This window comes from Rhodosalinus sp. FB01 (assembly GCF_041365715.1).
GTDB lineage: Bacteria > Pseudomonadota > Alphaproteobacteria > Rhodobacterales > Rhodobacteraceae > Rhodosalinus.
This window is the reverse complement of record NZ_JBGFSH010000008.1, coordinates 1-54,930: the sequence shown is the minus strand read 5'-3', so window position 1 is coordinate 54,930 and position 54,930 is coordinate 1. Positions and strand designations below refer to the sequence as shown.

The window sequence follows — 54,930 nt, the reverse complement described above, 5'->3', positions numbered from 1 at the left end:
GCCCGTCGGGCGGCTCCTCGGCGATCCAGGGCGAGACGCGTTCCGCCCAGCGGCGCAGCGCGGCGAGGAAGGCGGCTTCGGCCGCGGGGGTCTCGCGCCGTGTCACGAGGCCCGGGCAGACCGCCATGGCGTCGGCGAGCGGCTGGCCGGGAGAAAGCCCCGCCGCTTCGGCCGCCGCCGAGACCGAGGCGAGCACCTGGCGCTGCCGCGCGTCGCGGACCACCGCGAAGGGGCTGTCGGGACAGGATGCGCCGAGCCGCAGCAGCCGCTCGGCCGCGAGCCGGGGAAACCAGATCGACAAGATGCGCCGCGGGGACATGACCGAAAGGATGTTCTTTGTATGTTCTCGCCCTGATCTAGGCCGAGTCGGCCGGCGAGTCGAGGCCCGGCCCTGTCCTAGACGCAGTCCACCCGCACGATGCGGCCCGCCTCGTCCACGGTGATGGTCATCCGGTCGGGGCGGAAATCCATCGTGGCGGGCTGGCCCGGGCGCAGCACGCGCGTGTTTTCCGGCAGCGCCACCCCGTCCAGGATGCTGGCGGGCCGGTCCACGAGGAACTGCATGGTGGAGGCGCCGCACGCGTCCCCCGGGTCGCCGGGCGCGGGCCCGCAGGCGGCCAGCGCGAGCGGCAGGAGCGAAAATGCGGCAAGGCGTCCTGGCATGGCGGTCTCCTTTTCCCTGCATGGGGAGTGTCGCGGAAGCCTCACGACATGTCGATGCCGAGTTGAAATGGCCGCGCGCTTGCCACAGGCTGGTGGCGCGACAGCAGGGGAGGAGCGCATGCGCACGAAAGCCGCCGTGGCCCTAGGGGCCGGCAAGCCGCTGGAGATCATGGACGTCAACCTCGAGGGGCCGAGGGCCGGAGAGGTCCTGGTGGAGATCAAGGCCACCGGCATCTGCCACACCGACGAGTTCACGCGCTCGGGCGCGGACCCCGAGGGCCTCTTCCCGTCGATCCTGGGCCACGAGGGGGCGGGCATCGTCGTCGAGGTGGGCGAGGGCGTCACCAGCGTGAAGCCGGGCGATCACGTCATCCCCCTCTACACGCCCGAGTGCCGCGCGTGCCCGTCCTGCCTGAGCCAGAAGACCAATCTGTGCACCGCCATCCGGTCGACGCAGGGCCAGGGCCTCATGCCCGACGGGACCTCGCGCTTCTCCACGCTGGATGGCGATGTGCTGCACCACTACATGGGCTGCTCGACCTTCGCCAACCACACGGTCCTGCCCGAGATCGCGGTGGCGAAGATCCGCGAGGACGCGCCCTTCGACAAGGTCTGCTACATCGGCTGCGGGGTGACCACCGGCGTCGGCGCGGTGATCAACACCGCCAAGGTCGAGATCGGGGCGAAGGCCGCCGTCTTCGGGCTGGGCGGCATCGGGCTCAACGTGATCCAGGGACTTCGCCTCGCCGGCGCGGACATGATCATCGGGGTGGACATCAACCCCGACAAGCGCGCCCAGGCCGAGCGTTTCGGAATGACCCATTTCGTCAACCCGAACGAGGTCGAGAACGTCACGCAGGCAATCGTGGATCTGACCAAGACGAAGGCCGACCAGATCGGCGGCGCCGACTCCTCCTTCGACTGTACCGGCAACGTGCAGGTCATGCGCGCGGCGCTGGAATGCACCCATCGCGGCTGGGGGGAGTCGGTGATCATCGGCGTGGCGCCCGCGGGGGCCGAGATCTCGACCCGTCCCTTCCAGCTCGTGACCGGCCGGGTCTGGAAGGGCACGGCCTTCGGCGGCGCGCGCGGGCGCACCGACGTGCCGAAGATCGTCGACTGGTACATGGACGGCAAGATCGAGATCGATCCGATGATCACGCACACGCTCTCGCTCGACGAGATCAACAAGGGCTTCGATCTCATGCACGCGGGCGAGTCGATCCGCTCGGTGGTCGTCTACTGACGCGTTCGCCCGGGAGTCTTCCCGCATGGCGCTCGCGATCCGCCCGGCAACCGCGGCCGACGACGACGCGATCTGGGCGATCCTGAAGCCCGTGATCGAGGCGGGCGACAGCCTCGTCGCCGATCCGCGGGGCGGGCGCCCTCGCCTACTGGCGCCCGCCCGGCGCGGAGACTTTCGTGGCCGAGGAGGAGGGTCGCGTCCTCGGCACCTACTACCTGAAGCCCAACCAGCCAGGCGGCGGCGCCCATGTCGCCAACGCGGGCTATTGCACGGCGCCCTGGGCGCGAGGCCGGGGCGTGGCGCGGAAGATGCTTGCCCATTCCCTCGAGGAGGCGCGGGCGCGCGGATTCCGCGCCATGCAGTTCAATTTCGTCGTCGCCACCAACACCCGCGCGATAGAGACATGGGACCGCGCGGGCTTCACGGTGGTGGGACGCCTGCCGGAAGCGTTCCGGCACCCGGCGGAAGGCTTGGTGGATGCGCTGGTGATGCATCGCCGGCTCTGAGGACACATTGTGCCCGCCGCCCGTATCGGCGACATTGCCGGAAAATGGAGGACCTTCTTGCCCAGCCCCGACCGCACCCCGCTTCTGGCCGTTCTCATCGACGCCGACAACGTGCCGGCGAAACACGCCAAGCAGATCCTGAAGGAGATCACCACCTTCGGGGAGCCCGGGCTTCGCCGGGTCTACGGCGACTGGTCGAACCAGCGGCTTGCCGGCTGGACCCGTGTCGCGCAGGAGCTCGGACTGGTGCAGCACCAGCAGACGGCGAACACGAGGGGCAAGAACGCCTCTGACATCGGGCTCGTGATCGACGCGATGGACATTCTCCATGCCGGCCGGTTCGACGGGTTCGTTCTGGTGTCCTCGGACAGCGACTTCACCCGTCTCGCCAGCCGCATCAGGGAACATGGCCTGACCGTGATCGGCATCGGCGAGGCCAAGGCGCCGGACGCGCTGAAGAACGCCTGCAACCGCTTCGTGGCGATCGAGAACATCGCGCCGGAGGACACCGGCCCGTCGCGGACCCGCGAGATGAGCGGCCAGACGCTTTCGGAGGCGCGGCAGCTCTTTTTCGACGCGATGGAAAAGATCGACCAGGAGGAGGACGAATGGTTCCCGCTGGGGCGCATCGGCCAGCAGATCCAGGCGGATTACCCGGATTTCGACACGCGGACCTATGGCAAGCGGAAGCTTTCGGACCTCGTCGCGGACCTGAAGGTGTTCGAGACGAAGAAGGGGCCGGGCAACCAGCTTCTCGTCCGGCGGGTGGACTGACGAAGGTTCTGGGTCGACCTCTTCGCCGGCCCGCGAGGTCATCGGCCGTCAGATGCGATACACATGGGGGGCCTTCGGTGGCCCTGATCCTGTCAGGGTGAAGGTCCGCTGCGAGCCCGGAAGTGACAGACGCTGCGTGTTGCTCGAACGTCGGCTTTACAGCAAACCGAGCCTTGGCTGTCCGACTATCTAAACACGGTCAAAGCTTGACCTCGGAAAGACCATAGCCGAAAAATTCCTGTAGGGCATCGCTTAGGGTAAGAATATGAGCAAAAAAATTGACATGGCGCTTCAAGATTTAACGAAGTTTGGCGCAATCAGTTCTTCTTCTTGGCAGTCTTACACGTGGAAAAACGAGCTAGCGACACAAAGGGATCGCATTTCGCATCATCTTGATGAGATTTTCAGTGAAGCTGAAACAGAGCACAATCCGTTTCATATGATTGAGCGGTCGGTGGGTGTTGCGGCTGTTTGCATGCGGCGCTTACTAGAATGCCGCCTTGTCACAGATCGCTTCCGCGACAGTCAAATTGAAGTCCATTGCGTTCGCCGAAAGACCGACAGTCCGTGGCGCGAGCCGTTCATTCGTAATACAGCAGGTGAGATTTTTCAGAACTACGATCTGACAGGCAGGCAGCCTGAGCGGCAGTCTCCGAAGCTGATATCTGATAAGCTTCTTCATGCTCGTGTAATCGCAGTTGTTGTTGGTAGCGCCTACCTTCCAGATGGCTTGCTAATCGCATCTGACACCCAGAGAAAGCATCATTTGCTTCATTTCACATCCGCCGAATTTGCTGATTTGCTGAATGTATTCTTGAACGATTTAGTTCGATCGGAAGTTGACGGCTTCGTGACGATAGACGGCGTGATTCACACTGACAAGGTCTATGCTAAAAGGGACTAGAACTCCGCCTATGAGAAGCAGCCGTTGGCGCAGCCGCAGCGAAAGTCGGCAAAGTCCGCCAAGCGGCCGAACGCAGGCTGGACGGCCTCCCGCATTGTCTGGTGGATAATAGGGAACGTCTTCTTCTTCCCTCCAACCTGTCATGATTTTTCGGAAGAAGAATCGTGACGCCCATAGCGCGCCATGAAGGTTTCGACCGCGCCGTCGATGACGCGCTGCACTTCCTCTTCGGTGAAGCTGCGCTTGATGCCGAAGACCATGCGCGGGTGCAGGTCGGCCTTGCAGAGCTCCGCGAACTGGTCGGCGGCGAGGTCGACGTCGTCGATTTCCATCTCGCCCCGCGCGCAGGCATCGGAGAGGTAGCGCTTCATGCGGTCGCGGACGAGCGCCGGCCCGCAGTCGTAGAACTCGCGCCCGAGCTCGGGGAAGCGGTCCGCCTCGGCCACGCAGATGCGGTAGACGCGCTGGCCGAGATCGGAAAGCATGAAGCCGAGCATCTTGCGCGCCGCGACGGGAAGCACGCAACGCGGCGGCGCCGTGGTTTCCACGAGTTCGAGCGACTCCGCGGCGGCGTGGGCGCATTCGCGCTTGGCCACCTCCATGAACAGAAGCCGCTTGTCCGCGAAGTAGCTGTAGAGCGTCGCCTTGGAAACGCCCGCCGCGCGGGCGATGTCGTCCACGCTGGCCCCCTCGAACCCGTCGCTGAGAAAGACCTTGCGCGCGCCTTCGAGCACCTGGTCGTATTTCCGGCCCTTCCGCGGCGTGCTCGAGGATGCGTTCATCGGCGTGTCTTCCATGTCGCGTACATAAACCGAACGGTTCAGTTCCAGCAACCCCGCCCGCCCGGGACCGCGGGCCTTGCCTTCGCCGCGGGGCCGCTATAATTTGGAATCATTCTAAACTGAGGCACTCATGCGTTTCTTCACCCAGCGGCGGCATTTCAGCGATCTCGACGAGCGGGAAATCCTCGCTCTCGCCGTGTCCTCCGAGGAGGACGACGCGAGGATCTATCGCAGCTACGCCGAGCGGCTGCACGACGCCTATCCGGACACCGCCCGGATCTTCGAGGGAATGGCCGCGGAGGAGGACCGTCACCGCACGCGGCTGATCGAGCAGCACGAAAAACGCTTCGGCCCGACCATACCGCTGATCCGCCGCGAGCATGTCGCCGGGTATTACGCGCGCCGCCCCGTCTGGCTGGTCGAGAACCTCGGCATCGAGCGGATCCGCGACGAGGCCGCGATGATGGAGAAGGAGGCGGAGCATTTCTATCACGTCGCCGCGCAGCGGAGCACGGATGCGGAGACGCGCAAGCTTCTGGGCGACCTTGCCGCCGCGGAGGCGGGCCACCAGCAGGTGGCGGACCGGCTTGCCGAGGAACACCTCGACGCCGACGCCAAAAGCGCCGAGGAGCGCACGGCGCGGCGCCAGTTCGTCCTGACCTGGGCGCAGCCGGGCCTCGCGGGGCTGATGGACGGCTCCGTGTCCACGCTCGCGCCGATCTTCGCGACCGCCTTCGCCACGCAGGATACCTCGACGACGTTTCTCGTCGGCCTCGCGGCCTCGGTCGGGGCGGGTATCTCGATGGGGTTCACCGAGGCGGCCTCGGATGACGGGGAGCTGTCGGGGCGGGGCTCGCCGATCAAGCGGGGCCTCGCCTCGGGCGTGATGACCACGCTCGGCGGGCTCGGCCACGCGCTGCCCTATCTCATTCCGCATTTCGCCACCGCGACGGCCATCGCCATCGCCGTCGTCTTCGTGGAGCTCTGGGCGATCGCGTGGATGCAGAATCGTTTCATGGAGACGCCCTGGCTGCGCGCGACCTTCCAGGTGGTGCTGGGCGGCGCGCTCGTCTTCGCCGCGGGGGTTCTGATCGGCAGCGGCTAGGCGTCGTCGCAGTCCCCGCGCGTGGCGGCGGATTGACGCGGGCCGGGGGCATGCTACGAAGCTTCGGTGCTCGAGATATTCCTAAAGACGCTGCCGTTCTTTTCGCTGATCGGCCTCGGTTTCTGGGCCGGGCGAAGCGGATTCTTCAGCGCCGAGGCCACCGCCTACCTGACGAAGTTCGTCTTCTACTTCGCGCTCTCGGCGATGCTCTTCCGCTTCGCCGCAAATCTCTCGATCACGGAGATCTTCGACGGGCGTCTGGTGGCCGGGTATCTCTGGGGCACCGCGGTGGTCTACGCGATCGCCACCGGCGTCGCGTTGCTGCGAAGGCTCGACGTTCCCACCGCCGCGGTCGAGGCGCAGACGGCGGTGATCGGCAACACCGGCTTTCTCGGCGTGCCGATGCTGACGCTGCTGCTGGGGGCCGGGGCGATCGGGCCGGTGATGCTCGCGCTCGCCGTGGACCTCATCGTGTTTTCCTCGCTCATCGTGATCCTGATCACGGGGGCGCGCGACGGGCGGATGAGCCTCGCCATTCTCGGGACGGTGGGCACGGGGCTGGTCCGCAACCCGATGATCGTGTCGATCACGCTGGGCCTCGCATGGTCGGGCACCGGTTGGACGATCCCGGGGCCGGTGAACGAGTTCCTGGGCATTCTCGGCGCCGCCGCGACGCCCGGGGCGCTCTTCGCGATCGGGGCGTCGCTTGCCACCAAGTCGGCCGAACGCGTGGAAATCGCAGCCTGGCTCAGCCTGTGCAAGCTGGTGCTGCATCCGGCGGCCGTGGCCTTCGGTGTGCTCTGGCTCTTTCCCGCCGATCCCTACAAGGCGGGCGTGATGATCGCCGCCGCGGCCTTGCCCGTGGCGGGCAACGTGTACATCCTTGCGCAGCACTACGGCGTGGCGCCGCAGCGGGTATCGGCGGCGATCCTGCTTTCGACGCTGGCGAGCATCGTCACCGTCACCTGGGTCATCGCCAACCTGCCCGCGACCTGAAAGGGAGGCCACCGATGTTCCGCAAGGGCGAAGTCCGTTACGAGCCGCTACCGCTTCCCGACCGGCGGGAGATGGACGATGCGCGGATGATCGCGGCGGCGCGCGCCGTCCACGAGGAGATGCGCACCCGCCACAGCGTGCGCGACTTTTCCGACCGGCCCGTGCCCGGAGAGGTGATCGCGGAATGCGTGCGCACCGCCGGCACCGCGCCGTCGGGCGCCAATCACCAGCCCTGGCACTTCGTGGCGATCTGCGATCCGGCGATGAAGGCGCGCATCCGCGCCGCCGCCGAGGCGGAGGAAGAACGCTTCTACGAGGGGGGCGCGGGTGAGGAATGGCTGAAGGCGCTGGAGCCCATGGGCACCGCCGCCTCGAAACCGCACCTGACCACCGCGCCCTGGCTCGTCGTGGTCTTCGCGCAGCGTTACGGCCTCACCGAGGAGGGCGAGCGCTACAAGAACTACTACGTGCCGGAAAGCGTGGGCATCGCCACCGGCTTTCTGATCGCCGCGCTGCACCGCGCGGGGCTGTCCTGCCTGACCCACACGCCCAACCCGATGCGTTTTCTCAACGATCTCTGCGGCCGCCCCGATCACGAGAAGCCGGTGATGATCCTCGTCGTGGGGCACCCTGCCGGGGACGCGACCGTGCCGCGCGCGGCGAAGATCAAGAAGCCGCTCGACGAGATCCTGACCATCTGCCCCGACGGGGACGCCTGAGCCCTTTTCCGCGCGCCGCCCGTCCTGCTAGGAGAGGGCGGAAGCCCAAGGGAAGGAGCCCCGCCCATGCAGACCGTCTCGGAAAACCGCGCCTTCGGCGGCGTGCAAGGCGTCTACACCCACGCCTCCGACGCCTGCGCCTGCGACATGACCTTCGGCCTTTTCCTTCCGGAAGAGGCGAAGGACGTGCCGGTGCCCGTGCTCTTCTATCTCTCGGGGCTCACCTGCACGCACGAGAACGCGATGATCAAGGCGGGCGCGCAGGGCTGGGCGGCGGAGCAGGGCGTCGCGGGCGTCTTCCCCGACACCAGCCCGCGCGGCGCGGAGGTGGCCGACGACGAGAGCTACGACCTCGGCCAGGGCGCGGGGTTCTACGTCAACGCCACCGAGATGCCCTGGGCCCGGCATTACCGCATGTGGGATTACGTGGCCGAGGAGTTGCCCGCGCTCATCGGCGCGCATTTCGCGGTCGACCCGGAGCGCCAGGCGATCACCGGCCATTCCATGGGCGGGCACGGCGCGTTGACGCTGGCGATGGGGCTGCCCGGGCGCTACCGCTCGGTGTCGGCCTTCGCGCCCATCGCGCATCCAAGCGCGGCGGAGTGGGGGCGCAAGCAGCTCCGCGCCTATCTTGGCGAGGACGAGACCGCGTGGCGGCCCCATGACGCGGCCTTGACGATGCGCGACCGGGGGCTCGACGCGCCCTTGCTGGTCGATCAGGGAACGGCCGATCCCCACATCGACAAGCTGCGCCCCGAGGCGCTGGCCGAGGCGATGGCGGCGTGCCGCGTGGACGGCGCGCTGCGCCTGCGGAAGGGCTATGACCACAGCTACTTCTTCGTCGCGAGCTTCATGGAGGAGCATCTGCGCTTCCATGCCGAGGCGCTTTACGCGTGACCCTTTACGTCGACGCCGACGCCTGCCCCGTGAAGGCCGAGGCCGAGCGCGTCGCCACACGTCACAAGGTGCCGGTGAAGCTGGTCAGCAACGGCGGCCTGCGTCCCTCCGCAAACCCGCTGGTCGAGGTGGTGATCGTGCCCGAGGGGCCCGACATGGCCGATCTCTGGATCGCCGAGCGCGCGGGACGGGGCGACGTGGTGGTGACGAACGACATGCCGCTCGCGGCGCGCTGCGTGGCCTCCGGCGCGCTTGTCCTGCGGCCCGACGGCAGCGCCCTGACCAAGCGCAACGTGGGCGAGGCGCTTGCCCTGCGCGACCTGATGACCGATCTGCGCGCGGCCGATCCGTTCCGTCAGGGCGGGACGAAAGGTTTCGGGAAGGCCGATCGCGTCCGTTTCCTCGACGCGCTGGAACGGTCGCTGCGCGCCGCGAAGGCGTGATCCCCGCGCATGGCACGGAAGGATGGAAAATCCCGCCCGTTTGCGCCTAGGCTCATGGCGACGCCCAGGAACTGGCGGAAAGGGAAACGGAACGATGCGACCTGACGCGGTCATCTTCGACATCGGCAACGTGCTGATCGAATGGAACCCCGAACGGTTCTACGACGCCGAGATCGGCCCGGCCCGGCGCCGCGCGCTCTTCGAGGCGGTGGACCTGCATGCCATGAACGACCGCGTGGATCGGGGCGGGGACTTCCGCGACACCATCTACGAAACGGCCGAGGCCTACCCCGAATGGCGGGACGAGATCAGGCTCTGGCATGACCGCTGGATCGAGCTCGCCCGGCCCGAGATCCCGCGATCGGTCCAGCTGCTGCGCGCGCTGCGCGGCCGGGGTGTGCCCGTCTTCGCGCTCACGAATTTCGGCATCGGCAGCTTCGAGCTGGCGCGCGGCCACTACCCCTTCCTCGACGAGTTCGACCGCGCCTTCGTTTCGGGGCACATGGGCGTCATCAAGCCCGAGCCGGAGATCTACGAAAGGGTGGAGGCCGAGACGGGGCTTGCGCCGGAGCGGCTGCTCTTCGCCGACGACCGGGCGGACAACGTGGCCGCCGCGGCCGCGCGCGGCTGGCAGGCGCACCGCTTCGACGGACCCGAGGGCTGGGCGCGGCGGCTCGTCGATGCGGGGCTTCTGGGCGCCGAGGCCGCGGCATGAGCGCGGTTCCGGTGATCCCCTTCGCCGAGGGCGAGGCGCGGCTCGACTGGCGCGCGCTCTGCGACGCGTTCGCCGATGGGCACCGCCGCCCGAAGGCCGAGGTGGCCGACAGTTTCCTTTACCGGGGCGAGGACACGCTTCTGTCGCGCGCGGCCTGGATCGACGGGCTGGGCATCGCCGTGAAATCGGCGACGATCTTTCCCGGCAACGCGGCGCGCGATCTTGCCAGCGTCAATGGCGGGGTCAGCCTTTATGCCGACGATACCGGCCTGCTCGAGGCGATCGTCGATTTCCATCTCGTGACGAAATGGAAGACGGCCGGCGACAGCCTCTTTGCCGCCCGCCGCCTGGCGCGGCCCGATGCGCGCGAGATCCTGATCGTCGGCGCGGGCACGGTGGCGCGCTCGCTGCGCGAAGCCTATGGCGCGGGCTTTCCCGGGGCGCGCTTCACCGTCTGGAACCGCAGCCGCGCGCGGGCCGAGGAGATGGCGGCAGCCTTTCCGGGCATGGCCGTGGCCGACGATCTCGAAGCCGCGGTGGCGGGGGCGGACATCGTCACCTGCGCCACCATGTCGACCGAGCCGGTGATCCGCGGCGCGTGGCTGCGCCCCGGCCAGCACCTCGACCTCATCGGCGCCTTCCGCCGCGACATGCGCGAGGCGGATGACGACGCGCTGTCGCGCGCCCGCGTCTTCGTGGACAGCCGCGCCACGACGGTCGGGCATATCGGCGAGCTTCTCATCCCGATCGCCTCGGGCGCCTTCGCGGAAGAGGACATCGTCGCCGATTTCTACCAGCCCGACGCCTTCGCCCGGAAGGGCGCGGAGGAGATCACGCTTTTCAAGAACGGCGGCGGGGCGCATCTCGACCTGATGACGGCGCGCTACATCCTGTCGCGCTGGCAGGCGGCCGCATGAGCGCGTGGCTCTGGCTGGTGGGGGCCGCGTCTGCGGGGATCGCGGCCGCGCCCTTCCTGCGCGAGCGCCGCCGCCCGATCATGGATGCGCAGGCCCGCCGCGCCGCGCCCGGCGAGTTCGCCCCCCTGCCGCTCGGCGAGACGCATTATCGCTGGGCGGGACAGGCGCGGGGCCCGGTCGCGGTCTGCGTGCACGGCCTCACCACGCCCTCCTTCGTGTGGGAGGCGCTTCTGCCCGAGCTTTCGCGCCTGGGGTTTCGCGTCCTGGTCTACGATCTCTACGGGCGCGGCTTTTCGGACCGGCCGGCCGGGCGGCAGGACGCGGCGTTCTTCACCGGTCAGCTCGATGCCCTGCTCGCCGACATGCTGGAGGAGGACGAGGCGATCACGCTCATCGGCTACTCGATGGGCGGGGCCATCGCCACGGCATATGCGGCGCGCCGGCCGGAGCGGCTGCGAAGCCTCGTGCTGATCGCGCCGGCCGGCATGGGCCACGACCTCGGCCCGCTGGCGCGCTTCGCGCGCGGTGCACCGCTTTTCGGCGACTGGCTCTTTCTCGCGGGCTATCCCCGCCAGCTTCGCCGCGGCATCGCGGAAGAGGCCGCGGCGGGCCGGGAAAGCGCCGTGCCCGACATGGCGGACCGCCAGCTTGCCGAGCTGCGTTGGCGCGGCTTCCTTCCGGCGGTGAAGGCCAGTCTTCGCGGCATCCTCGCCCGCCCGATGGAGGCCGAGCATCGCGCGATCTCGCGCGCGGGCGTGCCGGTGCTGGCGATCTGGGGGCGCGAGGACCCGGTGATCCCGCTCTCCGGCCTCGGGCGTCTCGTGCAGTGGAACCGGGTGGCGCGGCAGGAGGTGGTCGAGGGCGCGGGCCACGGCCTTGTCCATACCCACCCCGCCGAGGTGGCCGAGGCGATGCGCGACTTCGTCGAGGACCCGCCCGGCTGAGCCGCGACTCTGGCGGCGCGTCGTGGCCCGCGCTATGGCGGACGGCATGAGCGAGACGATGCAGGATCTCTACGCCGCGCGCGTGGCGACCGGGGCGATCGACCCGGACCCGGCGCAGGAGGCGGTGCTGCCCGAGCTGGAGCGTATCCGTCGCGCTCTCGCCCAGCCCGTGAAGCGCGGGCTCTTCCGCCGCGCGCCGGAACCGCCGAGGGGCCTTTATCTCTGGGGCGGGGTCGGGCGCGGCAAGTCCATGCTGATGGACCTTTTCGCCGCGGCCTCGCCCGCGCCCACGCGCCGCGTGCATTTTCACGCCTTCATGCAGGAGGTGCACGCCGGCATGGCCGCAGCGCGGGCCGAGGGGGTGGACGACGCGATCCGGCCCGTGGCCGCCGCCGTCGCGGACGAGATCCGCTGCCTTGCCTTCGACGAGATGCAGATCACAGACATCACCGACGCGATGATCGTCGGCCGGCTCTTCGAGCAGCTCTTCGCGGCGGGGGTCGTCGTGGTCGCGACATCGAACCGCGCGCCCGACGATCTTTACAGGGACGGGCTGAACCGCGCGCTCTTCCTGCCCTTCATCGATCTCCTGAAGGAGCGCCTGGTCGTCCACGAGCTCGCCGGGGCGACCGACTACCGGCAGGACCGGCTTGCGGGCTCGCCGGTCTATTTCACGCCCGTGGACGCGACGGCGCGGCGCACCGTGGCCGAGATCTGGGAGGGGCTGACCGGCGGCGATCACGCGCGGCTCACGCTGCGCGTCCAGGGCCGCGACGTGGTGCTGCCCGCCTTCCACAACGGCGTCGCGCGGGCGCGCTTCCACGACCTTTGCGGCCAGCCGCTCGGGCCGGCGGACTATCTCGCCATCGCGGATGCGGTGCGGGTGCTCTTGCTGGAGGACATCCCGCAGCTCGGCCGCTCCAACTTCAACGAGGCGCGGCGCTTCGTGACCCTGGTGGACGCGCTCTACGAGGCGCGGGTGCGGCTCATCTGCACCGCCGCCGCCCTGCCCGAGATGCTTTACGTCGAGGGAGAGGGCAGCTTCGAGTTCGCGCGCACCGCGAGCCGGCTGCGCGAGATGATGAGCCACGGCTGGGGCCATCCCTGACGGCGGTCAGCCTTCGGAAAGGAAGCCGATGACGGCCTCCGTCATCTCGCGCCATGCCGGGTCCGTGGGCACCGGAACATGATTACGGCTTTCCAGGATTCGCAGACGTGCATCCGGAAGGCCTTCGGCCAACCGCAGCGCCTCGCTGACCGGCTGCACCGCGTCGCCGCGGGCGTGCAACACGAGAGCGGGCGCGGCGACCTGCCCGAGCCGCGCCGACACGTCGAAGGCGTCGATTGCCTGCCGAAGGGCCACCGCGCTAGCGGGCGTTGCGGACGCAAGCTGGGTGGCGACGATGCTTTCGCGTTCCTCGCGGCCGGCGTCGGGCAGGTAAAGCGTCGCGAAGGCGGTGACGAACGGGCTGTCCGGCACGCCCCAGCCTTCCCAGATCATGGTCAGGATCGCCGACGCGCGCTCCAGGTCCTCGCCGCTGCCGCGACGGCTGCGGCCCTCGACGTAGCCGCCGTAGAGGGCGAGGCGGCTCACCCGTTCGGGATGCCGCGCCGCGAATGCGAGGCTGACGGGAACGCCCTGCGAGGCCGCGAAGATCGGGAACCTCTCCAGCCCCGCTGCGTACGCCACCGCGCGCAGATCCTCCGTCAACCGGTCGAGATCGAGGTCGCCCGGCTCGCGGTCGGACAGGCCGGTGCCGCGCTGGTCGTAGCGGATGACGGTGAACCGGGTTCCAAGCCGGTCCAGCAGCGGGCGCCAGATCGGGCTGTGCCAGTCGCGCTCGAGATGCGTGAGGAAATGCCCGGCGCGCAGCAGCGGCGGCCCGGCGCCGCTCACCGCGTAGGCGGTTCTCGTGCCGTCGGCGGACCGCGCGACGCGCACCGTCCTGGTCGCCGCCGGCGAGCCTTGTCATGGGCGCCGCGCTGTCGCCGCTCTCGACAGGTGCCACAAAACGGAAGCCGCGGCGCGGTACGGTGCGGAGCATGGCCTGCCGGCGGCCGTCGTCGCCGAGAGCGCGGCGCACCGCGTTGACACGGGACGAGATGGTCGCCTCCGAGACGATACACCCGCCCCAGACCGCGTCGATCATCTCGTCCCGCGTGACGAGTTCGCCCGCGCGCGACACGAAGAGCGCGAGAAGTTCGAACACCTGCGGCTCGAGCGGCACCGGAGCGCCGTCGCGCCGAAGCTCGAAGCGCGGCGTGTCGAGCTCGAAGGCGCCGAACCGATAGGTCGTGGCGCGATTAGAGCGCCTTCGCGGCCTGCGCCTCACGGTCAAAGGGGGAGACGGCCGCAAATCTCAAGAAATTCTGAAGGCGGCCTTCAAGCGCGCCACCGGCCAATCGGCAGGATGAAACGCGCAACGAAGGAGGCCGACATGGACATCGAAACGACAAGGATCCGGAGGCGGCCCGACGGGTCGATCGACACGGAATACTACATCGCCCTCGGGCACCTTGCCCGGGCCGAGCAGGCGCGCGCTCCTCGGGCGCGCGAAGAACGAGGTGCGGGCGCCGTCCTACCCGTTCTCCCGCAGGATGGCGCCGGCGAGGTAGAGCGAGCCGCAGATGAGCACCCGTGCATCGGGCGTCTCTGCGGCGAGGGCGGCGAGGGCGGCGGCGGGGCGCTCGGCGGTGCGGGCGGGCAGGCCCGCGGCCTCGGCCGCGGCGGCGGTGGGCTCGGCGGGCAGGGTGTGCGCCGCGCCTGGGATCGACACCGCCGTCAGGCTGTCGGCCACGCCCGCTAGCGGCGCGAGATAGCCCGCCACGTCCTTGGTATTGAGCATCCCGCAGACGAGGTGGGTGGGCCGCGACGGCAGGCTTGCGCGGTGGCGCGCCAGCGCGGCGCCGGCGGAGGCGTTGTGCCCGCCGTCGAGCCAGAGTTCGACGCCGGGCGCGCTCTCGGCCAGAGGTCCGCGGCGCAGGCGCTGCATCCGCGCCGGCCATTCCGCGCCCGTCACGGCGGCCTCGCAGGCGTCCTCTCCGAAGCCGAGGTGGCGCAGCGCGGCGAGCGCCGCGCCCGCGTTGTCGATCTGGTGGGCGCCCGGCAGGACGGGCAGGGGCAGGTCCAGAAGCCCGCGCTCGTCCTGGTAGATCAGGCGCCCCCGCTCTTCCCGGGCATGCCAGTGCTGGCCATGGGCGAGAAGCGGAACGCCGCGCCGCGCGGCCTGCCGCTCGATCACCTCCATCGCGTCCTCGGGTTGCGGGCCGACGACGCAGGGCGTGCCGCGCTTCAGGATACCCGCCTTCTCGAAGGCGATCTTCGCCACCGTGTCGCCGAGGAACTGCTCGTGGTCGCGCGAGATGGGCGTCACGATCGTGAGCCGCGGCGCGTCGACCACGTTCGTCGCGTCGAGCCGCCCGCCGAGGCCGGTCTCCAGAAGCGTCCAGTCGGCGGGCGTGCGCGCGAAGGCCAGAAGCGCCGCGCAGGTGGTGATCTCGAAATAGGTGATCGGCGCGCCGCCGTTCGCCGCCTCGCATTCGTCGAGCGCCGCCGTCAGCGCCTCTTCGGAAATCAGCGCGCCGGAAAGCCGGATGCGTTCGTGAAACCGGGCGAGGTGCGGCGAGGTGTAGGCGTGCACCCGCTGCCCCCCGGCCTCGAGACCCGCGCGCAGGAAGGCGAGGGTGGAGCCCTTGCCGTTCGTCCCGGCAAGGTGGATGACGGGCGCGAGCGCGCGCTCGGGGTGGCCCAGCGCGGCGAGCAGCCGCCAGACCCGGTCGAGCGTGAGGTCGATCACCTTGGGGTGCAGCGACATCATCCGTTCGAGGATGACGTCGGAGGCAAGTCCGCTCATCGCGCGGCGGGCTCCTTTGCGGCGACGGCGGTGTCGTCGCCCGGCGTCTCGGGCGCCGGCAGGTCGCCCTTCACCGCGGGGGGCAGGTTCAGCAGCATCCGCGTGATCGAGATGAGCTCGTCCCGGAGCTGGCCGCGCGGCGTCACGCGGTCCAGCATCCCGTGATCCAGAAGATACTCGGCGCGCTGGAAGCCCTCTGGCAGCTTCTCGCGGATCGTCTGCTCGATCACGCGGGGCCCGGCAAAACAGATCAGCGCGCCCGGCTCGGCGATCTGCACGTCGCCCAGCATGGCGTAGCTCGCCGTCACGCCGCCGGTGGTGGGGTGGGTGAGCACGACGATGTAGGGCAGCCCCGCCTCCTTCACCATCTCCACGGCGACGGTGGTGCGCGGCATCTGCATGAGCGAAAGGATCCCCTCCTGCATCCGGGCGCCGCCGGCGGCGGAGAACAGGATCAGGGGCCGCCGCGTTTCGACGGCGCGGCGCGCGGCGGCGATGATGGCGTTTCCGACATACATCCCCATCGACCCGCCCATGAAGGAAAAGTCCTGCGCGGCGGCGACGATGGGGGTGCGCCCGATCTCGCCCTCGGCGACCAGCATCGCCTCCTTCTCGCCGGTGGCCTTCTGCGCGGCCTTCATGCGGTCCGGATATCTTTTCTGGTCGCGGAACTGCAGCGGGTCGGCAACCGGCTGGGGCACACCGACCTCCTTGAAGACGCCGGCGTCGAAAAGCGTGGCGAAGCGCTCGCGCGGGCTGATCGGCATGTGGTGGCCGCAATTCGTGCAGACGTTGAGGTTGTCGCTGAGTTCACGGTGGAACAGCATCGTCCCGCATTCGTCGCACTTCGTCCAAAGGTTTTCGGGCATCTCGCGGCGCGAGAAGATCGAGTTGATGCGGGGCCGGACGTAGTTGGTGATCCAGTTCATGGCGGTGCCTTGCTGGGCGGGGACTGGGGCGAAATAAGCCCGCGAGCGCCGGATTGCAATCAGCGGCGGATCGCGACGCGCGCGGCCAGCCAGGAACATCCCATGATGGCCAGATCCACTGGCAGGGCGCTGCGGATGGCGTCGGTGTCGGTCGTGCTGAAGGGGTAGACGTAGAGCGCGAGCCCCGAGAGGTTGCCCTCCATCGCTGTGAGGGCCACGGCGAAGAGATTGTTGAAGAAGTGCATGGCGATGGCCGGCCCGAGATTGCCCGCCCGCGCGGTCAGGTCGGCGAGCGCGATGGCGAAGGCGCCGGTCCAGAGCGCCACCAGCCACGCATTGCCCGTGAACTGGCCCGGCGCGTAGTGGCCGAAGGCGAACAGCGCCGAGGGCACGCCGATCCAGATGAGCGGGCTGCGGTAGCGCGCGGCGAGCTGCTGCTGGAGGTAGCCGCGGAACAGCACTTCCTCAGCGCCGGTCTGCACCACGAGCGCGCTCAGCGTGAACGGCAAAAGCGCGAGCCAGAGCCCCGGCGCCATGTTCGGCTCGGGCGCGGCCGCCCCCGGCGCGCCCCACGGCGGAAGCAGCATCACGAGCAGGAAAAGAAGCCCGAGCGCGCCGAGAACGCGAAAGAAGTCGCGCGCCGCCTGCCGCAACGAGGGGCCGAGAAGGCTCGCGAAGCTGCGGCCGTGCAGATGATGCGCCGCCGCCGCGGCACCGAGCGCCATGAAAACGAAGCTGTAGAGGATCACCAGCGCCGAGGCCGGGGTCGTCCCGGTTCCGTCCTCGAAGGTGAGCGCGTCGTATAGCCTGTCGGGCGAGACCGCGTAGAGCACCGCGCGCATCGCCCAGTTGAGCCCGAAGAGCACCAGCGCCACCAGGAGCACCCCGAGCAGCAGGCGCCACGGCTCCGGCGTGGATCTCGCGGGGGCGACGAACGCGTCGTGGCGGGCGTAGGGCTGGCCGGTCATGCAGCGATAGCTAGTGCGCCGCGCGCATTCCCGCAATCGGCCTTGTGCGCTGGCGGGCGTTTCCGTATCCCCTTGATCCAATCGACCCGAGGGAGGCCCGACGCATGCTCAAGCGCAAGTTCGACAAGTCCCGGCTGCCGAGCCGCCACGTGACCGAAGGCCCGGCGCGCGCGCCGCATCGGTCCTACTACTACGCCATGGGCATGTCCGAGGAGGAGATCCACCAGCCGCTGGTGGGCGTGGCAACCTGCTGGAACGAGGCGGCGCCCTGCAACATCGCGCTCTCCCGCCAGGCGCAGGCGGTGAAGATGGGCGTGAGTCAGGGCGAGGGCACCCCGCGCGAGTTCACCACAATCACCGTCACCGACGGCATCGCCATGGGCCATGAGGGGATGCGCTCCTCGCTCGCCTCGCGGGAGGCCATCGCCGACACGGTCGAACTTACAATGCGCGGGCACTGCTACGACGCGCTCGTGGGGCTTGCGGGCTGCGACAAGTCGCTTCCCGGCATGATGATGGCGATGGTGCGCCTCAACGTGCCCTCGGTCTTCATCTATGGCGGCTCGATCCTGCCGGGGCGGCTCGACGGCAAGGACGTGACCGTGCAGGACGTGTTCGAGGCGGTGGGCCGTCACCAGGCGGGCGACTACTCCGACGAGCAGCTCGCGGTGCTGGAGCGCGTGGCCTGCCCCTCGGCGGGGGCTTGCGGCGGGCAGTTCACCGCCAACACCATGGCCTGCGTTTCCGAGGCGATGGGCCTCGCGCTGCCCAACTCCTCCGGCGCGCCCGCGCCCTATGAAAGCCGCGACCAGTACGGCGAGGCCTCGGGCCGCGCCGTCATGGACCTGCTGGAAAAGAACATCCGCGCCCGCGACATCGTCACGCTCAAGTCGCTTCAGAACGCCGCGCGGGTGGTGGCGTGCACGGGCGGGTCGACCAATGCCGGGCTGCACCTGCCGGCCATCGCCCACGAGGCCGGGATCGATTTCTTCCTAGACGACGTGTGCGAGATCTTCCGCGACACGCCCTATTTCGTGGACCTGAAGCCCGGCGGCCAGTTCGTCGCCAAGGATCTCTACGAGGCGGGCGGCGTGCCCGTGGTGATGAAGGAGCTGCGCAAGGCGGGGCTTCTGCACGAGGACTGCCTGACCGTCACGGGCCGCTCCATCGGCGAGGAGCTTGACCTGGTCGAGCGCGAGGCGGACGGCCGCGTGGTCCATCCCGTCGCGACGCCGATCACCGCAACCGGGGGCGTGGTCGGGCTGAAGGGCAACCTCGCGCCGCAGGGCGCGATCGTGAAGGTGGCCGGCATGGCCGCGGAAGAACAGCGCTTCACCGGCCCGGCGCGCGTCTTCGAATGCGAGGAGGACGCCTTCGCCGCCGTCAAGGCGCGCGAATACGAGGAGGGCGAGGTGATCGTCATCCGCAACGAGGGACCTGCCGGCGGGCCGGGGATGCGCGAGATGCTCGCCACCACCGCCGCGCTGTCCGGGCAGGGCATGGGCAAGAAGGTCGCGCTCATCACCGACGGGCGCTTCTCGGGCGCCACACGTGGCTTCTGCGTCGGCCATGTGGGTCCCGAAGCCGCCCATGGCGGGCCGATCGCGCTGATCCGGAACGGCGACATGATCACCATCGACGCGATCGGGGGTGAGTTGAGCGTGGATGTCTCCGACGAGGAACTGAAGGCGCGGCGTGACGCGTGGCAGGGCCCGCGCGCGACGATTTACGCCTCCGGCGCGCTGTGGAAATACGCGCAGATCGTGGGCGAGACCTACAAGGGCGCGGTCACGCATCCGGGCGGCAAAGCCGAAAAGCATGTCTACATGGACCTCTAGAGCCGGCGCTCTCGCCGCGCTCGGGGCTGTCGCGTTGGTGTCGGCCGGGGGGTGCACGGCCCCCGGCGGCGCCGGTTCCGCGCCGCGAGAGGTCACGGTCGCCCGCGGGGCGCTCGTCGTCGTCGCGCCGCCCGGCTATTGCATCGACGAGAGCGCGACGCGCGACAGCGAGGCGGCAAGCTTCGTGCTGATCGCGAGTTGCGCGAGCCTTGCCTCCGGTCGTGTTCGGGGGCCGGCGGTCGCGCCCGCGCTGGTGACGGTCACCGTCTCGGCGCGGGACCCCGCGCTGGCCGAGCCCGACGCCCGCGCCCTCGCCGCGGCGTCAGGGGCCAAGCGTGTGCTGGCGATGCGCCAGGCCGGGGCGCTGGCGCTCGTTCATCTGGGCGAGGGCGGTGACGCGGCGCTGCCCGGCGGCGATCCCCGGCATTGGCGCGGGGCCACCGTCGAGGCCGGCCGCGTCATCGGCCTCGCCGCCTACGCGCCGCTAGGCAGCCCCGTGGCGGGGGAAGAGGGCGGCACGCTTCTTGCGGGCGTGGCCGCGCGGCTTCGCGCCGGCCCTGCTCCGGCCACCGCCACGGCCCCGGACACCGCCCCGCCCGGTGGCGGGCCCTTCGCGGCGATCCGGGATTTGTTCACCTGACGCGTATTTTGCGCTATCAGGAGCGGTGGAATTCCTCCCGGGGGAACGGCATGGCGAGCGATGGCGGCATTCTGGACGGGCTGGCGCGGCGGCGGTCGCTGCGCGCCTGGACGCGTGCCGCACGCGGCGCCGAAGACGCCGCGCTTCCCGATCTTCGCCGGCAGATCGACGCGGCGCGCGGTCTGCGCGCGCAACTCGACCGGCTGATCCACACCGGCGAGGCGCGGCTCGCCGGTTCGGCCGCCGGTGACGCGGTGCCGCAGTCACGGCCCGGCACCGACTGGTGGTGGCGTCCGGAAATATGGAACGGGCCGCTGGACGCGCCGGGCATGGCGTCGGTGCCGGCGGGCAGCGCGCTCGGCGCGCAGGCGCGGCTTTTCCACGACTGCCCGCGCGCCGAGATCGCGTTGCGCCAGGTCCGCAACCGCTGCGCGGCGGGCCTTGCGCCCTACGCCCTGCAGGCCGATGTTTTCGGCTTCGACGGCAGCTATCTGTCCCTCGCGCTGGAGGTGCCGGACGCCGCGGCGCAGGGGCTGCAGAAGCGGCACGTCATCGCCGTGGAGGCCGCCATCGAAACCGAGCGTCCGCTCGAGGTGTTCGTCCGGCTGAACATCCGGCACGGTCCCAACACCGAGCAACTTGTCCGGGAGGTGACGCCGGGGGCGGACCCCGCCGTCGCCGAGTTCGATCTTGCCTACACCCGCCTCAACGATCGCCGGACGGAGCGGCTCTGGGTCGACCTGATCTTCGAGCGGCCGGCCATGACGCAGATCGTCCTGCGCGACGTCACGATGTCGCGCAGGGTCCGCGCGCAGATCTGAGGGGCAGCCCATGTCCACGCTGACCGTGACGAAGACCCGGCTTTCCGGCGGCCTGTGGGAGGGCCTCGTGTCCGGCGCGTCGGCCCCGCCCGAGATCGAGGTGCTGCACGACGCCCGCCCCGTCGAAGGCGTGCGGCTGGAACAGTCCGCCGAGGACGGCGCGCTCTGGCGGCTCAGCGTGCCGGTGCCGGCCGCCGCGATCGCCGACGGGGTGCAGACCTTCGTCATCCGGGACGGGGCAAGCGGTGAGACGCTGGAAAGCTTCTGCATTCTCGCGGGCGAAGCGCTCGACCACGACATCCGCGCCGAGATCGCGCTGCTGCGCGAGGAGCTGGATCTGCTGAAGCGGGCCTTCCGCCGTCACTGCCGCGACGGCGCATGAAAAACCCCCGCGCCGGGGCGCGGGGGGCGATGGGATCCGGTTCAGGCGAGCGGTGTCACTCGCCCTTCTTCGCCCGGGCCTTGACGGGCGCCCAGAGGCGCTTGTTGGTGAGGTAAAGCAGCACGGTCAGGATGGTCAGGAACAGCACCCCGGTGAAGCCGGCCTGCTTGCGTTCCATCATCTTGGGCTCGGCCGTCCACATCAGGAAGGCGGCCACGTCCTTCGCCATCTGCTCTTCCGTCGCGGGCGTGCCGTCCGCGTACTCCACCGCACCTTCGTAAAGCGGCGGGGCCATGTTGATCCAGCCGCCGTCGATCACCGTGTTCTCGTAGAGCACGGCGCCGGCCTCCACCTTGTCCTCTCCAGTGTAGCCGAGGAGCAGCGACGCGGTGTATTCCGCACCACCCATGCCCTTGAAGAGCTGCGCGATGCCGGTGCCGTAGGGGCCGCTGAAGCCCGCCCGGGCCTTGGCCATCAGCGAAAGGTCGGGCGCGCCCTGCGTCTCGTTCGCCGGGAAGTGGTCCGTCGGCCGCAGCGGGCGCAGGTCGCCGGTTTCGTCATCCACGAGTTCGGGATTCGAGGCCGCGTCGATGACCATGAACTGCTCGGCGTAGGCGCGAACCTGATCCGCCGGCATGCCCGGGCCGGTCTCGCTGGTGAGAGTGCGGATCGGCACATGTTCCAGCCCGTGGCACGCGGAACAGACCTGAGTATAGACCTGCAGGCCGCGCTGGAGCTGCGCCTGGTCGTAGGTTCCGAACGGCCCCTCGAAGGAGAAGGCGAAATCCTGCACATCCCCGGCGCCACCGGCGGCGAAAGCGCCGGTGGCTGCGAGCGACAGGGCCGCGGAGGCTGCGAGTTTCTTCAGCATGTCGTTTGCGTCCTTTCTCACTCGGCCGGCTGGGCGGCGGGCTTGGCCGTGCCTTCGTCGGACGAGAGATGGGCCTTGAAATCCTCCTCGATGGTCGCCGGCTGCGGTTGCGGCTTCTCCAGCACGCCCAGGAGCGGCAGGATCACGAGGAAGAAGGCGAACCAGTAGGTGGCGCCGATCAGGGCGATGACCGGGTAGATGCCTTCCGCCGGCATCGCGCCCGCCCACATCAGCACGAAGAAGTCGACGCAGAAGAGCGCGAACCACCACTTGAACATCGGCCGGTAGCGGCCCGACCGCACGTTCGACGTGTCGAGCCAAGGCACCAGCGCGACCACGATGATCGAGCCGAACATCGCCAGCACGCCGAAGAACTTGGCGTCGATGATGCCGCCGGTGATGAAGCTCGTGAACTGGACGATCCAGACCGAGTCGTCGAAGGCGCGCAGGATCGCGTAGAAGGGCAGGAAGTACCACTCCGGAACGATGTGCGCCGGGGTCACCAGCGGGTCGGCCTCGATGTAGTTGTCGGGGTGGCCGAGGTAGTTCGGCATGAAGCCGACGATGGCGAAGAAGATGATGAAGATCACGCCAAGCGCGAACAGGTCCTTCATCACGAAGTAGGGCCAGAAGGGAACGGTGTCCTTCTCGGCTTCCGCCTTCGAGGTGCGCCGCACCTCCACGCCGGTGGGGTTGTTGTTACCCGTGGTGTGGAAGGCCCAGATGTGGACGATCACGAGGCCGGCGATGATGAACGGCATCAGGTAGTGCAGCGAGAAGAACCGCTGCAGCGTCGCGTTGCCGACGGCCGGGCCGCCCTGCAGCCAGACCAGCAGCGAATCGCCGATGAACGGGATCGCGCCGAAGAGGCCGGTGATCACGGTGGCGCCCCAGAACGACATCTGGCCCCACGGCAGCACGTAGCCCATGAAGGCCGTCGCCATCATCAGCAGGTAGATCAGGATACCGATGATCCAGGTGATCTCGCGCGGCGCCTTGTAGGACCCGTAGTAGAGCCCGCGGGCGATGTGCGCGTAGACGGCGACGAAGAACAGCGAGGCGCCGTTCATGTGCAGATACCGCAGGAAGTGCCCGCCGTTCACGTTGCGCATGATGTGCTCGACGCTGGCGAAGGCCATGTCGGCATGCGGCGTGTAGTGCATCACGAGCACGATGCCGGTGATGATCTGCAACGCCAGCGTGAAGGTCAGGACGATGCCCCAGATCCACATCCAGTTCAGGTTGATGGGCGTGGGGATCTTGATCGTGTCGTAGAGCAGGGCCGCGATGGGCAGACGGCGGTGAAGCCACTTTTCGCCATCGCTCCGCGGCTCGTAGTGGTCGTGCGGGATACCAGACATTGGTGCGTCTCCTTACCCGAGCTTGATCGTGGTCTCGTCGGCGAATTCGGCGACGGGGATGTGAAGGTTTTCGGGCGCGGGCCCCTTCCGGATGCGGCCGGCGCCGTCGTAGTGCGAGCCGTGGCAGGGGCAGAACCAGCCGTTGAAGTCGCCGGCGCCGTCACCGATGGGAACGCAGCCGAGATGGGTGCAGACGCCGATCTGCACCAGCCACTCGCCACCTTCGTCCAGCGTGCGGTTTTCGTCCGTCGCGGCCGTGTCGCCCTGAATGTTGGGGTTGCGGGCCTCCCGGTCGATCAGCGTGCTGACCTCCACCTGGCGTTCCGCCTCGATCTCCTCGGGGGTGCGGCGGCGGATGAACACCGGCTTGCCCAGGTATTTCACGGTCAGCTGCGTTCCGGGCTCGACGCCCGACACATCGACGCGGATCGTCGAGAGTGCCTGGACGTCGGCCGAGGGGTTCATCTGGTCGACGAGGGGCCAGATCGCGGCGCCTGCGGCCACGGCCCCGGCGCCCGCCGTTGCGTAATAGAGGAAATCCCTCCGGCTGCTGTCGTGGTCTTCGGCGTGGGACACGTCGTCATCTCCTTGCTTGGGCCGGCCATGGCCCTTGGAATGGTCATGCCACCAGGGAGCTTGCGCAAGCCCCCGCGGTCGAGGGGTTATTTAGCGGGGTGGCGTCCCCCCGTCCAGCGCAACCCAACCCGCCATCGGCCGGGAGCGCCGATTGGTCGCGGGTCAGCCCGCCCGCCAGGACGGTTGAGCCCGCCCGCGAGGAGGCGTAAAGAACGGGCACCCCGCGGTCCCCCGCGGTAGATAGCGAGGTACAAGCGAATGCAACGGTGGACGATCGCCCTCGGCGCGGCCCTTTCGGGGCTCTTGTCGATGCCCGCTGCCGCGGAGACGGAACTCGGCCTCTACATCGGCTGGCAGACATTGCCGCACAGCCGTGTCGAGGGCAGCGACCCGGACGCGGGCGCGTTTTCCCGCACCATCGGCTGGGACGGAAAGTCGTTCGACATCCCGCCCTACTATGGCGGGCGCGTCACGTTCTGGCGGACCGAGAGTTTCGGCTGGGGCTTCGCGGCGACCCATACCAAGGCCTACATGCCCGACTCGGCCCGCGCAGCCCTCGGCTTCGACCGTTTCGAGCTGACCGACGGGCACAACATCGTCACCGTGAACGCGCAGCGCCGCTGGAAGGACATGTGGGGCGGTGTCACGCCCTATCTCGGTGCGGGTGTCGGGGTCGCGATCCCGCATGTCGACGTGCAGGCCAGCGCCGGCGGGCCGCGCACCTACGGCTACCAGCTCACGGGGCCGGCCGTGCGCCTTTTCGCGGGCGCGAGCTACGACCTCACCGAAAGCTGGGCGGCCTTCGGCGAATACCAGTTCACCGCGTCGTGGAACGACGTCGATCTCGACAGCGGCGGCTCTTTCGAAACCGACCTCTACACCAACGCGATCAATGTCGGCGTGAGCTACAAGTTCTGAGGCGGCGCGTCAGGCCGGGCGCGTGGCCCGCATCGCCGCGCGCTCGCCGAACACCGCGTACCAGTCGTCGAGCGCGCCGCGCCCGGCCCGCCAGGGCCTGTCGGGGTGACGGAAGTCGAGGTAGCCCAGCGCGCAGCCCAGCGCGATCTGCCCCATGTCGAGGCGGCCTGCCAGATGGCTCATCCAGCGCGCCTCCAGCGTGTCGAGCGCGCGCGCTATCTTGCCCCACTGGCCCTCGATCCAGTCCTCGGAGCGGTGCGGCTCGGGCCGGAAACGGTGCTCGTAGACGATCAGCACCGCGGCATCCATGATCCCGTCGGCCGTCGCCTCGAGCGTGAGCGTCTCCCAGAGCCGCGCGTCGGGATAGAGCCCTGCGCCCGCACGCGCATCGAGCCAGCGGCAGATGACCCGGCTGTCGTAAAGCGCGGGGCCGTCTTCCCGGATCAGCGCAGGAATCTTGCCCAGGGGATTGTGGGAGGTGATCGCCGGGTCGGGCGCGAGGGCGGAGGCCGCGACGTTCACCTCCTCGACATCGTCGGCGAGGCCGGCCTCGATCACGCAGACGCGGACCTTTCGGGCGAAGGGGGAGGGCGGGGCGGTGAGAAGCTGCATTGCGATGCTCCCGTGGCGTCGCGCGAAGCCTAGGCGTGCGGCAAAGCGGTGTCCATCACGCGCGGCGGACCCGCGGCGCGTCAGGCCGCCCGGAGGCGCGCGCCGTCGTCGCCCTCGATCGTCGCGGAGACGATCGCGCCCTCGGGCCGATCCTCGGCGAAGCTCACCTCGGTGAACTGTTCGGTGCGGCCGAGGCGCGGATGCTCCATGAGAACGTCGTGGCGGCGGCCGTGCTGCGCCGCGAGATGCGCCGCGACGCGCGCCGCGCCTGCTGCCCGCAGGCGCCGCGCGCGGTCCTTGATGGCGCGCGCGTCCACCTGCGGCATGCGGGCGGCGGGGGTTCCGGGGCGCGGCGAGTAGGGAAAGACGTGCAGCCAGGTGAGGCCGCACTCCTCCACCAGCCGCACCGCGTTCTCGAAATGCGCCTCGGTCTCAGTGGGAAAGCCCGCGATGATGTCGGCACCGAACGTCATCTCGGGGCGCAGCCTCCGCGCCTCCTCGCAGAAGCGGATCGCGTCGTCGCGCAGGTGCCGGCGCTTCATCCGCTTCAGGATCAGGTCGTCGCCGTGCTGAAGCGAGAGGTGAAGATGTGGCATCAGCCGCGGCTCGGTCGCGATCGCCTGCATGAGGCTCTCGTCCGCCTCGATCGAATCGATCGAGGAAAGCCGGAGCCGCGGCAGATCCGGCACGAGCTTCAGGATGCGCAGCACCAGATCGCCGAGGCGCGGCGCCGCGGGCAGGTCCGCGCCCCAGCTCGTGAGGTCGACGCCGGTCAGCACCACCTCGTTGTAGCCCGCCTCCACCAGCCGCGCGATCTGGTCCACGACGACACCCGCCGGCACCGACCGGGAATTCCCGCGTCCGAAAGGGATGATGCAGAAGGTGCAGCGATGGTCGCAGCCGTTCTGGATCTGGACATAGGCGCGCGAGCGGGTGCCGAACCCGTCGATCAGGTGCCCCGCCGTCTCGCGCACGGACATGATGTCGTCCACCTGCACGCGCTCGGTCTGGCCCACGAAGTCTGCGGCGAGACCCGCCCAGGTCTCGGCGCGCATCTTCTCGGCGTTGCCGATCACCGCGTCCACCTCGCCCATCGCGGCGAAGGTCCCGGGCTCGGTCTGCGCGGCGCAGCCGGTGACGATCAGCCGCGCCTCGGGGTGCTCGCGGCGCAGGCGCCGAATCTCCTGCCGTGCCTTGCGCACGGCTTCCGCCGTCACCGCGCAGGTGTTGACGCCCACCGCGTCGCCGAGGCCGGCCGCGGCGGAGAGTTCCTTCATCGCCTCCGTCTCGTAGGCGTTGAGCCGGCAGCCGAGCGTGGTGAAACGGGGCGCACTCATCCCGCCTCCTCCAGGAAGTCGGGCGTCAGCGTGCCCGAGAACACGTGCATCGTGGGCCCCGTCATCCACACGCCGTCCTCGCGCCAGTCGATCCCGATCTCGCCGCCGTCCAGCACCAGCGTCACGCGCCGCCCGGTCAGCCCGCGCCGCGCGGCCGCCACGGCCACGGCGCAGGACGAGGAGCCGGAGGCCAGCGTGATGCCCGTGCCGCGTTCCCAGACCCGCATCCGCAGCCGGTCCGGCGCGATCACGCTGGCCACCTGCACGTTCGCGCGCTCGGGAAAGAGCGGGTGCGTCTCGTAGCGGGGGCCGAACTGCGCGAGCGGCACGGCCTCCGCGTCCTCCACGAAGAAGGTGCAGTGCGGGTTGCCCATGCTGGTGGCCGTGGGCGCGCCCTCGATCGGCAGTTCCAGCGTGTCCATGGCCTCGGCGAGCGGGATGTCGCGCCAGTCGGTGCCGGGGGCGCCCATGTTGACGGAAGTGAGGCCGCCGCCCGCGTCCACGGCCTCCAGAACCCCGTGCGCCGTGGCGAGGCGAAGCCGGTCGCGCCCCGTCTCCTCCATCAGATGCCGCGCGATGCAGCGCGTGGCGTTGCCGCAGGCCGCCGAGGGCGAGCCGTCGGCATTGAGGAACTCGAGCCGCGCGTCGGCGTTCTCGCCCGGGTGGATGACGGCGAGCTGGTCGAAGCCCACGCCGCGGTGCCGGTCCGCGAGCGCGCGCGCAAGCGCCGGCGACGGCGCGCCCCCGCCCTGCCGCGCATCGAGCACCACGAAATCGTTGCCGAGCCCGTGCATCTTCATGAACGGCTGGCCGGGAGTTGCGCCTTGACCCATGCGCGCGGATATAATCGGAGCGCCGCGGCGAATCCAGAGCACCGCGGCACGGGCGGCTATTTTCGGGGTTGACCCCTCCGAACGCGATTCATACACACACGCCTCGTGGGCCGTTAGCTCAGTTGGTAGAGCAACTGACTTTTAATCAGTGGGTCGCAGGTTCGAATCCTGCACGGCTCACCACTTCAACCGATTGAGATAAAACCGTAAACGCGCTTCCGACTACGAGGGCGCGGTTTGCATTTTGCAACGATTTTGCAACACAGTGGTGTGGGGGTGCTGTAGAGCCCAATGGCACTGCGGTTCGGCATGTTCGTGCCTGCCCTTAGCCCGGTCTCATCTATGTCGTTGAATTTGGAGTCTTTTTCAGTGCGGTCTAACCATCTGATAAACATTGGTTTTCCGTTTACAGATTCCACGACTGCATGTAAACTGTAATCAACTAAGGGAGGCGACACACATGCCGGATGACGGTCTGCGCTTCGCGCACAAGCCTCGGGATGGAGAAGTCATCGCATCGAAGCACCATAAGTCTCGCTATCAAGCACCAAGATCGCAGCACGAGATTTGGCTGTCCGAAGCGCTTGCGTGCACCGACCGGCTGGGGCGGGCGAAGCAGATGTCGTTGATTCCGGAGGCACAGCCTGAGCGCCCTGCTGGCGACATGCGTGTGTTTTATTCGGGTCGGCTTGATCTTCTGCAGAAGCCGTGCGTCGCGGTGGTCGGCACCCGCAAGCTAAGTGAGCCAGGTGTGAAGCGAACTCACCGCCTCGCGCGCGAATTGGTGGAAGCGGGCGTTACTGTTGTTTCGGGTCTTGCTCAGGGCGTCGACACGGTCGCCCACACGACGGCCATCGAAGCTGGAGGCGGGACGATTGCAGTGATCGGAACGCCACTGGACAAGGCATACCCGGCGGAAAACGCACGCTTGCAGGAGACCATCTACCGCGACCACCTCCTGGTCTCGCAGTTTGCCAACGGTACCAAGGTGTATCGGTCAAGCTTCCCCGCGCGCAACAAACTGATGGCGACGCTATCTGATGCGACAGTGATCATGGAGGCGTCCGACACCTCAGGAACGCTTCATCAAGCCGCAGAATGCACGCGCTTGGGTCGCTGGCTCTTCATCGCGCGCTCTGTCGTCGATGATCCGAAGTTGTCTTGGCCAGCAAAATTCTTGAAACAGTCCAATTGTGTGGTGCTCGACAACGTGTCCGATATTTTGGAACGTGTTGCTGCTCGATAAGGAGTTTTTCGTGCCGCTGACCGTCGTGCCGATGGTCCAGTATCTCACTCAGCCAGTCGAGGAGATGCGGGATCAAGACTACAAATCCTTGTCTATTGCCAAGGCAGTAAAGGGACGTGAACCGGGTGGGAGAGCCAAGTCGATGCGACTGGGCGACAAGACCTACAGTTTTGGTCCCGGTGATCCCGCTGGCGCAATTGACCTGTGGACCGCATGGGCGGTAAACGTGATCAGCGGTGCTATGAACCCTCCGAACGGGCAACTTGTTATCGTTCCGGTCCCAAACTCACAAGCGACAACCGCTGATAATGATGATTTCCGAACTTGGGAACTAGCCCGTCGTATCGCTGCGGCTATCGGCGAAAACGTGCAGGCGCTTGATGAACTCCGCTGGAGTGAAGTGATGCCAAAGGCAAGCGAAGGCGGGCCGCGCCAAGCATATGACCTCTTCCCGAAATTGCATTGCACGCTCAAGAACGATCCCGGAGTCGACCGAATTTTGCTCGACGACGTGATGACGAGTGGAGGGCACCTCCAAGCCAGCGCCGCTCGTATCAAAGCCTCCGGCGCGGCCGTTGAGGCGGCGATTGTATGCGGACGCACCATGCATGTGCAGGTGACCAATCCATTTTCGATGCCAATAGAGAAACTCTCAGACTTCGATCCCGACGATCCCTTTGGATTTGGTGCGCTGTTTGGCGAGGTGGAATAGTGGGACTAAGCGAGTTTGGCGCCGGCTCTTATTGACGGACGGACAGAGCCGCCCGCAACTCGTCGACCGTCCACCAGGGCCGCGCCGCGTGCACCATCCGATGGCAGTTCGCGCAAAGCAGCACGAGGTCGGCCAGTTTGGTCGTCTCGCCCGCAGCCAGTTCCGACACAGGCTTGGTGTGATGGCATTCGATAAAGCCGTCTCCGCGCTCGCCGTAGGTGGCCTGGAAGTCGAAGCCGCACGCCTCGCAGCATAGGTGCCCGTGCTGCTTCAGGAAGGATGCCTTCTTGCGCTTCACGATGGCCGCGTTCCGCTCCCGATACCGGTGCATCCGGGTTAGGAGTTGTCCCTCGGCGGCTTCTGTCAAATCGTCCTCGGGCAGCACGGGCGCATCATCCGCCGTTGCGGCCTGCGTCACGTCGAGGATCGAAGCCACCACCTTTTTCAGCGCCGCCGGATTGTCGGCAAATTCCGCCCAGACGACTTCTTCGAGCTTGTTTCCCCGGCTCAGACCTTTGGTGTCATGGTTCGGGTCATGGGCGCGGAAGTTCAAAAGTTTCATCGAAACGCCGTTGGCGTTGCGGAGAGTGTCTGAGCCTGTCAGGCCCAATGCCTTTGCGACCTGGCTGATCTTGGCCGTCAGGTCGAGCACGCCTTCGCCGGTGGGCGAAAAGTAGTCGTCCGGATTGCGTAGGTAATAGTCGAGCGCGACGAGAAGCTCGTCACGGGTCCAGGGCGGGTTGCGCTTCGTTTCAGCCATACCAGGACAATAGGGTCAGGACCCTTTAACCACAATCTGCCAGTTGACGGTATAGCAGGCATAGGTGCTGGACGCAGCAACCGGCGGCTCCGAGTCCAAACTAACCGCGTTGGCCGAAGAATGCTTTGCAGATGCAGCATGGGTGCGCCTGGGTCACGTCCGTCAAGCTGGTGTAACTTCCCGGATGGCCTGAGGAGCGCCGCGACGCGTCAACCGGGGTTACCCTTTCCATGGGCGCGGTTCGCCATGAGAGCTGGTTTGGTTCTCATCAGCATCTCTCTCACGCTCAGCCCTCGAAGGTGGGGCCGAAATTTCCCGAAGCAAGCCAAAAGCAAGAGGTCGACCGATACTCGCCGAGTGGTTCAGGGAGAAAGGCAGCCGCGCTGGTGATTGGTGATTAGGCGGGTGTCGCAGCGCGCTTGCTCCGGGACGAGAAACATTTCTCGCGGCGTGGCGCTGAACATCATCATGAGAACCGTCGGAGCATCGACCCCCATCTCGACAAGGTAGTCGAAGATGTCTTGGTATACAGGCGCCGCAGGCGGCATAGCCACACCGTAGGCAGAGACCTGGTGTAGGCCCAGTTCCTCGAAAGGCCACCACATGAACCGCACTGTGCCACCTGCGACGGCCAGCGGACAGGCCGAGTAGCATCCGTTGATGACCTCAGTCTCCAGGCCGGCAGCACGGATCAAGCGTCCTGCTCGAAGAGCCTCGTAGACCGCACCGCCGCCAGAGCCGAGCGAGACGACTTTTGCTTCCGGATATGCGATGATGGCACGCGCCACCGCGTCGGAGAAGCCGGGAGTAATGTCGCCCTGGATCATAATGGCGCGCCGGTCCGGGTCAAAGTTAACCACATGACCGCGAGCGACGGCGACATACAGTGTTGATGGGATGTCGTGGTGCCCGACGCAATCAAGGTTCCAAATCCGTCGCCGCGTATCGACGTCGATGCTGGAGTGGTAGCGTGCAGCGACGACCCAGTTGCCGAGCGATGTGGCAGCGACGGCAAACTCCCGCCCTGACGCGTCAGGCCCCGGCTGCGGTGGCTCGAGGGGTGCGATGGCATCGGCATGACCGACCATGCGGCCGAGGATGGCACAGAGGTGCATCTCGACATCGACCTCATTGAAGGCGGTTCCGAGAAATTCGGTGAAGCCCTTCTCGCGCGAAATTTCCCAGAACCGGTCCGACATGGCATCAACGTCGGCAATGGCCTGCTCCCAACTTTTGGCGATTGAGGCTGTCGCCGCGAGTGCCACGAGCCCGAAGGAAAGAAGAAGAATTGCAAAGCCGCGCTGCCGCATGAGTTCTGTCCTGCGTGATGTCTTTTGAGAGGAGCTTAGCAGGCAATCAAGACAAGCGTGAGGCGAAGGCACATCTTAGCAGATCGCTTTTGCGTCACATAGCTGGCATTCGTGACAAGCGCAGCGAAGGTCTACCGCCTCTAGCCGTCCCTTCTTGCCGACAGTGTTCATGACCTCGCGCAGTATGTCTGCGTCCTCGATCGCCTCGGTGCCTTCGCCTCGCGCTGCCTTCTCGCGCCGGAACGCCGCGATCTCGTCGGTGTGCGCCTCCCGGAAAACCTTGTCGATGTCGCCGCCTGCTTCCAGCGTCGCGCTGTCGATAAGGATTGTGCGCGGCTTTGCGAGGCGCTCGCCGTCGTCGGCGAAGTTCCGGAAGAGCTCGCACCGGCCGGCGGCCGTCTCGATCAGGCCGTTCTCGTCCTCGCGCTCGAAGCCCGCGATGTAGTCGCGTACGAGAGCGACGCGCTCGCGCAGCTTGAACGCGTGATAGTTGGTGATGACGATCCGTGCCTTGCCCATGTCCTGCATCAGGTCTGAGGGCACGAGGTCAAGGCGCTGGTAATAGTTTTCGGTCTCGCTCGGAAGCAGGACGCGAAGCCGGTCCCGGATCGTGATCCCGGGCGTTACTATCAGGAAACCTCGACCGAACTTCTTCAATGACGGCGAGCGGACCGCGTTGAGCGTCTGCCAGGTAATCAGCATCGCCATCACTGTCGTCTTGCCGGCGCCGGTCGCTAGTTTTAGCGCGATCCGGAAGAGATCCGGGTTCGCGGCACCGTTCGCGGTCTTCAGCCACTACTGAAAGCGTTTGCCCCTGTTACCCATCTTCGGCGCCACTTCCGCGAGCCAGACCGCGACCTCCAAGGCCTCCAGCTGGCAGAAGAACGGGCGGATCGGCACGGTCTCGTCCTTCTGCAACGCGCGCCAGTGCTGCAGCAGCCGTTGCGTGATGGGGCTTACCTGCCACTGTGTCGGGTTGGGCAGGTGGCGCCACGTGTCGACCTCGGCACGAAGCTCGTTGATGAAGGGTGTCGGATTGTACTCCATGTCCGCGCTCGACAGGCCCTCGCCGGAGTCGAGAGTCATGGAGATTTGCGCAGCTTTCGCGTTCTTCGAGGCGGGCATCGCCGAGATCAGGTCCGAACGGCGGCGCTTCTCGATGATGACATCCGTCGGGCGGCCATCGGCATCAAGCTCCCAATGCCGCTCGGGGCGCTCATAGGGGGAGTTGAGTATAGGCTGTTCGAAAAACTTCATGCCCGCCCTCGTGCTATTTTCTTGCGTCCGGCATCGGCGCATGGCTTGCCTGTTGCCATGTTCGATACCGTCCGAAATGGCCTAACTTGCGGCGGCCGCAAGCATCAAGTGTATTGCGACGCTTAAACACAAAGCAAGATGGCGAAAACGCCGGGCTTGTGGGCGCGCGCCCGCAAGAGGTTTGGCTGCAAGCAAGCCTGCGTCGGCCTCGCGGGTGTTCCCTCAACCCGAGTGTGGTGTCTGGAAATGACAAGTTCTCCAGAACAATCTTCCGAGATTACCAGTCGTTCCAAATGATTAAATTATTAACTATTGCAGTGTTTTTTGCATTCAGCCCGCAAGTTTTGCAGCACCATACAGAGACGCCGAAACTGCTACGATTTTTTGGAAAAGTGGCTACCCGGCATGTGTAGTGTTCTGCGCCTGACGTAAGTTCCCCGGATCGCCTCTGGTGAACTTCCGCCGTTCGGCAAACGTGCTGACCTGCCACTGAACTTTCATCCAGCCGCGACCGGTGGCGGCCCACTCCGGACCTTCGCCGGGATGGCCATCGCTGCGGCGCGGCTTCACTGAAGCGGCCTTTCGTGGCACCATGCAGCATCGTCCGGCAGGTCGAAGGCCGCAGTGCGGACAGAGTGGACGTAGGTTCTATGTCTGCTTTGGCAGCGCAAAGTTTGGCTTGTGTTAGGTGCTTAGAGAAAGGGACTAACGTGGGACAAAATGGCTGCATCTGTAACACCTTGATGTGCTCTATCCATCCTGGCGCGCCCCTGGTATTCGGCTTTAAGTTCTGCGGTAAAGGCAGAGTCCATTCGGTCCGCGATCTTCTGGTTTACTTGCTCCATGGACTCTAATGGTTGAGAAAGTTCTGATCCTGACCAAAACCCGGAGGCAGACTCGACACCGTCCTTTAGTCCAATTTGCCTGCCATAGGACGCAGGGAAGATACCCCGACCTACTCCAACAATGACACGGTCACGGCTCGGAGTGATGTACGCCCCAATGTTCTTAATCCGATGCCTAGGCCAAAAGCCGAAGTAACGACCACCGTCAGAATACCGGAAACCCCCATACCCACATGGCTTTCCATTTAGTACCTGACCCCAATAGCTTGTACCATTGCTCCACTCCAAAAGGCCGTAGCCCTCGGGATCATTTTGTCGGAAGGTCCCTCGGTAGGTTCGGTCGCCACGAACTTGCCGAGTTCCGAGCCCGATCTCAGGGATAGGTTGCCAAAAAACATTCCCCAGATTGCTATTCAGGCGATCCAGCCACAGTTCCTGTCGCCTGAAATTGTACTCTCGCCTTACGCGCATTGCCTCTTCGTGACTAGCAAGCTCCCTTGCTTTGTCATGAGCATGCACGCCTTTCGATATGCTCTCTCCAACTACAACTGCCAGCCCCTTTCCGTGCCCTTCGAAGTCCTGCAAGAGGAGATCACCCTCGAGGTAGTAATGTGGAGCGTCCACGTAGTGCACGGCTTCCGGAACGTCCCTCGAAAAATCCATGCTCAGCACGAGTTCTTCCGCTTTTGCTATTATCTCGTAATTCACGAACTCAGCAGCCATCAGCTTTTCTGCAAGTTTGGCAGATGAAAACTGGACGACAATTTCTTGAACGATTAGAGCGGTTGCGTCCGCATACGCGGCAATTCGTATAGCATTTGCCCCTTGGTAGGCAGGTCGCACTATCGAAAAGACCCTGTATGCATTTCCTAGAGCGCGGACTGTTGGATCTACGTTCCTTTTTGTCACGACATCGACGCCTACCGAAGTCGCAACATTCATTAGAGCGCCTGCAATTTGATCCACTATCTGGCGCTCCAATCCGTTTTTCTACTGCTAGCCAACTTCAAGCCTACAATTTCACATTTGTATTTTGGCTTCCGCCCGGGATCGGCCTCACCGGCACGAGGCTATTCTGCGGCGACGCCATAATAGTCAGTTGACAGCATGTGCCAGCAAGAAAGCAACCATTCGCTGCAACCTAACGAAAGGAAGGTTTGGGCTGAGGCTGTGTGAAAACTCCAGATAGGATATTCTTGTCGGCAAGAACCGGAGGCAGGCATGTCGGGCTATATCGAGGGGACGGATCGAGGGCAGTCGACGCTGTTTCCGGAGCGGCTGGATGACTGGGTTGGCGAGGACAACCCGGTCCGCGTGATCGACGTTTTCGTGGACGAGATCGATCGTAACCGCCCGGTTGTGGCCGCCTGTCCGAGGGCGATGTGCCGGTCTAAGGCACGTGCATAACGACGTCGCAAACGACGTGTCTTAGGTGGAGGGGCCATGCGGGGGCAACGCCCGCAAACGGGTTTTCACACAGCCTCGGCTCGAACCGGTCATGCGGCGGTGCGGCTGGCGCCACCACTACAACACCAAGCGCCCGCACTCATCGCTGGGGTATCGGCCACCGGCTCCCGAGGTCGTCTCGTGGCCGGCTCCGCCATCCGGACCCGCTTCGCCGGCCACGCCAACCGTAGCCCCCAGACCTGTCATGCACTAAGAGTGAAACCGGACCACTCACTTGGGGCAGGTCACTCCCGCCTGGGCCGCCGTGCGTTCTCGGCCAGCATGGCGTCGAGCTTGTCCTGCCAGGGCCCGATCTTCGGAAGAGGCTGGACGCTTCGCTCGTAGTTGAACTCCGTCGCGCCCGACCGGACAACCTTTCGCACCGTCTTCCGAGAGACCCGAAGCTCGCGGCAGATCTGCTTGATCGGCTTCTTGTCCTGAAAGTACGCCCTGCGGATCTTCGCGATCGTTTCCACCACCAGCATCCCAAAACCCGGCTCCCGCTTGCCCCGGGAGCACGATGGACCATCCGTATCAGGGGGTCCCTCTTGGAAGCCGATCACCCCTGTACGGGGTCCTTTTTCCATGCCGGTTCAAAGTCCGCGCGCAGTTCACAATGACCATGGCGGCCTGCAACCTCGCCAGGCTGCCAAAGCTTCTGGCGGCCTGAAAGACGGGGCATCCCGGCCCCGATCGACACGTCCCGGGCCGCCACCGCCTCAACTTCGAAACCGGCGCCGGGAAAAACGTCCTTCCATCCGCACTTCTTCAGCAGCCTCTTAAACCACTTGCCGCAATCCGCTCGGGTCATCCACCGACGCTACCGAGCCCCCTACCCGCCTCAAGGCGATTTCCTCCGGCATGACCATTGGTGAAGGACCCGCTATTTGGTGACGCGCTGATTGGTGACGTGCTCAATGCCTCGCATCAAGTGAGGGCGAAACAGTGCCGGATGCTCGGTCGCCGGAAAATGTCCTAACCGATCCATAACAATATGAAGCGCTCCCGGGATCGTTGAAGCCAGCTTTGCGCCGTCCTCTGGTGTCGCGGAGAAATCATAGACGCCGGAAAGGAGAGCCACCGGCGTGGAAGATGCGTCGATCAGTGGCCCTATTTCAGCTCCATCAAATTCTTCACTGTAGAACGCAAGATCTCCATAATAAACACCAGGAGCCCCCTGCGTATAAATCCAGCTGGCAACACGACGATGATCGATCGGGCTCGAAGGGCTCATTAGGCCCCTTGTAAAAGCACTGTTATGAAGCCCTGCATGAACGCACACGTGATTTTGAAAAGGGTTTTGGCGACCCTTTGATTGGAAGGGAGGTTCCAGCGCCACGACACCGTACGTCATATTCGGTCGTTGCGCAGCCATGGTTAAAGCAATCGCCGCACCCATGGAGCCACCGACGTAAATAGCAGGTTCCCCAATAACGGTCTCAACGAAATCCGTCAGCCAAGCAAGATAAACGACACTGGTCAGGCAGTATGGTTCGCCATCCCAATCGCGAGGGGGCATCGACCGTCCATGGTAAGGCATATCGGGCGCAAACAGGCGAAATCGAGACGCAAGCTCGCAGTCAGCCATCTGTTCTAGATATTGTCGACCATCAGCACCTGCGGTGTGCAGAAACACCAGTGGCACCCCGCTTTCACCGGCTGTCTCGTAGTAAACGCGGCAATGACCACCTTGTGTGTCCAAGTCCACATACTTACCGGAAACTTGGGAAAGATCGGACTCAAATGCGGTGGCTTCGGTTGCCATGACTGGGGCTATACATTCGATCAAACGATCCAGCGCCGCGCGCGCTTGCGCAATCTTCAGCGGTTCGCCGGCAACCTCGAACGCTGGATTTGCGAGTTGAAGCGCTGTAAAGCTGTTATGCAAAGGAGGCTGCGGAGCTGTAACAACAGCTGACCAACCTGCCCTCGTTCCAGCAATGACGATATCAGGGGAGACTTCATCAACAACTCGCACGTCACCACCTGAAATTTGGATTGAAATGGAAGCATCCTCCACCTCCAATCGGACCGCGACCTCAAGCCCAGGACTGTTGTGGCGCAATTCCGAATCTCCCGATGCAGCTTCGATGCGAATTCGCAAATCAGAGACAAGGGTCATGGTCAGCCCTCGAACTCTTCCATCACTTCCTGAGCAGTGCGAAAGCTGTCGATACCGGCTGGAACGCCGCAGTAAATAGTGATTTGCATGAAGATCTCGCGTAGCTCATCCTTCGTCACCCCGTTACGCAATGCGCCGCGAACATGTAGCCTCAGCTCGTCTCTCCGTCCGAGAGCGGCGATCATTCCAAGGTTCAGAATGGATCGCGATCGGCGATCCAGGCCGGGCCTGTTCCAGATCGTATCCCAACAGTATTCGGTCACCAGCTCCTGCATGGGAAAGCTGTAGTCTGTCGCGGCGTTGATCGACTTGTCGACATAAGCATCGCCGAGCACTTCGCGCCGTGTTCGCAAACCACGCTCAAAACTCTCGGAGACGTTTGAAAGATCAGCTTTGCTTTGACTGGCCATATGACTCTCCCTTCCAGACGGAGCGTGGCAGCATGCCACGCAAAAAGATTAGTAGACAATCTTACAACTGTAGTACACTCAGCATGCGACGCGCCGGCAAAGGCCGGCAGGCGTTATTATGGAGACGAATATGCAACTCCAGATACAGAAGAGCCGCGCGACACTTCGCGGTCTCGTGGAAGAGAAGCTGCGTGAAGCGATATCTGCGGGCCTGTTCAAGCCCGGCCAGCGACTTGTCGAACGGGAACTGTGCGAGACGCTTGGGGTGGGGCGCACATCGGTACGCGAAGCGCTGCGGCAGCTTGAAGCAGAAGGCTTGATCGAAACGGTCCCCCACAAGGGTCCATCGGTCGCGCGAGTTTCGCCCGAGGACGCTGTGCAACTGTATGCGCTGCGCGGCTTGCTCGAAGCGTATGCCGGAGGTCAGTGCGCGCGCTTCGTCGACGAAGATTTCGCCGATCGCCTCGACGCCACGGTGAACGCTTTCATCGCCGCGTGCGATACCGGTTCCCGACAGGCGATGGTCGAAACGAAAACTGCGTTTTACGAACAGCTGATGACAGGTTGCGGAAATAAGTATGTGACAAAGTTCCTGACAAGCCTTCACAATCAGATCAGTGCGCTGCGGTTTACCTCGATGAGCCAACCCGAGCGCCTGCCCCAAAGCATTGCTGAAATCCGGGCCATTGCCACTGCTATTCGGGCAGGCGATGTCGCGGCCGCCGAAGAGGCCTGTCGACGACATATCGAGAATGCTTCCAAGGTTGCCTTGGCGCAAATGCGTGACTGAAGCGATCATCCCATGTTGTCCGGCAAAAAAGTCGCGATCACTGGAAACGAAAAAATCAGAGCCAAGCATACCACTTCGGCAACGATGAAGGGCAGAATGCCAACAAAGACGTCCTTCGTTTGAACTTGGCCGTCGGAAGCGCTGACAACAGCGAATAGATTCATGCCAACTGGTGGAGATATGACTGCGATTTCGACCAGCTTAACTACGATCACGCCAAACCAGATGGGGTCGATTCCCATAGCCTCCGCCACCGGAAACAAAAATGGTAGCGTCATGACCATGATCGAGATTGGATCGACGAACATGCCCAGCACCAAGTAAAGCGCAACGAGCATCGCCAAGAACATCGCTGGCGTGACGGCATTGGCTTCTAGGAAATCGTTCACGTCGCCAATGAAGCCAGATGTCAGAAGAAAGCGCGCGAAAAGTGTACCGCCAATAATGATAAAAAACAGGGACGCCGTGAGGCTGAGTGTAGACTCGACACTGCTTGAGAACTCACGCGCAGATAGGCGACGTCTCAGGAGGGCTATGACAAGTGCGCCGACGACGCCTACAGCTCCGGCTGCGGATGGAGGCATGAAGCCAGTGTAGATGCCCCCGAGGACGATTCCGATCAGAAGGATTACCGGCCATATAGCAGCGAAGGCACGCAGCTTTTCGCGAATCGGCAAGGCCTCTTCCAGATTCGGCGCCCAGTGGGGTTTCCAGCGTAGCATAATGGCGATTGATGTCATAAACAGGATGGCCGTCAAGATACCGGGCAGGATGCCTGCCACAAGCAAACGCCCAATACTTTCACCCGTCAGAATCCCATATATGATGAAGCTGAGAGACGGCGGAATGAGAGCCGCCAAGGTGCCGACCCCGGCAATACAACCCGCGGCAAAAGCCTTGTTGTAATTGCGCGCCATCATCTCCGGCATCGCAATTCTCGTGAACATGGCCGAGTTCACTATAGTGGAGCCAGAAATCGCGGCAAATAGTGTCGAGCCGACGACGGTCGCATGGTAGAGGCTACCCCGAAACCGTGCGAGAGAGACCTGGGCAAAGTAATAAAGTTCTCGGACGACGCCGGACGATGACATTATTGCGCCCATCAGGATGAACATGGGTACAACAACGAACGTGTAGGACGACACTGTCGCGAACGGAACGAGCTGAGCCTGGATTAGTGCAAACGGCAGACCACGCGACACCCACATTCCTGCAAAGGCCACCAGGAACAACGCGATCGCCACCGGAACGCGGAGCGCAACAAGGGCCATGACGGAGAGAATGGCCAGAGCGCCAAGCGACAACGGCTCCATCAGAGCGCGTCCCGGCCGAGGATTTGCATAAGGGCAATCAGCGCCGATCCGATCGCACCTACGAGAACCGCCGTCTTGAACGGCCATACGGCGAAGGGGATGATTCCCTGCGCACTTTCGGAAAGCTGATAGCTTTTGGTGACCAGGTCGACGGCCTGCCATCCGATGACCCCGAAAACGGCCAGTGCGGCAACAAGACCAATATAGCCGAACAGCCGCTGAAGCGCCTCAGGCAACATGTTCGCGACAATATCAACATCGACATGGCTGCGCCGATACTGGGCCAAGGGCAGAGCCAAAAAGAAGGCTGCGGCCAAACCTTTCGATGCCAACTCGAGCGCGCCGGGTACCCCTGTGTCGAAAAACTGGTAACCGATGACGTCAGCAAACCCCAATGCGGCAATTCCGACGATCAGAACGCCTGACATGATCGCACAGGCGAAAACGAAGGTACGAATGACGCTGTCAAGGACACTCATGGGGAGGACCCCTTCAGGCTTTGCGACAAGGCGCCCTGCGCCATCCGGGGGCGCAGGGCAAGAAGAAGAGACGCCGTTAGGACTGGCTATCTTCGCCCATCATCTGACGCACGTCGTTTGCTGTCCCGGCAGCCTCTTCGGCAAGGTCGGGGAACCTCTCCGAGATTTGCTCGACCCAGAGGGTCAGCATGTCGGGCACAGCTGCATAGGCGGCGTCCTTTTCTTCAAATTCGATGACCTCGACGCCATTTGCACGCATCACCTCGAGCGCGGCCGCTTCGACCTCTTGCGTCATGGGAAGCGACATCGCCTTGGCTTCAGCGGCAACCTCCATAAACAACGCCCGGGTTTCGGGCGACCACGAGTTCCAGTTGTCTTGGCTGGTAAAGAGCGTCACCGCATTGATTGCGCCGAGATCCAGGTCGGACATGTATTTCGCGACCTCGTGCAGCTTGAACGGCACGGTCAGTGACCGTGTCCAGTACACGCAGTCGACAACGCCCCGCTGAAGGGACTCATACATCTCCGGCATCCCGAGGTTGACCGGGATCGCCCCGAGCGCCTCGAGCATCTGCGGGATGAAGGCGCCATAGCTGCGCACCTTTTTGCCTCTCAGATCGTCCATGGTTCGCACTGGCTCAGTGCACAGAAGAGTGTATTGCGGCAGATGGCGCAGAACGAGCGGCTTAAGGTTGAGCCGATCGAACTCGGCCTGGATGGTCTCGTTCTCGGCGTAGAGCGTCTCGGTGATGTCGAGCACACTATCGGCCTCGAATGTTGCCGGGACTGCATTCGTGAGCCCTGCAAACGGGAGCTCCCCGAAATGGTAGCCGGTTACGATACCCCCGAGCCCGATCGCACTGGCACCGACGAGAGGAATGATCTCGTTCGGACCACCTAAGGCGTTCGAGAAATTCAGATCCACTTCGATGCGCCCGTCCGACCTTTCGGCCAGCTCTGCGGCAACGAACCGATCAATGTCTGACAGGTAGACGCCCTCCGGGAAAGGGGACCCAAGTTGCAGGAACAGGCGATCGATCTCGGCACTCGCCGTGGTGGACACGGCTGCCAAAGCAAGAGATGCGCCGAAGATGCGCGAGGCAAGTTTTGTCATGTTGCTCCTCCCTACGAGAATCACCGCGAGCGTTGGTCGCACACGTTGATGCAGCCAGAGCCTACTTTAGCCCCTTGCCAGAAATCAACGGATGATCAGACAATCTGAAAAACTCCTTGCGTGTGAGGAGGTGGATGTCGATATTGACGTGGCCGGTACGTTGAGGAGGCTCCTTTGCCAGAGACACATCGCATCGCGGTCCTGGGTCTTGGTCGCATGGGGCTGCCGCTGGCAACCAACCTTGTCTCGAGCGGCTTTTGCGTCGTTGGCCATGATACTCTCCCTTCAGCACGGTCTAGGTTCGGCGCGATAGCGGACGTAACCGACACGCCGGTTGCAGCCGTACAGCGCGCAGACGTCGTCATAACGATGCTTCCCGATGGTCGAGTTGTCCGGGAGGTCCTCACTGGCCTGCAAGATGCAATAAGCCCCGGCACAATCGTAATCGACATGAGCTCGTCAGCTCCGCTGGGTACTCGAGAACTGGGGGACGTCCTCGCACACAAGAAGATTGCTCTGATCGACGCACCCGTTTCAGGTGGCGTATCCAGGGCTGAGGCCGGAACCCTTGCCATTATGGCCGGGGGCCCAAGCGACAAGATCGAGCAAGTTCGCCCGGTTCTCGAAGCGATGGGCTCGGAAATCTTCCTCACCGGAGGCTTGGGCAGCGGTCACGCCGTCAAGGCACTGAACAACTACGTTTCGGCTGCAGGTCTTCAAGCGGCATGTGAAGCGACTTTGATCGCACAAGAATTCGGGATCGACGGGCAGGTATTCATTGACGTCCTGAACGCGTCAACGGGACGAAACAACTCCACCGAGGTCAAGATGAAACCGTTTGTCCTCTCGAGGGATTTCGGGTCAGGCTTCGCCTTGGGACTAATGTCGAAGGACATTCGAACCGCGGATGATTTAGCTAAGGCTCTTGCAGCGACACAACCGGGTCTTTCAGCGACCGCAGACTTGTGGACCCGTGCGGCAGAGGCGATGCCCAACGGGGATCACACCGAAATCTACCGTTTTCTCTCTCAGGGCTCTGAAGACCAAGGGTGACCCCCAACCGCGACGGCATATGTGCTTTGACTGGATCCAAATTGAAGTGCCATAACGTGAACACCGCGGCTTTCAGCGCAATGCGTAACTGCGCGTGGGAAAATAGAAACAGGAGGCCGGCTTGAGCGATGATACGTGGGAAGTTTATGCGTTGCGTTATGCAACACTGCCCGGGTTCACGCGCTCCGATAGCTTCCTGTTCAATGACGACCATGCCTGCCTCAATGGTATGGACTATTTCGTCTGGCTTTTACGCAGCCCTAGCCGAGCGATTGTCGTAGATACAGGGTTCGGCGCTCTGGAGGCCGAGAAACGGGGCCGGAAGCTCCTGCACGATCCTGTCACTCTTCTGGAGCAATTGGATATCTTAGCCGGCTCGGTAGATTCGGTGATCATCACACACCTGCATTACGACCATGCCGGTTCTCTCGAGCGGTTTCCCAATGCCTGCTTTCACCTCCAAGCGGCCGAAATCGCATATGCGACCGGGCCCTGCATGTGCCATCCCATCTTGCAAAAACCATTCACGGTCGAGCATGTCGTCGAGATGGTCCGCTGCATCTATTCCGGGCGAGTCGCATTTCACAACGGCTCTGCAGAAATCGTACCAGGCGTTTTGGTTCATCGTATCGGAGGTCACTCGCGCGGGCTGCAGTCCGTCCAGGTCAAGACCGGTGCAGGGTGGGTGTGTCTTGCTTCTGACGCGACGCATTTCTATGAGAACTTCCTCACAGAAAACCCGTTTCCCATCGTAGTGGACGTGCAGGATGCTCTTGACGGCTTCAAGATCATTCGCGCGCTGGCCTCCAGCGCGGAGCACACAATTCCTGGTCACGACCCAAAGGTCTGCTTGCTCTTTCCCGAAATTCTCCCAGACATTTACCGGCTGGACAAGCAGCCTTTGAAACGTCTCGATCGGCAAGGACAAATCATATGACGTCGCATCTGCTGTGTATCGAGAACGGCTCAAGAGAAGTCTGGAGTTTAGTCGGGCCGGCATCGTATGCACCACCGGCATCGTACACACCATGGATCTACGAATTTAGATATTGGAAATGAAAGGCGCGATCTGAGCGAGCATCCGGCGCGGGTCAAAGTCAGGTGCTTGGCGAATTTTCAATTATTTCGATTTTCAAGAGGGTTTTTTTAACAGCTTATGCCTAAATAATTCACTTCATGGGTCTAATTTATTGCGCTAGCAATATGGGAAAGCCGCCTCCTCACTGATATGCCACCTGATTTTTGACTTCACTGTCGCCGTTCTACTCAGTGGTGCAATGCGAGAACGACTTGAAACTTGCGTTCATGCAGTGGTGGAAGAGTCATTCTAACCAACCTGCGCCAGGACAGTGACGCGGGCAAGTTACAGGCTCGCCGACACCGCGTCATGGACCGCAGTCGAAGGGGATAACGTTATCTCAGATAGGCGCGTTATCCCGTAACGTGCCACCAGACTTTCATCCAGCCGTGCTTTGTCGATGACACAGGTGCAGGTAGGAGGGGCCTCCACGACATCAACAAAGGCCCGCAGAACCCTAAGCCACCGCCTGGAAGGCTTCGCCCCCATGACCTTGCGACATCAAACGTAAATCGTCGAACTACGCGTCCGCACTGCCTTGTCGGGCGGATTAGTCCCAGGCTGTGTCCCTGTCATAGAGCCCGCGCGTTTTAGTCCGGCCTTCAAGCTAAGCGCAAAACACAACCCCGCCGAGATCCCGGTGGCTGCGGCCGCCTCCGCCACCGAGCACTTAGTCAATCGGCCGGCCGGGGCATGGGATAGCCCTTCGGCATCTCGAACGGCGTGTCCTGTGCAAAACGGCGCACGACGTTTTCCGTCATCTTCGAAACGTTGTTGTCGTAGTCTTCGTGCGACAGACTCGCCGCCCAAGCGATGGATCCCACCGAGAAGACTGCCCCGCCATTGGGACATTCGTAGAACACGATGTCGGCGGTACAGCCCGGCGCTTCTTCGCCGTTGATCATCGGGTGATGAAACAGCGTCTCCTCCGGGGCGAGATTGTACGTGCGCGTGTGATTCTCGGAGCGAGCGACGATCAGAGCGTGCCCCGGCGTGCCAAGCGAGAAATCCGCACGGTCCAGTTCGTCGCCCGCTGCTCCGCCTCCACGGGCACCAAAGTTTCCGATGATTTCGTCCTCAATCCCATCGAAAATGAAGGCCGCGCGCGGGTCACTGGCCTCGTCCCGACGCCGGTAATAGGACGAGAAATCGAAACCAGTAGCCACGGTGCCAATGCCAACAAGTTCCTGCGGCGGCCGGCCGAGGCGTCGCCACAGCCCGCCGTATTCGCCGGTGAAGCTGTGATACCCTTCGCCGGCCTCGGTGCCCCAGTAGCGCGCTCCGGTCTCGGCACGGCGCACCTCGATCATGTGCGGCTTGTCCGGTGCAAAAGCGGTGCGCCAGTAGAAGCCATTGCCTCCCAGATACATCATCCTGCCGCCGCCGCGTTGGTAGGCCACGAGCGAGTCCCACATGTCCGTGGTCCAGTATTCCGGGTGGCTTCCGGTCACGATGACGTTGTAGTCCTCCATCACCCTCGCGCCGAGGTAGTGCACATCCTCGTCCGTGATCACGTCGTAGTCGATGCCGATCGCATCCATCCAGTCCGTGATCAGCGTGTCACCATTGAGCGACCATGACCGTTCCTGCAGATACATACTGAACAAGGGGCGCAGGCGGGAGGAGTAGCACACGCCAGAGCCGTCCGAGTGGGTGTCATAGGGCGACATGCCAAGGTCGCGGCGTCGGTCGAGAAACACGTCACCCGGCATGATCGGAGCGAAATTTCCAGATTTCATTTCCATCAGGGGATGATCAAGCCGGTAGTGCCCGTTCGAATAGGCCATGTAGGTTACCGTTGAGGCGAGGAAGGCTACCTTGTGGCGCGGCTTGCCCACCGGCTCAGATACGAAGAAGGTGATGTGGCGCAACTCTTCCTCGGCGCCCGCGGTGCCCTCTTCGCCGCGTAGCCTGGCGGCGTAGATGCCCGACGGCAGCCCCTCGGGCACGGTAAAGGCGAAATCGGCCTCCCAGAGACAGTCGTCCAGATCGTCGTCGTGAAAATGCACCGCACCGAAATGCTTGGGCAGCTCGGTCCAGCGATGCGCGGTGCCGTCCCACAGTACGCCGGTCACGCCTCGGGTCGGCTGATTCATCAGCCGACCGTGAAAGCGGTGCGGACCGATATCTAGAATGCGATCGGTGGGAATTTGTTGGCTGAAATCCCATTGGGCCAGAAGATGGTGGGCGAACTCGACAGGCGCCGGACCACCAGAGACGAGCGCTTCGGTTAGTGCGGGCGCGGGCGCGCAGTCGAAAAGCGCGGGCGCCTCAATGCGGCCGTTGTAGTGGCGTCGCCATCGCGGGATCAGGTCGCTGGCCGACGGTGCGGCGGCGAAGCTTACCGGCAGGCCCGCATCGGCACGGACGATCGCTCCGTCGCCCGCATCGGCGGTCTGGGGAAGTGCATCGTGTGGAAAACCGCACGCAGGAGCCACGCTCAGGCAAAGACGGCCTTTGCCGGGATCGTGCCCGGCCACGATGCGTACCCACATCCGCTCACGCAGGGGCTCGGACACAGCGACCGCGGACAAGCCCCCACTGCCGTCGGCGATCTCAAGGCGTAGCGTGCCATCGGCATCGATCAGCAGCTGCCAACCGCGCGCGGCGCCGCCATCGGCGCCATCCTGCCATCGGGCAGCCAGCACCTGTGGAGTGCCATTCAGCAACGTCGGCCACGCCGAAAGGGCGATGGTAAGGCCACCGCCGGTATCAAGGCGCCCATCGTGGGCGATTTCCGCGTGAGAACCGATCTCGATCGGCTGCCAGCGACCGGGATAGCTGCCGCTCACGGGCGTCTCGACCACCTCTTCGCGCAATCCCGGGGCTCCGGGACCGTCATCACCGCAGTGCACCCGCACGATGTCAGCGCGATAGCGGGTAATGTCCTCGCAGCTGACCATGAAGCGCACGGCTTCTCCCTCGCGGAGGGTGATCTTATCCGGGTATCCCATGATCCTGTACATTAGGCGACCTCCTCATCGTATTCCGGCGGAACCGATTTGCCCGTTACCACCAACCAGCGGTGCTTAAGCGCCTCCCATTGCGCATCGGCGAGGCTGTCGAAAACTCGATCATCCACCGGCAGGAAAGGTCGGCCGCGGACTCCATCGCGACGGCAAAGCTGCCATGGCCCCCGACGGGTAAGGGCGACGATCACGACCCGCTCCTCGTTCGGCACTATCATCAACCGGTTGAGGAGGCGCCTGAGCTCAATACTCCATTGCTTGCGAGGCACGGTCCGATACTCCCGCAAAAGCGGCAGATCGCTGTCGGTCACGGTGTACATGCTTCTCCTCCTGATGCAGTCAGCGGTTACGCGGGCGCTCATCCCAGAGGTCCCGCAAGAGATATCCGGTGGCCACCGCGGCCACGCCCAGCCGGTGCAGACGGTGAAACGGCACCTCGCGCAGCGGCGACAGCGGCAGGCCGACTCCGAAGTCCGCATCTTCCGCGCCCGATGCGCCCACCGCCAGCGCGCGTCCCAGCTCTGTGCCGAACGCCGTGCCAAGCGCCATGCCGCGGCCGTTGAACCCGAGCGCACAGAACAACATTGGCTCGGGATTATGGACATGCGGCAGCGAATCCAGCGTCATCGCAACCTTGCCAGACCAGGCTTCCTCCCACTGGCAGCCAGCCAGCTCTGGAAACAGCCACTCCGCCCGCGCGCGTAGACGGCCGAAGCGCCAGCGACCGGCTGCGCCCATCATCCCGCCGCGCCCGCCCATCACCAGCCGTCCGTCTGGGCTGGGCCGGAAATAGAGCAGGGAACGGCGCGTGTCGGACACGCAGGCGATGCCCGACAGGATGCGCCCCTCCAGCACGGCCGGATGAGGCGCGGTGGCGACCTGGGCGCTTTCGACCGGCACCACGCTGCGCCTGAGTGGCGGCAGCAGCGGGCCGCTGTAGCCATTGGTAGCCAGCAGCACGGCGCCCGCGCGCACCGTCCCACGCGGCGTCTCGACCCGCCAGCCGCAACCGTTGCGCACCAGCCGGGTGGCCGGCGTGTCGATGGCAAGCCGCGCCCCGGCGGCTTCGGCCGCGCGGGCAAGGCCGCGCACAAAAGACAGCGGCTGCACAGTGCCGCCTGCGGCATGGCGCCACCCGCCGAAATAGGCGGGTGTACCGATCGCGACGGCGATGGTGTCTGCGTCCATCCATTCCACCGGCTGGCCATCTTTGCGCAACGCGTCGAACTTCCGGCACGCCTCGGGCAAAGCGGCAGCGCTGTGCACCCCCACCACGGTTCCACGCCGGTCCGGCCGACAGCGGATCTGGTGACGCTCCACGAGGTCGAAGACGACCTGCGGCGCCTTGGCGGCCAGCGCCTCAAGCCGGGCTGCGTCGGCGGCATCGTGATCGCGGGCAAGCGTACCAGGAAGCGGCTTGAACCCGGCCCAGATCTGCCCGCCGCTGCGTCCAGTGGCGCCCAAGCCGATCGCGCCAGCCTCGCAGAGCAGCACGCTTGCGCCCGCTTCCGCCGCTGAAAGCGCCGCGGCCACGCCCAGCACTCCGCCGCCCACGACGCAAAGATCCGCATCGACATCGCCGTCGAGGCGGGCGCCCACTGCACGCTCCTCTGCGCTTGCCCCCCACAGGCCCGCCGCTGCGCGTTCCGCGCCCGAGCAGGCCGTTCCCGTCATGGAATCGTCTTGCATTTCGGCACCCTGAGCGCAATTCACTTTAATAGCATTACGCAGTCAAGAATATTTATTAAAGTGAAAAATACTTGAGCGCGAGGGTGTGGGGTGCCATAAGACCACCTGGGTGCCGTGGCGCCTGGACGTGTCGGCAGGCGGAGCTGCTATAATGTCGGAACCACCTGCGCACACGGACGCTCGGGACAAAAGTCGCAACGACGGGGTCGAGCAGATGATCGGCGCCCAACTGCGCAGGGCGCGCCAAGGCGCAGGACTGTCGCTGGCGGCGCTTTCGGAGGTAACCGACGTCTCGATCGGTGCCATTAGTAACATCGAGCGCGGCACCAGCTCTCCCTCGATCCGAACCTTGCGCAGTCTCACCAATGCGCTCGGCATCTCAATCGGAGACCTGTTCGGCGAGGGCGGCGAGCCTTCACGGCCTAGCCCCGAATTCGTGGTGCGCCGGGACGACCGCCGGCGCCTGCGCTTCTGGCGGACCGGCATCTCGAAGGAACTTCTGACGCGGGTCGAGCAGACCAACATCGAGCTTTTCTATCTCACGATAGAACCCTACGGTTCGACCGGCGATGCCTATACCCATCGCGGCGAGGAGGCGGGCTTCGTAATCGAGGGATTGCTGGAGCTAACCGTTGATTCTGAAACGGTCGTGCTGCGCGAGGGCGACGCCTTCGGCTTCCGCAGCGACCGACCACACTCGTTTTCCAACCCCGCCGGACAGTGGGCGCGGGTTCTGTGGGTAAACACAGGCAATGAGAAGGAACTCTAGCCCGCCGAACCGGCCGAGGCTATGGGAACGGGGAGCAAAGGTCGTGGCGATAGGTCTGGCAACGCACGAGTTGTTCTATTGGTACGAGCACGGCTCATCCGCCCTGTTCGGCCGGCGCCCTGGGGTAGAGCCGCATCTGCATGTGGACACCCCCGACGCCAAGCGCCGGGTGCGTGGGCTATTCGAGGTATCGGGGCTTATGGCGCACTGCGTCGCGCTGAAGCCGGCTGAGGCCGTCGTCTCCGCGCTTACCGGCGTGCACGACCCAGCCTATGTGGCGCGTGTGCTGGCGTTATCTGAGGGGCCGGGTGGCGATGCGGCGCGAGGCGCCTGGGTGCCGCAGGAGGGGGCGCGCATCGTGAGACTGGCGGCCGGCGCGGCGATGGCAGCGGCCGATGCGGTGCTCGACGGGCAGGTCGAGACAGCATACGCTCTGACGCGCCCCGCCGGCCACCATGCCGAGCGCGCCGGCGGCATGGGATTCTGCATCTTCAACAACGTTGCGCTGGCCGCGCGCCATGCGCTGCAGCGCGCGGATGTAGCGCGGGTAGCGATCGTGGACTGGGATGTGCACCATGGGAACGGCGCGCAGGAGATCTTTTACTCAGACCCCAACGTGCTGACGATCTCGCTGCACCAAGACGGGCTTTTCCCGCTCGACACCGGCCACCTGCGCGAGACCGGTGCCGGCGACGGGACCGGCTTGAACATCAACGTCCCACTTCCGGCGGGTTCAGGTCACGACGCATACGTGGCTGCGGTGACCGAGGTAGTGGTGCCCGCGCTCGAGGCGTTCGCACCCGATCTGGTGATACTGGCTAGCGGATACGATGCGTGCGTCTTCGATCCGCTTGGCCGGATGCTGGCGCACATGGAGACCTACCGCTGCATGACCGAAGCGATCAAGGCCGTGGCAGACAGTGTTTGCTGCGGCCGCGTCGTGGCTGTGCACGAAGGCGGCTATTCACCCGTCTATGCTCCTTATTGTGCGCTCGCCGTGGCCGAGGCTCTATCGGGAACGTGGACAGGCGTGGCTGATCCCTTTGCCGAGGTGGCAGGCTATCCTGACCAGCGCATGAAGCCAGAGCAGCGCGCGGTGATCGATGCCGCCGCTGCTCTGGCCGCGGCCTTGCGCGGGGAGTGATGCGACGGCTCGCGTGTTTTTCATTAAACTAAAAAACTGCTTTGACATAGCCATATTCCTGAAATAGCGTGAACTAGACGTATAAGGACTGCGGCTGCACTTGTTTCGCGTTTAAGGGCACCGGGGTCGACCGTCGGCTGGACTGTCCGCCTGGAGAGGTGCTGATGCGACCAATTCTTTCGGCAGAACGTGTTCAGAAGCGTTTCGGCGCCTTTACCGCCGTTGACGACGTGTCGTTTGACGTGGCCGAGGGTGAATTCCTGACGTTCCTTGGCCCCTCGGGCTGCGGCAAAACAACGATGTTGCGCATGATCGCAGGCTTCGAGGCCGTTTCGAGCGGACGCATGCTGCTGGACGGCGCGGACATGTCGCGCGTGCCGGCCTATCGCCGCCCCGTGGGGATGGTGTTCCAGAACCTTGCGCTGTTTCCGCACATGTCGGTGTTCGAGAACGTCGCCTTCGGCCTGTCGGTCGAGCGCCAGCCCCGCGATCGCATCCACCAGAGGGTGGGCCAGTCGCTGGAACTGGTCGATCTGGCCGGCTACGGCGACCGCATGGTGCACCAGCTTTCGGGTGGGCAACGCCAGCGCGTCGCATTGGCGCGGTCGCTGGTGATCGAACCGCGCATCCTGCTTTTGGACGAACCGCTTGGCGCACTCGACCTTAAGTTGCGCCGTCAGCTTCAGACTGAACTTCGGACCCTTCAGCAGCGTACCGGCACGACCTTCATCTTCGTCACCCACGACCAGGAAGAGGCGATGTCGATGTCGGACCGGATCGCTGTATTCAATGCTGGCAAGATCGAGCAGATCGCACCACCCAGCGAGGTCTACACCCGGCCCTCATCAGTCTTTGTCGCTGATTTCGTAGGCGAATCCAATGTCCTGAAGGGGTGCAGCCGCGGCGGCCGCATTGAGGTCGAAGCGCTGGGCACCGCGCTGGGCGATCCCGAGCACCGGTCCGACGGCCAGCAGGTCTGGGTCAGCGTTCGGGGCGAGAACCTGCGCCTTTCGCCAGCCGAGGACTCCGACGTCCCAGGCTGCGCTAAGGTCGAGATGCTGGAATATGCCGGTCTGCACGCGAAGGCGCACCTTTCCGTAGGCCAAGCGGACGCCCGACTGACTGCTATCATAGCGCCATCCGAAGCCGAGATCCTGAGCGTTGGGTCACGCGTGCGCCTGGAAGTGCGCGAATACGTGGTGCTCACCCATTGACCCGGCGCCCAGCAATCGCGCGCGGCGGAGGCATCCCGCTATGAGACACCTCTCCAATGTTAGGCTCCTGGTTCTGCCGCAACTCGCCTTTTTGGGCCTGTTCATTTATGGTTTCTTGGCAATCGCTTGGCTATCGATCCATCCAGAGGGCACTTTCACCCTCGAGGTATACCGCTCCTTCGCGACCGAGCGGACCTATCAGGACATCCTCTGGCGCACGATCCTTGTGTCGTGCTGGACGGTTCTGTTCAGCCTGCTGCTAGGTTATCCGCTAGCCTATTTCCTGGCCCGCGCACGGAACACCGAGATGCTGCTACTAGTGCTAATTTCGCCGTGGCTGGTGAGTATAGTTGTGCGGACCTTCGGCTGGATGCTGCTGCTTGGTAACGCGGGCTTCATCAATCGTAGCCTGATCGAGCTTGGGTTGATCGAGCTGCCACTGCGCATGATGTACAACATGACCGGTGTGGTAATCGGGCTTGTGCATGTGCTTTTGCCACTGATGGTCGTATGCATCCTCTCGGTGCTCGCAAAGGCCGACCGCGCCATCGAGGAGGCCGCCGCAAGTCTTGGCGCCACGCCAGTGCAGACCTTCTTTCGCGTCGTCTGGCCGATCAGCTTGCCGGGTGTCTACAACGGGGTACTGCTTGTCTTTCTCGTGGCGATGGGCGCCATCGTCACGCCGATCCTGCTGGGCGGGTTTCGCGAGACGATGGTCGGTAGCCAGATATTTCAGGAAATCTTCATGCTGTTCGATTTCCCGCGTGCGGCCGCCTATGCGATCGTTCTGCTGCTTGTGAGCCTTTTGCTGGTTACGCCCGTGCTTCTGCACGACCGCCACCTGCGCAAGAAGCGGAATATTTGACATGGCCCGAGGTCCGAACAGGCTCAATTCAATCGATGCGTTTATGACCACCATCGCGTTGATCGTGCTGTGCATTTTACCCGCGCCGCTCATCTTCGTGGCATGGGTGTCATTCTCGGGTGAGCAGTTCCTTCGTGTGCCGCCGGGCAGCTATTCGGTCCGCTGGTATGCCGAGTTCCTGAGTAGCCCCAAGTGGATGTTTGCGTTCGGCACCAGCATCCTGCTCGGCCTCGTGGTCGCAGTCATCACGACGGCAACCGCGCTTTTCGCTGCACTGGCGGCGATGCGGATGCGCGGCAGCAGCCGCGGCTGGCTTGAGCTTTTAATAATGCTGCCACTGCTGTTTCCGGCTGCGGCCATGGCCATCGCCATGCGGGCGGTCAATGACCAGCTTGGCATCAACGCCACCTTCCTCGGCGTGATGATCGCCCATGTCGTGCTCTGTGGCCCCTTCGCCTACCGGCCCATCTCGGCGAATCTGCGCGCGCTGGACCCAGCGACAAGCGAGGCGGCGATGAGCCTTGGCGCCACGCCCGTCTACACGCTGTGGCGGGTGATCCTGCCCCAGCTCAAGCCTGGCCTAATCACCTCGCTGTGGTTCAGCTTCATTATCTCGTTCGACGAGGTGAATATCACTATGTTCCTCGTCGGCATCAACTTCACCACGCTTCCGGTGCAGACCTACGCGCACCTCGCCGACAGCGGCGACCCGATCGTGGCTGCGATTTCGGTGTTCCTCATTTTGATCACTCTTCTTCTCGTGCTGCTGCTTCAAAGAACCGTCGGGCTCAAGGTGCTCGTCAATTCCGAAGACCGCATGAGCGAGCTTCAGCGCGGAAAGACCTAGGCCCCATCAACAGGAAGGATCTCACTATGCTAAGACTACTGAAAACCCTCACCGCAAGCGCGGCGTTGGCAGCCGTGGCCACCATCTCATCTGCACAAACCGCCGACGACGTTGTGCGCATCGGCGTGTGGGGCGGCAGCCCCGGCACTATGTTCCGCGAGCTTCTTGGCGCGGCATTCACTGAAAAGACTGGCATTCCAGTCGAGGTCTACGAGATGCCGAGCGCGGGCGCGGCCATCGTCGCCGCCGAGGGCGAGACAGATTTCAACGTGGGCGTCATCACCGGCTTTGAAGTGGCGCAACTCAGCCAACGCGGTCTTCTCAAGGAATTCACATATGACCAGCTGCCGTCAATGCGGGACTTTCCTGAAGAGGTGCAGCCCCTGACCGAGGACGGCGAGCGTCTGTTCGGTGTACCATCCTACTATATCTTCTACGGAATTGCTCGGAACACTGACTTCACTAGCGAGGAGGATTTCGCCAGCTGGCAGTCCCTGGTCGATCCCAAGTGGAAGGGGCGCATCTCGGTTACCCGGCCGGTGTTCATGTCGGTCTACGACCTTACGCTCTACGCCTACCTCAATGGCGGCGATGAGACCAACATCGAGCCGGGAATCCCGTTCCTGCGCCAAGTGATCGAGAACGCTCTGACCGTTTACCCTTCGATGGGTACGTTCAACTCCATGATTGCGCAGGGCGAGATCATTGCGGGGCCTTACTACTCAAGCGTGAACTTTCTGAAGGTCAAGGACGACAGCACCAACTTCCGCGTCGAACTACCCGAAGAGGGTGGCCTGCTGCTACCTTATGCCGTGGTGCAGCCCGCCGGCACGCCAGAAAGCCCAGCGGCAGAGGCGTTCCTGGAATTCGTGGCCTCCCCAGAGGCCCAGAGCTTGGTGGCGCAATACACCTACATGCCGATGAACCCCAAGGCGACGATCCCACCAGAATTCGAGGAATTCCTCGGCATGTCCGCGGAAGAGCTTCTGGACAAGCTTTACAAGCCCGACTGGAACGTGATCGCCGATGCACAGGAGGAACGTGTGCGTCTGGTAGAGCAGATCATCGGCGAGATGGGTCTCTGAGCTTTCTATAGTATTGTGATCCGTTCGCATGTCGGGCCGCTCTCAAAAGCGAGGGCGGCCCGTTTTCTGTTCCGGGCGAGCTTTGGCGATCGTCACTCCTCGGTCGAGTCACTGGTGCCGCGATCCTACTAGTGGCAGTCGGCTCCGCGGCGCGGTCCAACCCTGCGGCTCCTGCCTAACGGCCTCGACTGACCTGCTCCCCTGAAACGTCCTCGATTTGAGGTTAGCCTGTTCTCCACCTGAGGAGACAGACGATAAAGAGAAGCCGTTTCAGCGAAGCGCAGATCATTGGTATTCTGAAAGAGCACCAGGCGGGCATGAGCGCGTCGGATCTGTGCCGCAAGCACGGGATCAGCGATGCGACCTTTTACAACTGGCGACGGAAGTATGGCGGCATGGAGGTCGCCGATGCGAAGCGGCTGAAGGCGTTGGAGGCCGAGAACGCCAAGCTGAAGAAGATGCTGGCTGAGCACATGATGGATGTGGCCACGCTGAAAGAGATGCTCGGAAAATACTTCTGAGGCCCGGCTCACGGAGGAAAGCGGTGGACTGGGCCATGAAGGAGAAGAGCTACTCGCAGCGGCGGACCTGTGCGCTGGCCGGGATCGATCCGCGTGTGTATCGGCGGCCATCGAAGCGCCCGGCTGACACGGAGCTGCGCGCCAGGATGAAGGAGCTGGCGTCTGAGCGGCGCCGGTTCGGTTATCGCCGCCTGCACATCCTGCTGAGGCGGGAGGGCTGGGAAGTGAACTGGAAGAAGCTCTACCGGCTCTACCGCGAAGAAGGATTAACGGTTCGTAAACGGGGCGGACGCAAGCGTGCGATCGGGACCAGAGCACCCATGACGATCCCCCAAGGCCCG

Annotated in this window: 54 protein-coding genes, 1 tRNA gene and 5 pseudogenes (1 of these 60 only partly in view); 33 read left to right on the top strand and 27 right to left on the bottom strand. The window is 64.6% G+C overall.

Annotated features, from left to right (window positions below):
* Both AB6A65_RS12395 and AB6A65_RS12390 read right to left on the bottom strand, forming a co-directional pair.
* Positions 1–319, bottom strand: partial view of a DNA polymerase Y family protein gene (locus tag AB6A65_RS12395; protein WP_371038701.1) — the 5' portion only. It extends 1,319 nt beyond the left edge of the window; 319 of the gene's 1,638 nt are visible here — the first part of the coding sequence; it begins with the start codon at positions 317–319; the stop codon falls past the left edge of the window.
* 77 nt (positions 320–396) lie between these two features.
* Entirely contained in the window at positions 397–663 is a 267-nt protein-coding gene (locus AB6A65_RS12390) for an I78 family peptidase inhibitor (protein ID WP_371038700.1), read from the bottom strand.
* Between the two features lie 118 nt (positions 664–781).
* Between AB6A65_RS12390 and AB6A65_RS12385 the strand changes: the two genes are divergently transcribed.
* The 4 genes from AB6A65_RS12385 to AB6A65_RS12370 all read left to right on the top strand — a co-directional run bounded on the left by AB6A65_RS12385 (position 782) and on the right by AB6A65_RS12370 (position 4,093).
* Complete coding sequence (locus AB6A65_RS12385) at positions 782–1,909, top strand: S-(hydroxymethyl)glutathione dehydrogenase/class III alcohol dehydrogenase (protein WP_371038699.1); 1,128 nt, start codon at positions 782–784, stop codon at positions 1,907–1,909.
* A 176-nt stretch (positions 1,910–2,085) separates the two neighbouring features.
* Positions 2,086–2,415: an N-acetyltransferase family protein gene (locus AB6A65_RS12380; RefSeq protein ID WP_371038698.1), complete on the top strand. Its 330-nt coding sequence runs from the start codon at positions 2,086–2,088 to the stop codon at positions 2,413–2,415.
* A 57-nt stretch (positions 2,416–2,472) separates the two neighbouring features.
* Positions 2,473–3,189, top strand: coding sequence for an NYN domain-containing protein (locus tag AB6A65_RS12375; RefSeq protein ID WP_371038697.1), 717 nt, complete (start codon positions 2,473–2,475; stop codon positions 3,187–3,189).
* Between the two features lie 265 nt (positions 3,190–3,454).
* The gene (locus AB6A65_RS12370) at positions 3,455–4,093 is read left to right on the top strand and encodes a hypothetical protein (protein ID WP_371038696.1); all 639 of its coding nucleotides are present in this window, start codon (positions 3,455–3,457) and stop codon (positions 4,091–4,093) included.
* Between the two features lie 140 nt (positions 4,094–4,233).
* On the opposite strand, the gene AB6A65_RS12365 is transcribed toward AB6A65_RS12370, so the two are convergent.
* Positions 4,234–4,875 (bottom strand): TetR/AcrR family transcriptional regulator, encoded by a 642-nt coding sequence (locus tag AB6A65_RS12365; protein WP_371038695.1) that lies wholly within the window; start codon positions 4,873–4,875, stop codon positions 4,234–4,236.
* Between the two features lie 130 nt (positions 4,876–5,005).
* On the opposite strand from AB6A65_RS12365, the gene mbfA reads away from it, so the two are divergent.
* The 9 genes from mbfA to zapE all read left to right on the top strand — a co-directional run bounded on the left by mbfA (position 5,006) and on the right by zapE (position 12,719).
* Positions 5,006–5,980 carry an iron exporter MbfA gene (mbfA, locus tag AB6A65_RS12360; RefSeq protein WP_371038694.1) on the top strand — a complete coding sequence of 325 codons (975 nt, stop codon included), beginning with the start codon at positions 5,006–5,008 and terminating at the stop codon, positions 5,978–5,980.
* A gap of 66 nt (positions 5,981–6,046) precedes the next feature.
* Positions 6,047–6,976: an AEC family transporter gene (locus AB6A65_RS12355; protein ID WP_371038693.1), complete on the top strand. Its 930-nt coding sequence runs from the start codon at positions 6,047–6,049 to the stop codon at positions 6,974–6,976.
* Between the two features lie 14 nt (positions 6,977–6,990).
* The gene (locus AB6A65_RS12350) at positions 6,991–7,695 is read left to right on the top strand and encodes a nitroreductase family protein (protein ID WP_371038692.1); all 705 of its coding nucleotides are present in this window, start codon (positions 6,991–6,993) and stop codon (positions 7,693–7,695) included.
* Between the two features lie 66 nt (positions 7,696–7,761).
* Positions 7,762–8,592 (top strand): S-formylglutathione hydrolase, encoded by an 831-nt coding sequence (gene fghA / locus AB6A65_RS12345; protein WP_371038691.1) that lies wholly within the window; start codon positions 7,762–7,764, stop codon positions 8,590–8,592.
* A complete protein-coding gene (locus tag AB6A65_RS12340) occupies positions 8,589–9,035 on the top strand; it encodes a YaiI/YqxD family protein (protein WP_371038690.1) in 447 nt (148 codons plus the stop codon). Before fghA ends, AB6A65_RS12340 begins: the two co-directional genes overlap by 4 nt.
* Before the next feature lie 94 nt (positions 9,036–9,129).
* Positions 9,130–9,750, top strand: a complete 621-nt coding sequence (locus AB6A65_RS12335; RefSeq protein ID WP_371038689.1) for an HAD-IA family hydrolase — start codon at positions 9,130–9,132, stop codon at positions 9,748–9,750.
* On the top strand, positions 9,747–10,667 hold the full coding sequence (locus tag AB6A65_RS12330) for an ornithine cyclodeaminase family protein (protein ID WP_371038688.1): 921 nt from the start codon (positions 9,747–9,749) through the stop codon (positions 10,665–10,667). Before AB6A65_RS12335 ends, AB6A65_RS12330 begins: the two co-directional genes overlap by 4 nt.
* Positions 10,664–11,611 carry an alpha/beta fold hydrolase gene (locus AB6A65_RS12325; protein ID WP_371038687.1) on the top strand — a complete coding sequence of 316 codons (948 nt, stop codon included), beginning with the start codon at positions 10,664–10,666 and terminating at the stop codon, positions 11,609–11,611. The genes AB6A65_RS12330 and AB6A65_RS12325 overlap by 4 nt, the downstream gene beginning before the upstream one ends.
* Positions 11,612–11,657: 46 nt before the next feature.
* Positions 11,658–12,719 (top strand): cell division protein ZapE, encoded by a 1,062-nt coding sequence (zapE, locus tag AB6A65_RS12320; protein ID WP_371038686.1) that lies wholly within the window; start codon positions 11,658–11,660, stop codon positions 12,717–12,719.
* Between the two features lie 6 nt (positions 12,720–12,725).
* Here zapE and AB6A65_RS12315 read toward each other — a convergent pair whose 3' ends face one another.
* The 5 genes and pseudogenes from AB6A65_RS12315 to AB6A65_RS12295 all read right to left on the bottom strand — a co-directional run bounded on the left by AB6A65_RS12315 (position 12,726) and on the right by AB6A65_RS12295 (position 17,362).
* Positions 12,726–13,553: an alpha/beta fold hydrolase gene (locus AB6A65_RS12315; RefSeq protein ID WP_371038685.1), complete on the bottom strand. Its 828-nt coding sequence runs from the start codon at positions 13,551–13,553 to the stop codon at positions 12,726–12,728.
* Between the two features lie 79 nt (positions 13,554–13,632).
* Positions 13,633–13,839 (bottom strand): annotated as a pseudogene (locus AB6A65_RS12310) (transcriptional regulator); the annotation flags it as partial.
* A gap of 351 nt (positions 13,840–14,190) precedes the next feature.
* Complete coding sequence (locus AB6A65_RS12305; protein WP_371038684.1) at positions 14,191–15,465, bottom strand: folylpolyglutamate synthase/dihydrofolate synthase family protein; 1,275 nt, start codon at positions 15,463–15,465, stop codon at positions 14,191–14,193.
* Positions 15,462–16,394, bottom strand: a complete 933-nt coding sequence (accD, locus tag AB6A65_RS12300) for an acetyl-CoA carboxylase, carboxyltransferase subunit beta (RefSeq protein ID WP_371038683.1) — start codon at positions 16,392–16,394, stop codon at positions 15,462–15,464. The genes AB6A65_RS12305 and accD overlap by 4 nt, the downstream gene beginning before the upstream one ends.
* 59 nt (positions 16,395–16,453) lie before the next feature.
* Positions 16,454–17,362 carry a lysostaphin resistance A-like protein gene (locus AB6A65_RS12295; protein ID WP_371038682.1) on the bottom strand — a complete coding sequence of 303 codons (909 nt, stop codon included), beginning with the start codon at positions 17,360–17,362 and terminating at the stop codon, positions 16,454–16,456.
* A 104-nt stretch (positions 17,363–17,466) separates the two neighbouring features.
* On the opposite strand from AB6A65_RS12295, the gene ilvD reads away from it, so the two are divergent.
* The 4 genes from ilvD to AB6A65_RS12275 are packed head-to-tail and all read left to right on the top strand — an operon-like array spanning position 17,467 to position 21,043.
* Positions 17,467–19,200: a dihydroxy-acid dehydratase gene (gene ilvD / locus AB6A65_RS12290; RefSeq protein WP_371038681.1), complete on the top strand. Its 1,734-nt coding sequence runs from the start codon at positions 17,467–17,469 to the stop codon at positions 19,198–19,200.
* Positions 19,181–19,840, top strand: coding sequence for a dihydroxy-acid dehydratase (locus AB6A65_RS12285; protein ID WP_371038680.1), 660 nt, complete (start codon positions 19,181–19,183; stop codon positions 19,838–19,840). The genes ilvD and AB6A65_RS12285 overlap by 20 nt, the downstream gene beginning before the upstream one ends.
* Before the next feature lie 50 nt (positions 19,841–19,890).
* Positions 19,891–20,661, top strand: coding sequence for a DUF6478 family protein (locus AB6A65_RS12280; RefSeq protein ID WP_371038679.1), 771 nt, complete (start codon positions 19,891–19,893; stop codon positions 20,659–20,661).
* A 10-nt stretch (positions 20,662–20,671) separates the two neighbouring features.
* Positions 20,672–21,043 (top strand): hypothetical protein, encoded by a 372-nt coding sequence (locus tag AB6A65_RS12275; RefSeq protein ID WP_371038678.1) that lies wholly within the window; start codon positions 20,672–20,674, stop codon positions 21,041–21,043.
* Positions 21,044–21,098: 55 nt separating this feature from the next.
* Here the strand turns inward: AB6A65_RS12275 and AB6A65_RS12270 are convergent, their stop codons facing one another.
* From AB6A65_RS12270 to petA, 3 genes are read right to left on the bottom strand one after another with little or no spacing between them, the layout of a single operon-like run.
* Positions 21,099–21,914 (bottom strand): cytochrome c1, encoded by an 816-nt coding sequence (locus tag AB6A65_RS12270; RefSeq protein WP_371038677.1) that lies wholly within the window; start codon positions 21,912–21,914, stop codon positions 21,099–21,101.
* A gap of 17 nt (positions 21,915–21,931) precedes the next feature.
* A complete protein-coding gene (locus AB6A65_RS12265) occupies positions 21,932–23,275 on the bottom strand; it encodes a cytochrome bc complex cytochrome b subunit (protein ID WP_371038676.1) in 1,344 nt (447 codons plus the stop codon).
* A 12-nt stretch (positions 23,276–23,287) separates the two neighbouring features.
* A complete protein-coding gene (petA, locus tag AB6A65_RS12260) occupies positions 23,288–23,851 on the bottom strand; it encodes a ubiquinol-cytochrome c reductase iron-sulfur subunit (RefSeq protein WP_371038675.1) in 564 nt (187 codons plus the stop codon).
* A gap of 258 nt (positions 23,852–24,109) precedes the next feature.
* On the opposite strand from petA, the gene AB6A65_RS12255 reads away from it, so the two are divergent.
* Positions 24,110–24,769, top strand: a complete 660-nt coding sequence (locus AB6A65_RS12255) for an outer membrane protein (RefSeq protein ID WP_371038674.1) — start codon at positions 24,110–24,112, stop codon at positions 24,767–24,769.
* A gap of 9 nt (positions 24,770–24,778) precedes the next feature.
* Here the strand turns inward: AB6A65_RS12255 and AB6A65_RS12250 are convergent, their stop codons facing one another.
* From AB6A65_RS12250 to dapF, 3 genes are all read right to left on the bottom strand, one after another.
* Complete coding sequence (locus AB6A65_RS12250) at positions 24,779–25,381, bottom strand: glutathione S-transferase (protein WP_371038673.1); 603 nt, start codon at positions 25,379–25,381, stop codon at positions 24,779–24,781.
* An 80-nt stretch (positions 25,382–25,461) separates the two neighbouring features.
* Entirely contained in the window at positions 25,462–26,718 is a 1,257-nt protein-coding gene (gene mtaB / locus AB6A65_RS12245; RefSeq protein WP_371038672.1) for a tRNA (N(6)-L-threonylcarbamoyladenosine(37)-C(2))-methylthiotransferase MtaB, read from the bottom strand.
* Complete coding sequence (gene dapF, locus AB6A65_RS12240; protein WP_371038671.1) at positions 26,715–27,518, bottom strand: diaminopimelate epimerase; 804 nt, start codon at positions 27,516–27,518, stop codon at positions 26,715–26,717. Before dapF ends, mtaB begins: the two co-directional genes overlap by 4 nt.
* Positions 27,519–27,658: 140 nt before the next feature.
* On the opposite strand from dapF, the gene AB6A65_RS12235 reads away from it, so the two are divergent.
* The 3 genes from AB6A65_RS12235 to AB6A65_RS12225 all read left to right on the top strand — a co-directional run bounded on the left by AB6A65_RS12235 (position 27,659) and on the right by AB6A65_RS12225 (position 29,509).
* A tRNA-Lys gene (locus tag AB6A65_RS12235) sits at positions 27,659–27,734 on the top strand.
* Positions 27,735–28,011: 277 nt separating this feature from the next.
* Complete coding sequence (locus AB6A65_RS12230; protein ID WP_371038670.1) at positions 28,012–28,797, top strand: DNA-processing protein DprA; 786 nt, start codon at positions 28,012–28,014, stop codon at positions 28,795–28,797.
* A gap of 10 nt (positions 28,798–28,807) precedes the next feature.
* Positions 28,808–29,509: a hypothetical protein gene (locus AB6A65_RS12225; protein WP_371038669.1), complete on the top strand. Its 702-nt coding sequence runs from the start codon at positions 28,808–28,810 to the stop codon at positions 29,507–29,509.
* Positions 29,510–29,537: 28 nt separating this feature from the next.
* On the opposite strand, the gene AB6A65_RS12220 is transcribed toward AB6A65_RS12225, so the two are convergent.
* The 4 genes and pseudogenes from AB6A65_RS12220 to AB6A65_RS12205 form a co-directional block, all read right to left on the bottom strand.
* A complete protein-coding gene (locus AB6A65_RS12220; protein WP_371038668.1) occupies positions 29,538–30,269 on the bottom strand; it encodes an HNH endonuclease in 732 nt (243 codons plus the stop codon).
* Positions 30,270–30,631: 362 nt separating this feature from the next.
* Complete coding sequence (locus tag AB6A65_RS12215; protein WP_371038667.1) at positions 30,632–31,579, bottom strand: hypothetical protein; 948 nt, start codon at positions 31,577–31,579, stop codon at positions 30,632–30,634.
* 120 nt (positions 31,580–31,699) lie between these two features.
* Positions 31,700–32,836, bottom strand: a pseudogene (locus AB6A65_RS12210) (DEAD/DEAH box helicase family protein); the annotation flags it as partial.
* 692 nt (positions 32,837–33,528) lie between these two features.
* Entirely contained in the window at positions 33,529–34,662 is a 1,134-nt protein-coding gene (locus AB6A65_RS12205; protein WP_371038666.1) for a hypothetical protein, read from the bottom strand.
* Between the two features lie 240 nt (positions 34,663–34,902).
* Between AB6A65_RS12205 and AB6A65_RS12200 the strand changes: the two genes are divergently transcribed.
* Both AB6A65_RS12200 and AB6A65_RS12195 read left to right on the top strand, forming a co-directional pair.
* A complete protein-coding gene (locus AB6A65_RS12200; protein WP_371038791.1) occupies positions 34,903–35,088 on the top strand; it encodes a hypothetical protein in 186 nt (61 codons plus the stop codon).
* A 106-nt stretch (positions 35,089–35,194) separates the two neighbouring features.
* A pseudogene (locus tag AB6A65_RS12195) lies at positions 35,195–35,341 on the top strand (integrase core domain-containing protein); the annotation flags it as partial.
* 34 nt (positions 35,342–35,375) lie between these two features.
* Here the strand turns inward: AB6A65_RS12195 and AB6A65_RS12190 are convergent.
* The 3 genes and pseudogenes from AB6A65_RS12190 to AB6A65_RS12180 all read right to left on the bottom strand — a co-directional run.
* Positions 35,376–35,612, bottom strand: a pseudogene (locus AB6A65_RS12190) (IS21 family transposase); the annotation flags it as partial.
* 398 nt (positions 35,613–36,010) lie between these two features.
* A complete protein-coding gene (locus tag AB6A65_RS12185; protein WP_371038665.1) occupies positions 36,011–37,249 on the bottom strand; it encodes an alpha/beta fold hydrolase in 1,239 nt (412 codons plus the stop codon).
* 2 nt (positions 37,250–37,251) lie between these two features.
* Positions 37,252–37,659 (bottom strand): carboxymuconolactone decarboxylase family protein, encoded by a 408-nt coding sequence (locus AB6A65_RS12180; RefSeq protein ID WP_371038664.1) that lies wholly within the window; start codon positions 37,657–37,659, stop codon positions 37,252–37,254.
* Positions 37,660–37,789: 130 nt separating this feature from the next.
* Between AB6A65_RS12180 and AB6A65_RS12175 the strand changes: the two genes are divergently transcribed.
* The gene (locus AB6A65_RS12175) at positions 37,790–38,449 is read left to right on the top strand and encodes a GntR family transcriptional regulator (RefSeq protein ID WP_371038663.1); all 660 of its coding nucleotides are present in this window, start codon (positions 37,790–37,792) and stop codon (positions 38,447–38,449) included.
* 5 nt (positions 38,450–38,454) lie between these two features.
* On the opposite strand, the gene AB6A65_RS12170 is transcribed toward AB6A65_RS12175, so the two are convergent.
* The 3 genes from AB6A65_RS12170 to dctP form a co-directional block, all read right to left on the bottom strand.
* Complete coding sequence (locus tag AB6A65_RS12170) at positions 38,455–39,762, bottom strand: TRAP transporter large permease (protein WP_371038662.1); 1,308 nt, start codon at positions 39,760–39,762, stop codon at positions 38,455–38,457.
* Positions 39,762–40,241: a TRAP transporter small permease gene (locus AB6A65_RS12165; RefSeq protein WP_371038661.1), complete on the bottom strand. Its 480-nt coding sequence runs from the start codon at positions 40,239–40,241 to the stop codon at positions 39,762–39,764. Before AB6A65_RS12165 ends, AB6A65_RS12170 begins: the two co-directional genes overlap by 1 nt.
* 76 nt (positions 40,242–40,317) lie before the next feature.
* Positions 40,318–41,355: a TRAP transporter substrate-binding protein DctP gene (gene dctP / locus AB6A65_RS12160; RefSeq protein ID WP_371038660.1), complete on the bottom strand. Its 1,038-nt coding sequence runs from the start codon at positions 41,353–41,355 to the stop codon at positions 40,318–40,320.
* 174 nt (positions 41,356–41,529) lie between these two features.
* Between dctP and AB6A65_RS12155 the strand changes: the two genes are divergently transcribed.
* Positions 41,530–42,408, top strand: a complete 879-nt coding sequence (locus AB6A65_RS12155) for an NAD(P)-dependent oxidoreductase (RefSeq protein ID WP_371038659.1) — start codon at positions 41,530–41,532, stop codon at positions 42,406–42,408.
* Between the two features lie 121 nt (positions 42,409–42,529).
* Positions 42,530–43,345 carry an N-acyl homoserine lactonase family protein gene (locus tag AB6A65_RS12150; RefSeq protein WP_371038658.1) on the top strand — a complete coding sequence of 272 codons (816 nt, stop codon included), beginning with the start codon at positions 42,530–42,532 and terminating at the stop codon, positions 43,343–43,345.
* Between the two features lie 815 nt (positions 43,346–44,160).
* On the opposite strand, the gene AB6A65_RS12145 is transcribed toward AB6A65_RS12150, so the two are convergent.
* From AB6A65_RS12145 to AB6A65_RS12135, 3 genes are read right to left on the bottom strand one after another with little or no spacing between them, the layout of a single operon-like run.
* The gene (locus AB6A65_RS12145; RefSeq protein WP_371038657.1) at positions 44,161–46,452 is read right to left on the bottom strand and encodes a N,N-dimethylformamidase beta subunit family domain-containing protein; all 2,292 of its coding nucleotides are present in this window, start codon (positions 46,450–46,452) and stop codon (positions 44,161–44,163) included.
* Positions 46,452–46,775: a hypothetical protein gene (locus AB6A65_RS12140; protein ID WP_371038656.1), complete on the bottom strand. Its 324-nt coding sequence runs from the start codon at positions 46,773–46,775 to the stop codon at positions 46,452–46,454. Before AB6A65_RS12140 ends, AB6A65_RS12145 begins: the two co-directional genes overlap by 1 nt.
* 19 nt (positions 46,776–46,794) lie before the next feature.
* Positions 46,795–48,144, bottom strand: a complete 1,350-nt coding sequence (locus AB6A65_RS12135) for an NAD(P)/FAD-dependent oxidoreductase (protein WP_371038655.1) — start codon at positions 48,142–48,144, stop codon at positions 46,795–46,797.
* A 214-nt stretch (positions 48,145–48,358) separates the two neighbouring features.
* On the opposite strand from AB6A65_RS12135, the gene AB6A65_RS12130 reads away from it, so the two are divergent.
* From AB6A65_RS12130 to AB6A65_RS12100, 7 genes and pseudogenes are all read left to right on the top strand, one after another.
* A complete protein-coding gene (locus AB6A65_RS12130; protein ID WP_371038654.1) occupies positions 48,359–48,913 on the top strand; it encodes a helix-turn-helix domain-containing protein in 555 nt (184 codons plus the stop codon).
* Between the two features lie 43 nt (positions 48,914–48,956).
* Positions 48,957–50,057: a class II histone deacetylase gene (locus AB6A65_RS12125; RefSeq protein WP_371038653.1), complete on the top strand. Its 1,101-nt coding sequence runs from the start codon at positions 48,957–48,959 to the stop codon at positions 50,055–50,057.
* A 164-nt stretch (positions 50,058–50,221) separates the two neighbouring features.
* A complete protein-coding gene (locus AB6A65_RS12120; RefSeq protein ID WP_371038652.1) occupies positions 50,222–51,271 on the top strand; it encodes an ABC transporter ATP-binding protein in 1,050 nt (349 codons plus the stop codon).
* Between the two features lie 40 nt (positions 51,272–51,311).
* Positions 51,312–52,136: an ABC transporter permease gene (locus tag AB6A65_RS12115; protein WP_371038651.1), complete on the top strand. Its 825-nt coding sequence runs from the start codon at positions 51,312–51,314 to the stop codon at positions 52,134–52,136.
* Between the two features lie 43 nt (positions 52,137–52,179).
* Positions 52,180–52,983, top strand: a complete 804-nt coding sequence (locus AB6A65_RS12110) for an ABC transporter permease (RefSeq protein ID WP_371038650.1) — start codon at positions 52,180–52,182, stop codon at positions 52,981–52,983.
* Positions 52,984–53,009: 26 nt separating this feature from the next.
* On the top strand, positions 53,010–54,068 hold the full coding sequence (locus AB6A65_RS12105; protein WP_371038649.1) for a PotD/PotF family extracellular solute-binding protein: 1,059 nt from the start codon (positions 53,010–53,012) through the stop codon (positions 54,066–54,068).
* A gap of 254 nt (positions 54,069–54,322) precedes the next feature.
* Positions 54,323–54,930 (top strand): annotated as a pseudogene (locus AB6A65_RS12100) (transposase); the annotation flags it as partial.

Excerpts from the sequence above, each read along its gene's own strand:
- AB6A65_RS12165 (WP_371038661.1), bottom strand. The coding sequence starts at position 40,241 with ATGAGTGTCCTTGACAGCGTCATTCGTACCTTCGTTTTCGCCTGTGCG.
- AB6A65_RS12305 (WP_371038684.1), bottom strand. The coding sequence starts at position 15,465 with ATGAGCGGACTTGCCTCCGACGTCATCCTCGAACGGATGATGTCGCTG.
- AB6A65_RS12285 (WP_371038680.1), top strand. The coding sequence starts at position 19,181 with ATGTCTACATGGACCTCTAGAGCCGGCGCTCTCGCCGCGCTCGGGGCT.
- AB6A65_RS12200 (WP_371038791.1), top strand. The coding sequence starts at position 34,903 with ATGTCGGGCTATATCGAGGGGACGGATCGAGGGCAGTCGACGCTGTTT.
- AB6A65_RS12335 (WP_371038689.1), top strand. The coding sequence starts at position 9,130 with ATGCGACCTGACGCGGTCATCTTCGACATCGGCAACGTGCTGATCGAA.
- zapE (WP_371038686.1), top strand. The coding sequence starts at position 11,658 with ATGAGCGAGACGATGCAGGATCTCTACGCCGCGCGCGTGGCGACCGGG.
- ilvD (WP_371038681.1), top strand. The coding sequence starts at position 17,467 with ATGCTCAAGCGCAAGTTCGACAAGTCCCGGCTGCCGAGCCGCCACGTG.
- AB6A65_RS12330 (WP_371038688.1), top strand. The coding sequence starts at position 9,747 with ATGAGCGCGGTTCCGGTGATCCCCTTCGCCGAGGGCGAGGCGCGGCTC.
- AB6A65_RS12115 (WP_371038651.1), top strand. The coding sequence starts at position 51,312 with ATGAGACACCTCTCCAATGTTAGGCTCCTGGTTCTGCCGCAACTCGCC.
- AB6A65_RS12105 (WP_371038649.1), top strand. The coding sequence starts at position 53,010 with ATGCTAAGACTACTGAAAACCCTCACCGCAAGCGCGGCGTTGGCAGCC.
- AB6A65_RS12175 (WP_371038663.1), top strand. The coding sequence starts at position 37,790 with ATGCAACTCCAGATACAGAAGAGCCGCGCGACACTTCGCGGTCTCGTG.
- AB6A65_RS12130 (WP_371038654.1), top strand. The coding sequence starts at position 48,359 with ATGATCGGCGCCCAACTGCGCAGGGCGCGCCAAGGCGCAGGACTGTCG.
- AB6A65_RS12270 (WP_371038677.1), bottom strand. The coding sequence starts at position 21,914 with ATGCTGAAGAAACTCGCAGCCTCCGCGGCCCTGTCGCTCGCAGCCACC.
- mtaB (WP_371038672.1), bottom strand. The coding sequence starts at position 26,718 with ATGAGTGCGCCCCGTTTCACCACGCTCGGCTGCCGGCTCAACGCCTAC.
- AB6A65_RS12215 (WP_371038667.1), bottom strand. The coding sequence starts at position 31,579 with ATGCGGCAGCGCGGCTTTGCAATTCTTCTTCTTTCCTTCGGGCTCGTG.
- AB6A65_RS12145 (WP_371038657.1), bottom strand. The coding sequence starts at position 46,452 with ATGTACAGGATCATGGGATACCCGGATAAGATCACCCTCCGCGAGGGA.
- AB6A65_RS12110 (WP_371038650.1), top strand. The coding sequence starts at position 52,180 with ATGACCACCATCGCGTTGATCGTGCTGTGCATTTTACCCGCGCCGCTC.
- AB6A65_RS12365 (WP_371038695.1), bottom strand. The coding sequence starts at position 4,875 with ATGAACGCATCCTCGAGCACGCCGCGGAAGGGCCGGAAATACGACCAG.
- AB6A65_RS12170 (WP_371038662.1), bottom strand. The coding sequence starts at position 39,762 with ATGGAGCCGTTGTCGCTTGGCGCTCTGGCCATTCTCTCCGTCATGGCC.
- AB6A65_RS12350 (WP_371038692.1), top strand. The coding sequence starts at position 6,991 with ATGTTCCGCAAGGGCGAAGTCCGTTACGAGCCGCTACCGCTTCCCGAC.
- AB6A65_RS12180 (WP_371038664.1), bottom strand. The coding sequence starts at position 37,659 with ATGGCCAGTCAAAGCAAAGCTGATCTTTCAAACGTCTCCGAGAGTTTT.
- AB6A65_RS12325 (WP_371038687.1), top strand. The coding sequence starts at position 10,664 with ATGAGCGCGTGGCTCTGGCTGGTGGGGGCCGCGTCTGCGGGGATCGCG.
- dctP (WP_371038660.1), bottom strand. The coding sequence starts at position 41,355 with ATGACAAAACTTGCCTCGCGCATCTTCGGCGCATCTCTTGCTTTGGCA.
- AB6A65_RS12280 (WP_371038679.1), top strand. The coding sequence starts at position 19,891 with ATGGCGAGCGATGGCGGCATTCTGGACGGGCTGGCGCGGCGGCGGTCG.
- AB6A65_RS12140 (WP_371038656.1), bottom strand. The coding sequence starts at position 46,775 with ATGTACACCGTGACCGACAGCGATCTGCCGCTTTTGCGGGAGTATCGG.
- AB6A65_RS12250 (WP_371038673.1), bottom strand. The coding sequence starts at position 25,381 with ATGCAGCTTCTCACCGCCCCGCCCTCCCCCTTCGCCCGAAAGGTCCGC.
- AB6A65_RS12295 (WP_371038682.1), bottom strand. The coding sequence starts at position 17,362 with ATGACCGGCCAGCCCTACGCCCGCCACGACGCGTTCGTCGCCCCCGCG.
- AB6A65_RS12255 (WP_371038674.1), top strand. The coding sequence starts at position 24,110 with ATGCAACGGTGGACGATCGCCCTCGGCGCGGCCCTTTCGGGGCTCTTG.
- AB6A65_RS12185 (WP_371038665.1), bottom strand. The coding sequence starts at position 37,249 with ATGACCCTTGTCTCTGATTTGCGAATTCGCATCGAAGCTGCATCGGGA.
- fghA (WP_371038691.1), top strand. The coding sequence starts at position 7,762 with ATGCAGACCGTCTCGGAAAACCGCGCCTTCGGCGGCGTGCAAGGCGTC.
- AB6A65_RS12265 (WP_371038676.1), bottom strand. The coding sequence starts at position 23,275 with ATGTCTGGTATCCCGCACGACCACTACGAGCCGCGGAGCGATGGCGAA.
- AB6A65_RS12275 (WP_371038678.1), top strand. The coding sequence starts at position 20,672 with ATGTCCACGCTGACCGTGACGAAGACCCGGCTTTCCGGCGGCCTGTGG.
- dapF (WP_371038671.1), bottom strand. The coding sequence starts at position 27,518 with ATGAAGATGCACGGGCTCGGCAACGATTTCGTGGTGCTCGATGCGCGG.
- AB6A65_RS12230 (WP_371038670.1), top strand. The coding sequence starts at position 28,012 with ATGCCGGATGACGGTCTGCGCTTCGCGCACAAGCCTCGGGATGGAGAA.
- AB6A65_RS12390 (WP_371038700.1), bottom strand. The coding sequence starts at position 663 with ATGCCAGGACGCCTTGCCGCATTTTCGCTCCTGCCGCTCGCGCTGGCC.
- accD (WP_371038683.1), bottom strand. The coding sequence starts at position 16,394 with ATGAACTGGATCACCAACTACGTCCGGCCCCGCATCAACTCGATCTTC.
- AB6A65_RS12220 (WP_371038668.1), bottom strand. The coding sequence starts at position 30,269 with ATGGCTGAAACGAAGCGCAACCCGCCCTGGACCCGTGACGAGCTTCTC.
- AB6A65_RS12370 (WP_371038696.1), top strand. The coding sequence starts at position 3,455 with ATGAGCAAAAAAATTGACATGGCGCTTCAAGATTTAACGAAGTTTGGC.
- AB6A65_RS12120 (WP_371038652.1), top strand. The coding sequence starts at position 50,222 with ATGCGACCAATTCTTTCGGCAGAACGTGTTCAGAAGCGTTTCGGCGCC.
- AB6A65_RS12385 (WP_371038699.1), top strand. The coding sequence starts at position 782 with ATGCGCACGAAAGCCGCCGTGGCCCTAGGGGCCGGCAAGCCGCTGGAG.
- mbfA (WP_371038694.1), top strand. The coding sequence starts at position 5,006 with ATGCGTTTCTTCACCCAGCGGCGGCATTTCAGCGATCTCGACGAGCGG.
- AB6A65_RS12135 (WP_371038655.1), bottom strand. The coding sequence starts at position 48,144 with ATGCAAGACGATTCCATGACGGGAACGGCCTGCTCGGGCGCGGAACGC.